Genomic DNA, 56026 nt, shown 5'->3' on the forward strand with positions numbered 1-56026 from the left:
CCGACATCGATCGCACGACCACGCCCCCGCGGGCGCGGAGTCCGGAGACTCCCTGGCCGTTCACCGCGCGGTGTGCATCGCGCGGCTGTCGGCAGGTCTTCGGGCTCTGGACCTGGAACTGGCGTTATCTGTAGGAGCGGCTTCAGCCGCGATCGGATGCCCGGTCGTTCGTCCGATTCCAGATCGCGGCTGAAGCCGCTCCTACAACAAACCAGTTCCACCTACCGGCCGTCGCTTCCCGGGCGTTTGCCCAGTGCCATGACGGCTTTCGTTTCCACTACCGCTGCGGGGCAGCGCCGGAATTGGACATGCTCATGTGAGCAGCCCGCACCGGCTTCCCGTTTTAAGCCAGCCGCGAGGCCGGCACCGACAACCACAACATAGCGCGATATTTCGCGTCGTCAACACAAAATGTTGTGATCCGTTGATCGTCCTGCATCGTGCCGGGATTTGCCCCGGAACGGCGCCGGCGGGACAATGCACGCCTCCGCAGCCGTGATCGCCCGGGCCTGCGGCCCTTCCCACCCAACCTCTCCATGACGGGGAGACTCCAAGGCGCCCAATCGATGACCATCGTCCGCATGACCGACCTCGACCTTTCCGGCAAGCGCGTGCTGATCCGCGAGGATCTCAACGTGCCGATCGACGCGGACGGTCGCATCACTTCGGAGCAGCGCATCACGGCGGCGTTGCCGACCCTGAAGCTGGCGCTGGACAAGGGCGCGGCGGTGATGGTGATGTCGCACCGCGGCCGCCCCAGCGAAGGCGTCTGGAGCGAGCACGAATCGCTGCAGCCGGTCGCCGAGCGCCTGTCGCAGTTGCTCGGCATCGAGGTGCCGCTGGTCAAGGACTGGGTTGGCGGCGTCGACGTCAAGCCGGGCCAGCTGGTGCTGCTGGAAAACTGCCGCATGAACGTCGGCGAGAAGAAGGACGACGAAGCGCTGGCCAAGGCCTATGCGGGGTTGTGCGACGTATTCGTGATGGACGCGTTCGGCACCGCCCACCGCGCGCAGGCCTCGACCCACGGCGTCATCAGGCATGCGAAAGTCGCCGCCGGCGGCCCGCTGCTGATGGCCGAACTCGACGCCCTCGGCAAGGCGCTCGACCAGCCGGCGCGGCCGCTGCTGGCGATCGTCGCCGGCTCCAAGGTCAGCACCAAGCTGGAACTGCTGGCGTCGCTGGTGTCGAAGGTCGACCAGCTGATCGTCGGTGGCGGCATCGCCAACACCTTCATCGCCGCGATGGGCCATGGCGTCGGCAAGTCGCTGGTCGAGATGGACTTGGTCGACACCGCCAGGAAGATCATGGCCGACGCCAAGGCGCGCGGCGCCGACATCCCGGTGCCGACCGACGTGGTGGTCGCGCCCGCGTTCGCCGCCGATGCGCCGGCGACGGTCAAGGCGGTCGACGCGGTAGGCGCCGACGACATGGTCCTCGACATCGGCCCCGACACCGCCGCGCGCTACGCCGAGCTGATCAAGCGCGCCGGCACCGTGGTCTGGAACGGCCCGGTCGGAGTGTTCGAGTTCGACGCCTTCGGCCACGGCACCGAGGCGCTGGCGCGGGCGATCGCGGCCAGCGAGGCGTTCTCGATCGCCGGTGGCGGCGACACGTTGGCGGCGGTCGACAAGTACGGGATCGAGAACGAAGTGTCGTACATCTCGACCGGCGGCGGTGCGTTCCTGGAGTTCCTCGAAGGCAAGCAGCTGCCGGCGGTGGCGGCACTGGACGCACGCGGCTGAGTCGCATAGCGGCGTTGCCAGAGCCGGGTCGGTCCACCGCCCCGACCGCGTCGCCCTGTAGTAGCCTGCCGGGTAGGGGACACGGGGGATCAGGGGTTGATGCGAAACTTTATCTGGGTGCTGGCGCTGCTGGCGGCGGGAGGCGCGCGCGCGGGAGACGCTGAATTCCGTCGCGGTGAATACGGGTTCTCGGTGGGGGCGGAGCCGGCATTCGTCGTGCGGCACGACGTGCCTGCCAAATGGGATCCGGACGCTCCCGGCGTGACGGATGGGCGCTGGCGTTACTGGCTCTACGACAACCAGGTCGATCGCCGCGACGACCGTGCACAGCGCTATACCGAGCACGTGTATGAACCGACCTCGGCATCGATGCTGGGCGAGGCCGGCCGCTTCCAGGTAAGTTTCAATCCCGAATACCAGCAGTTGCGGATCCATCGTGTCGAGGTCCGGCGGGATGGCAACTGGCAGGATCGCCTGCTCCCCGAAAAGATATCGCTGGCGCGGCGCGAGAGCGACTTCGAGCAGGACCTCGCCAATGGCGAGGTCACGGCGCTGATTGTCCTCGAGGATATCCGCGTCAACGACCTGGTGCGGATTGGCTACACGGTTTCCGGAAGCAATCCGATCCTCACGGGCCAGATGGCGGACTGGGGTCGCATGGGGTGGGGCAGCCCGGTGCTGGACGTGCACCTGCGGGTACTGGCCGATCCCGGTACGCGTTTCGCAACCCATGTCGAGAACGACGCGCCGGCTGCGGTCATAACGCGACTGCCAGGGGCTACCGAGGCGCGATTCCACGTACACGGCTCCGCACCGGTCGTTGACGATGGCGGCTATCCGGTCTGGTACCAGCCGTACCCGCTGGTGCAGGTCGCAGTGGACCAGCGTTGGAGCGACGTGGTGGCGTGGGCGTTGCCGCTGTATCCCGCCGTCACCGAGCTGCCCGCGCAGTTGGAAGCACGGGTGGCCGAATGGTCGCGCCTGGAGGATCCCTTCGAACGGGTGCGCGCGGCCTTGCGCGCCGTGCAGGACGAAGTCCGCTATTTCGGTGCCGAGATGGGGGAGAACACCCATCGCCCGAATCCCCCCGCACTCACCTGGTCCAGGCGCTATGGCGATTGCAAGGACAAGGTCTACCTGTTGGTCACGCTGCTCGACCGGTTGGGCGTGGACGCCGTTCCGGCACTGGTCTCGACTGACCGTGGCCGGGCATTGCTGGAGTTCGTGCCATCCGCGTCGGTGTTCAACCACGTCATCGTCCGCGCGCGCGTCGGCGATTCGGTGATGTGGCTGGATCCCACGATCTCGCAACAGGGTGGCGACCCGCGTGACAGCGACCTGGGCTCCTATGGGGTCGCACTGCCGGTTGAAACCGGTGCCGATGCATTGGAAGCGATCGAGCCGACGCGCGAATTCGACTCCGGAGTCCGGGTGGTCGAGCACTACCGGCCAGAGGATGACGGTGGTTCCATGACGTTCGAGGTGAGTACCGTCTACCGGGGCCGATCGGCGGACGATGCCCGGCGGCGGCTCGTCGATGCCCGGCCGCAGGAACTTTCCCGCCGGTATGCGGACTACTACCAGCGACGATTGGGGGAATTGTCCGTGCTCCGGAGCCCCCACATCGAAGACGATCGCCGCGGCAACGTCGTGACGGTCACCGAGCTGTATCGGCTCGCCTCGCCGTTCGAGAGCGAAGGCGCGCAACAAAGGGCAATCGATGTTTTCGCGCAGGCGCTTGACGGGGCCATGGCGCTGCCGAGCGGGCTTGATCGCACCACCCCGGTCGCCTTTTCGCGCCCGGCGCGGTTCGAACACCAGATCAACCTGGAGACGCCCGCCGGCTGGACGCCGTTGTTCCACGGCGAGTCGGTGGCGCACGCATCGCCTGCGTTCAAGTACAAGCGCGACATCCGCATCGAAACCGGCCACGTCCAGGTCGAATCCACACTGGAGGCCAGGAAGCCGGAGGTGATGCCGGAATCCGTCGGGCCGCACCTCCGGGAACTCGGTGACGCCCACGACAGCCTTTCCGCTCGGTTGCGGTTCCGCGTGTCGTCCGGGATCGGAACGGACGAGCGCAATGCGCGCTTGAAGGCGCTGTTGCGCGATGTGATGGACAACGGAGACGTGGAATGAAGACCTGTTCCCTGCTGGCGCTGTTGCGGGCTCCCCTTCTGGTGGCCGCATTGGCGACGATCACGTCCGGGCCCGCGCTTGCCGGCGCGGCGGTGGTGACCAACGACCAACTGGTGGCCGACCCCGCCTCGGCATGGAATGCCTTCCTCGAAAACGCCGGGGCCGAGGCGTACGACGCATACGGGGCATTGCTGGCCGTCGGCTATGGACCTCTCGGTGTCGACGCGCTGGCGTGCCGGGAACACCGCGAACAACTCGACGCCGCGGTGCGCCTTGCCCCGGTCAGCATCGCGTTGCGGCGGGCGGCGATGATGTGCGCCGAAGCCACCGGACAGGAGGAAGTCGCCGAGGCCGAACTCGCCGTGCTCGCCTCGCTGTCACGACACGCCTGGTCGCAAGCCTCCGAGGTAGGTAACGCCCGCCCGATCCGTGTACTGCATGCGATCGATGCATATGCATTGCTGCACGCCAGCGGGTTGGAGTTCCGTTACGACTACTACGCCGCCTACCAGGTCGAGCGGTATCTGCCGATGGTCGTGGCGGCCTGGGATCCCGAACTGGACAAGGAGAAACTGCTTTCGTTCGACTTCGTGGATGCCGGCTATCGGCTTGATCGTGACAGTCCGTTCTCGGGTTTCCCGATCCAGCGCAACGCGATTGCCGATGCCTTCATCGAAGGGCAGGCCCAGGCCGGCGAGAGCATCGCGGCGGATATCCGGGCAGTGCGCGCAGCCCGGCTGGCGGTCTCGGCCGAAGACAAGGCCACGGCCGTGCGCGATGCAGCGGCCCAGGGCGGAATCCTGTCGGGCGCCACATGGCTGGTGATTTGCCAGACCCGGCCCTTCGAGGGCTGCGGTGACGGATTCGTCGATGCCTGGCTCCCGTATGCCGAGCAGAAACACGTCCTGCCAATGGTGATGCTGGCGTATGCCTATGAGCACGGCCTGGGCGTGGAAGCCGACGATGCGGTAGGCCGGCAACTGCTGGATGCCGCGGTGGACCTGTCGTACCACGGGCATGCTGCAGTGGAGTACGCGCAACTGTGGCGCGCCACGCACGAAGGCAGGCTGCCCGACGCGTTGCGCCAGCGGCTCGTCGACGCCGAGCGCGCGGGTGAATCCAATGCGCGAGGCGTATTGATTGCCGACCGAGTCCTTGAAGCCGGCGAAGAAAAGGCATTCGTACTCTCGCCCGGCGACATCGAATACCTCTCGGAACCGGCGTTCAATGGGAGCGGGACGGGGTTCTCGCTGATTGCCGATTACCACGGCCGTCGCGGCGAGGAGCAGCAGCGCCTGGACATGCAGCGACGTGCCGCGTCTGCCGGAAATCCGGAGCACCAGTTCCAGCTTGCCTTGACATTGATCGAGCAGGACGCGCCCGGACCAGGCGAGGCCGAGGGGTGGGCGCTCATGGCTTCGGCGGCACATGGAGGCAGCGGTTCGGCGCAACGGTACCTGGCGTACGAAAGCTCGCGCAACGGGCGCTGGCCGGAAGTCGAGGGCTGGTTGCTCGACGCGGCGCAACGCGGGAACGTGGAGGCGATCTTCGATCTCGCCAGCCTGTACGAGTGGGAGTATCCGGGAGTGGTTGGCACGGTCGATCGCGCCGTGGCCGCATACACCGCCATGGCTGCGGAGGAGGGAGGCGCCGAAGCGCGTCGTCGTCTCGCCGGGATGGCGATTGCAGGGCGCGGCATGGAAAAGAACCTTGGCGATGCGAAGGCGTGGCTGCTTGCCGATGCCGAGAAGGGCGACCACGAGTCGCAGGCGTTGCTGGGGTCAATGCTGCTTCGCGGTGAACTCGGGTCGGTGGATGAAGCCGAGGGCCTGCGTTGGATGAAGCTCGCGCTGGCCGCCAGCAATCCCTCGGCCTACGTGGACTACGGCGCATGGCTGTACTACTTCAAGAACACCGCCGAATCGAGGCTGGAGGCGATTGGGGTCTGGGAGGAGGCGCGCACGAAGGACATTCCCCTCGCGACGAACAACCTGGCATGGGCGCGATGCACCTCGCCGGATGCGGCGATCTTCGATCCCGCCCGGGGAATGGAAGCAGCCGCATCCATGGGAACGGCTGAACACATGGGCGCCGCGCAGCTCGACACGTTGGCCGCATGCCACGCTGCTGCCGGCGAGTTCGAGCGCGCGCGCGAACTGCAAACGCAGGCGATCGAACTGGTGGCGCTGTATCCGCAAATCGGTGGCGACGAGGAGGAGGCAACGGTTGATCCCGCGGCAAACCTCGCGGGCTACCAGGGGCGCCTGGCGCTATATGTGTCCGGCAAGCATTACGTCGAGACGGAGCGTTTCTGATCGCCGCCGATGGCATTCCACTCGCCAGAGAGCAGCCCGTAGATTGCGCTGTCGGTGGTTTCGCCGGCAACGCACCAGCGATCGCGCAACAACCCCTCACGGACGAATCCCATGCGTTCGACCAGCTTGCACGACCCCGTGTTGCGCGGGTCGATGTCGGCCTCGATCCGGCGCAGGTCGAGAGTATCGAAGGCATGGTGAAGCACCATCCGCAGCGCTTCCTGCGCGTACCCACGACCCCAGTGGCTGGCGCGCAACGCATAGCCGATTTCGGCCCGGCCCTGTTCGCGGTTGATCGCGAACAGCGTGGTGCTTCCGACGAGGCGGTCGGAATCGCCTTCGGCGATCACCCAGCACAGCATCCGCCCGGCATCGCGGCCGCCGATCGCACTGGCAAAGTAGTCGCGTGCCTGCGACACCTCGGTCCACGCCGGGAAGCTCCAGTAGCGGTTGACCACCGGGTCGGAATGGACCGCGTAGAAATCCTGCAGGTCGTCCTCGCGGAAGCCACGCAAGCGGATGCGCGGACCTTCCAGCGTCGGCAGGTCGTCGGTCGGATGGTTCTGCGGCATGTCGGGATCCCCATGCATTCGTATGCAACCGGAAGCGTCGGGCAGCTGTGCTAGCGTGACCCGCACCCCTAGGGAAGCATGCCATGTCGATACCGCTGCGACGCACCAAGATCCTAGCCACCCTTGGCCCGGCGACCGATGCGCCCGGCGTGCTCGATGCGCTGCTGGGCGCCGGTGTCGACGTGGTCCGGCTCAACTTTTCCCACGGTGACCCGGCCTCGCAGATCGCCCGCGCCCAGGCCGTGCGAGAGGCCGGCCAGCGGGTCGGGCGCGAGGTCGGCATCCTGTGCGACCTGCCCGGGCCGAAGATCCGGATCGAGCGCTTCGCCGATGGCAAGGTCCAGCTCAGGACCGGTGACCGCTTCGACCTGGTCGCGCGCGCGGATGCCGCGCCCGGAACCACAAAGGAAATCGGCGTCAGCTACCTCGGACTGCCTGGCGATGTCGCAGCCGGCGACGTGCTGCTGCTCGACGACGGCATGATGCAGTTGCAGGTCGAGGCGGTGGAGGGCGAGCGCATCGTCACCCGCGTGCTCAACGACGGCGAACTGTCCGATCGCAAGGGGCTCAACAAGCAGGGTGGCGGCCTGTCGCTCGGTGCCCTGACCGAACGCGACCGCGAGCTGATCAAGGTCGCCGCGCAGCTCGACGCCGACTTCATCGCGGTGTCGTTCTGCCGCAACGCCGCCGACATGGACGAGGCCCGCGCGGTCGCGCGCGCGGCCGGCAGCGATGCCGCGTTGGTGTCGAAGATCGAACGCAGCGAGGCGATCGAGAATCTCGCCGAGATCATCGACGCCAGCGACGTGGTGATGGTCGCGCGCGGCGACCTCGGCGTGGAGATCGGCGACGCCGAACTGCCCGGCCTGCAGAAGAAGATCATCCGCGAATCGCTCGCCCGCAACCGCGTGGTGATCACCGCCACCCAGATGCTGCAGTCGATGGTCGAGAGCCCGATCCCGACCCGCGCCGAAGTGCTCGATGTCGCCAACGCGGTGATCGACGGCACCGACGCGGTGATGCTGTCGGCCGAATCCGCCGCCGGGCGCTATCCAGTCAAGGCGGTCGAGGCGCTGGTGCGGATCTGCCTCGGCGCCGAGCGCCAGTTCGACCACGACACCGACTTCGAGGACGCCCCGCGCAACCTGCTGCGCGCCGACCAGGCGATCGCGATGGCGGCGATGTTCCTGTCCGAACACGTCGGCGTGCGCGCGATCGTGGCGATGACCGAGTCCGGTGGCACCGCCCGCTTCCTGTCGCGCTTCCGTTCGCCGGCGCCGGTGTTCGGGCTGTCGCGCCACCCCGGCGCCCGCCGGCAGATGGCGCTGATGCGGGCGGTGGTGCCGATGGACTTCGACAGCCGCGGCCTGGCCACCCGCGATGCGGTGCGCAGCGCGATCCAGCAATTGTTCGACAGCAACCGGCTGGAAGAGGGCGAACGTCTGATCTTCACCAGCGGCGACCACATGGAGCACCGCGGCGCGACCAATACGCTGCGGCTGTTGCAGGTCGGTGAAGGCGGCAAGGCCGAGGGATTGGGGGAGCTGTAACATTCGGCAGCGATCAGGGGTCTTGAATCAACCTGCAGGGCGGAGCTACCGCGCAGGAAAAGGGGGCAGGGATGAAAGTACGCACGACCGTGGCAGCAGCGTCACTGGCCTTGGCGATGGTCTGTGGCACCGTCGGCGCGCAAAGTCGCAACGCTGACTGGAAACTCGCCATGCACTCGACGCCAGGATTGCCGGACGGCATCGACGGCAAGGGGGTCGGCTGCGTCGTCCTCGGCATGGGCGTGTTGAAGGACGGCAGCGTGGTGCAACCGATGGTGCTCCAGGGGGCCTTCAATGGCTGGGTGACTGAAGCGCAGCGGAGGCGTTTTTCGGAAGCGGCGATCGAGGCTGCGCGAACCTGGCGGTTCCGCTTCGCCGGGAAAGGCAAGCCGATGCCGGGCTACGTCATGCATACGGTCGATTTAGCGGGGGGTGAGAGCAGTCGCGCGCAGGTTGAAACGCTCCGCGAGTCGTGCCGAGTGGACGACCTGGCCGCTTGGGGCGAGCGCAATGCCATCCCTGTGGACAAGGCGACCGAACTCCATGGCGACCGGGTGGCCCTGCCCGATGAAGACAGCCCGGATTTGTGGTTGAGCTCCCGATTCGAGCCCCCCGGATATCCGTCGGCAGCGGTTCGCGCCGGGTACAGCGCCTGCGTTGTCGTGGGCTTCGTGGTCGGCAGTGACGGCAGGACCAGCCAGTTCAAGGTCGTATCGTCCAGAAGTTTCGAAGCGCCCAAGCCGCAACGCACGATGTTCGAGGACGCGAGCCTGGTTGCCGCTGCCAGCTGGACTTACTCCCCCAGCCCCATCAACCTCCGGCGAATGCCGCAGTTCATGCAGGTGCCGGTGGATTTCGCGATAGATGGGGGTTCTGCGCCGCCATGCGAGGAGCTGTCGCCTGAAGTCATGGTGCAGGAAGTGCCGGGGTTGCCAGAGCCGTCCTGAAAGCCAGGGCACGGGTACGGAGGCTATAATCCAAGGTTTCCCACCGATCCCCGCAGGACGTCCCAAAAATGAGCATCGAACAGCTTGCCGAAACCGCCCAGGCCATGGTTGCCGCGGGCAAGGGCATCATCGCGATCGACGAGTCGAACGCGACCATCAAGAAGCGTTTCGACGGCGTCGGCGTCGAGTGCACGGAGGAGAACCGCCGCGCCTACCGCGAAATGCTGCTGTCGACGCCGAAGCTGGGCGAGCACATCTCCGGTGCGATCCTGTTCGACGAGACCCTGCGCCAGTCGACTAGGGACGGCGTGCCGTTCACCAAGCTCATGAACGACAACGGCATCATCCCGGGCATCAAGGTCGACAAGGGCACCCACGCGCTGGCCGGGTTCCCGGGCGAGGTGGTGACCGAGGGCCTCGACGGCCTGCGCGCGCGGCTGGAGGAGTACTACAAGCTCGGCGCCCGCTTCGCCAAGTGGCGTGCGGTGATCAACATCGGCGAGACCATCCCCTCGGGCACCTGCATCGATGCCAACGCACACGCGCTGGCCCGCTACGCGGCGCTGTGCCAGGAACAGGGCCTGGTGCCGATGGTCGAGCCGGAAGTGATCATGGACGGCGGCCACGACATCGACGAGTGCTTCGAGGTCTCCGAGGTCACCCTGCGTTCGCTGTTCGCCTCGCTGTACGAGCACAACGTGATGCTGGAAGGCACCATCCTCAAGGCCTCGATGGTCCTGCCGGGCACCACCAGCAGCGACAAGGCCAGTGTCGAGGACGTCGCCGCGGCGACCCTGCAGGTGTTGAAGTCGACCGTGCCGGCGACCCTGCCGGGCATCGTGTTCCTGTCGGGCGGCCAGTCCGACCACGACGCGACCGCCCACCTGGACGCGATGAACCGCATGGGCCCGAACCCGTGGCCGCTGAGCTTCTCCTACGGCCGCGCGATGCAGTCGGCGGCGCTGAAGCTGTGGTCGCAGGACATCGCCGCCAACGTCGGCAAGGCGCAGGAGACCGTGTTCGCGCGTGCCCGCGACAATGGCCTGGCGGCGCTGGGGCAGTGGAAGGCGGCGTAAGCGGCTTCTTCCGTTCGTCAGAAAACGCCGGCCTTGCGCCGGCGTTTTCTTATGGCGTGATGTGGACCGAGCGGACGTCTTGCTCTTGTAGGAGCGGGTCGGGCCGGGCCCCGGTGCTTGTTCCTCAACCCAGACTCGCCAGCCAGTCGTCATCGGATCCCTCGTTGACGCCTTCCAGCAGGAAGGTGCTCAGGTAGCGCTCGCCGGTATCGGGCAGCATCGCCAGGATCACCGCGCCGTCGTCGGCGCCTTTCGCCACCTGCAGCGCGGCGGCCACGGTGGCACCGGCGGAGATGCCGACGAAGATGCCTTCCTCGGCCGCCAGCCGGCGCGCGGTATCGCGGGCCAGCACGTCGTCGATCGGCAGGATCGTGTCGGTGACTTCGCGGTTGAGCACTCCCGGCACGAAATCGGGCGTCCAGCCCTGGATCTTGTGCGGCTGCCATTCCTTGCCGGCCAGCAACGACGCCCCCGCCGGTTCGCAGGCGGTGATCCGTACCCCGGGGCGGGCGACCCGCAACACTTCGCCGACCCCGGTCAGGGTGCCGCCGGTGCCCCAGCCGCTGACGAAATGGTCGAGGCGGCGCCCGGCGAAGTCCTGCAGGATTTCCGCCGCGGTGGTCTGGCGGTGGTAGGCCGGGTTCGCCGGGTTTTCGAACTGGCTGGCGAGGAACCAGCCATGCTTGGCCGCGAGCTCCCCGGCGCGCTTGACCATGCCGGTGCCGCGTTCGGCCGCGGCGGTGAGGATCACCTTGGCGCCGTACGCCCGCATCAGCTTGCGGCGCTCGATCGAGAAGGTCTCGGTCATCACCGCGACGAACTTGTAGCCGCGCGCCGCGCAGACCATCGCCAGCGCCACGCCGGTGTTGCCCGATGTCGCCTCGACCACGGTGTCGCCGGGCTTGAGCAGCCCGCGCGCCTCGGCGTCGAGGATGATCGCCAGCGCCAGCCGGTCCTTGACCGATCCGCCGGGATTGAATGACTCCGCCTTTGCGTAGACGGTGACGTTGGCCGGCGCCAGCCGGTTGAGGCGCACGACCGGGGTGCGGCCGATCGTGTCGACGATGCTGTCATGGATCATGGAATGGGCTCCTGTGGGGGGAGGTAGTGCGTCCATCGAAGAGTGCCACAGCCGGCAGGCGGCACCGGTGATCCGGACGATTTCCGCTGGCACGGGTTTTGCCGGATCGGTCGTCGTGCGCCGCGGTCAACCTTTGGCCCACTCGGGCGTTACCTGCCCGCGACTACTATTGCCCCCTTCCTGTTCCCGGCCCCGATCCCGCATGCAAATCCCGACCCGTCCCATAGCCGCCCTCGCTTTCCTGACCGCGATGGCGCTGACGCTGGCGGCATGCGGTGGCGACGGCGCCGCCGCACCGGAGTCGGGTGCCAGCGCGACCGCGGTGACCATCGAGCCGGCGCTGATGCGCCCGTGGAACGACACCGTGCAGGCGCTGGGCACGGTCAAGGCACGCGAGTCGGTCACGGTCACCGCCAAGGTCAGCGAGACCGTCGAGGACGTGCACTTCGAGAGCGGCGACGTGGTCAAGGCCGGCGCCCCGCTGGTCACCCTCAGCGGACGCCAGCAGCGCGCCTCGCTGGCCGAGGCCCAGGCCAACGCCAAGGAAGCCGACCGCCTGTATCGCCGCCAGGCCGAGCTCGCGGGACAGCAACTGATCGCCCGCGCCTCGCTCGATACGCAGCGTGCCACCCGCGACGCCGCCAATGCCCGGGTCGCGCAGATCCAGGCCCAGCTCTCCGACCGGGTGATCCGTGCGCCGTTCGCCGGCGTGCTCGGGTTGCGCCAGGTCAGTCCCGGCACCCTGGTGACGCCGGGCACCGCGATCGCCACGCTCGACGACACCGCGCGCGTATACGTCGATTTCCCGGTACCCGAAGCCAGCCTGTCGCACCTTGCCGCCGGCCAGGTTCTGACCGCGACCAGCGCCGCGTGGCCGGGCCGCGAGTTCAGCGGCACCGTCGGCACGGTCGACTCGCGGATCGACCCGGTCACCCGCGCGGTCACCGTCCGCGGCGACTTCGCCAACGCCGACCGCGCGCTGCGTCCCGGCATGTTGCTGCAGGTGACCCTGATGCGGCCGGAGCGGCAGGCGCTGGTGGTGCCCGAGATTTCGATCGTGCAGGTCGGCAACAGTTCGTATGTGTTCCGGGTCCGTGATGACGACACCGTGGAGCGCGCCGACATCGAGGTGGGCGGGCGCCGCGGCGGCTTTGCCGAGGTCATTGCCGGGCTGGAAGCGGGTGACCGGGTCGTGGTCGACGGCACCGGCAAGCTGCGCGCCGGCGAGAAGATCCGCGTGGCCGCAGCGACGGACGCCGACACGGCTGGTCGGCAAGCGGGCGATGACGAAGCGGTCGACACCCAGCCGGCAACTCCAGCCGTAGTGGAGCCGACCGCGGAATGAGCATCTCCGAACTCTCGATCCGACGCCCGGTATTCGCCACCGTCATCAGCCTCCTGTTGATGGTGCTCGGCGTGATGGCGTTCTCGCGCCTGACCCTGCGCGAGCTGCCGGCGATCGACCCGCCGATCGTTTCGGTCGACGTCAGCTACCCCGGTGCCTCCGCGGCCGTGGTCGAAACCCGGGTCACCCAGGTGCTCGAAGACGCGTTGTCGGGCATCGAGGGGATCGAGACCATCCAGTCGCGCAGCGTCAACGGACGTTCGTCGGTGACCATGGAGTTCACCCTGGAGCGCGACATCGAGGCCGCGGCCAACGATGTCCGCGACGCGGTCAGCGACGTCGCCGACCGCATGCCCGACGAGGCCGACCCGCCCGAGGTCGAGAAGGCCGACAGCGATTCGGACACGGTGATCTGGCTCAACATGAGCTCGACCTCGATGGACACCCTGCAGCTGTCGGACTATGCCGACCGCTACATCGTCGACCGCCTGTCCAGCCTCGACGGCGTGTCGCAGGTCCGGATCGGCGGGCGCCAGCGCTACGCGATGCGGATCTGGCTCGACAGCGCGGCGATGGCCGCGCGCGACATCAGCGTGCGCGATGTCGAGGACGCATTGCGCGCCGAGAACGTCGAGCTGCCCGCCGGCCGGATCGAATCCGAGACCCGCGACTTCACCCTGCGCGTGGCGCGCGAATACCAGGAGCCGTCGGACTTCGCCGAGATCCCGCTGGCGCAGGGCGAGGGCGGCTACGTGGTGCGCCTGGGCGATGTCGCCCGGGTCGAACTGGCATCGGCCGAGCGCCGCGCCTACTACCAGAGCAACGGCCAGCCGAACATCGGCCTGGGCATCGTCAAGACTTCCACCGCCAACGCGCTGGACGTGACCCGCGCGGCGCGCGCGGAGGCCGAGGAGATCCAGAAGACCCTGCCCGAAGGCATGGAAATCTTCGTCGCGTTCGACGACACCGTGTTCATCGATGCGTCGATCAAGCGCGTTTACTGGACGCTCGCCGAAGCGATGGCGCTGGTGTTGGTGGTGATCTGGCTGTTCCTGGGCAGCTTCCGGGCGGCGTTGATCCCGGCGCTGACGGTGCCGGTGTGCCTGGTCGCCGCGTTCATCCCGCTGTACGCATTCGGTTACTCGATCAACCTGCTGACCCTGCTTGCGCTGGTGCTGTCGATCGGGCTGGTGGTCGATGACGCGATCGTCGTGCTGGAGAACATCCAGCGCCGCGCCGACCTCGGCGAGCCGAAACTGGTGGCGGCCTCGCGCGGCACAAAGCAGGTGGCGTTCGCGGTGATCGCGACCACCACGGTGCTGGTCGCGGTGTTCCTGCCGGTCGGCTTCATGGAGGGCAACACCGGCCGCCTGTTCCGCGAGTTGTCGGTGGCGCTGGCCGGCGCGGTCGCATTGTCGGCATTCGTCGCGCTGACCCTGACCCCGATGATGTCGTCCAAGCTGGTGCGTCCGCACAGCGAGGAAAAGAGCAACCGCGCACATCGCTGGATCAACCGCACGCTCGACCGGGTCGGCATGCGTTACCGGCGCCTGCTGGAGCGCACGGTCGACCGCCACTGGCTGTTCGCCGCGCTGATGCTGGGCGCGGTGATGCTGAGCTACGGGTTGATGAAGTGGGTGCCGTCGGAGCTGGCGCCGGCCGAGGATCGCGGCGCGTTCTTCGTCTCGATCGTCGGTCCCGAGGGCGCCGGCTTCGACTACACGGTCGAGCAGATCAAGCAGGTCGAGAAAGTATTTGCCGAGCACAGTGGCGAAGACCGGGCGATCCGTCGCTACAACACCCGCGTGCCCGGTGGCTGGGGCGCGAGCGAGGAGATGCATACCGGCAACGTCATCGTGTTCCTGCAGGATTGGAACAAGCGCGAGCAGGACACCAGCGAGGTCGCCGAATCGCTGCGCAACGACCTCAATGACCTGACCGGCGTACGCGCCAACCCGCGCGTCGGTGGCGGCCTGGTCGGCAGCCGCGGCCAGCCGATCCAGATCGTGCTCGGCGGTCCGGAGTACTCCGAGATCGCGAAGTGGCGCGACATCATGATCGAGAAGATGGAAGCCAACCCGGGCCTGTTCTCGGTTGATTCCGACTACAAGGAAACGCGGCCGCAGATGCGGGTGCAGATCAACCGCCAGCGCGCCGCCGACCTGGGCGTCAGCGTGACCGACATCGGCCACGCGCTGGAGACGATGATGGGCAGCCGGCGCGTCACCACCTTCGTGCAGGACGGCGAGGAATACGACGTGATCGTGCAGGCCGAGCGCGACAACCGCTCGGCGCCGGCCGACCTGTCCGCGATCGAGGTGCGTTCCAGCAGTGGCGAACTGGTGCCGCTGTCCAACCTGGTCACCCTGAGCGAGCTGGCCGAGGCCGGCAGCCTAAACCGCTTCAACCGCCTGCGCGCGATCACCATCACCGCCGGGCTGGCGCCGGGCTACACCATGGGCGAGGCACTGGCCTTCCTGCAGGACACCGTCCGCACCGAGTTGCCCGAACACGCACAGGTCGACTGGAAAGGCGAGTCGCGCGAGTACCAGAAGGCCGGCGGCGCGGTGCTGCTGACCTTCACCCTGGCGCTGCTGGTGGTGTATCTGGTGCTGGCGGCGCAGTTCGAGAGCTTCATCCATCCGTTCGTGATCATGCTGACGGTGCCGCTGGGCGTGCTCGGTGCGTTGATCGGGCTCGCACTCACGGGCGGCACGCTCAACCTGTTCAGCCAGATCGGCATCGTGATGCTGGTCGGACTGGCGGCGAAGAACGGCATCCTGATCGTCGAGTTCGCCAACCAGTTGCGCGACGAGGGCCGCAGCATCCACCAGGCGATCGTCGAGTCGGCCGGCGTGCGCCTGCGGCCGATCCTGATGACCTCGATCGCCACCGCGATGGGTGCGGTACCGCTGGTCGCGGCTGGTGGGCCCGGTTCGGCCAGCCGCAGCACCATCGGCGTGGTGGTGATCTTCGGCGTGCTGTTCTCGACCCTGCTGTCGCTGTTCGTGGTGCCGGCGTTCTACGTGCTGCTGGCGCGCTACACGCGCTCGCCGCATGCGGTCGGCAACGAGCTGGAGAAACTGGAGTCGCAGACGCCGCAGGCCGGTGGCCACGCCTGAGTCGGGCAGGGGACGCGTGCGGGGCGGAAAATCCGGTTAAGGTGCGGGTCTTGTTGCCCGCTCCGAGGAATACCGCCCCGTGGAAGCCCTGATCACCTCGCTCAACGACATCATCTGGAGCATGGCGCTGGTCGCGCTGTGTCTCGGCCTGGGTCTGTACTTCTCGTTCCGCACCCGCTTCATGCAGGTGCGCGGCGTGCCGGAGATGCTCCGGCTGATGCTCAACAACAAGTCATCGACCGCCGGCGTGTCGTCGTTCCAGGCGCTGGCGATGTCGCTGGCCGGGCGCGTCGGCACCGGCAACATCGCCGGCGTCGCCACCGCGATCGCGTTCGGTGGTCCGGGCGCGGTGTTCTGGATGTGGGTGATGGCGTTCCTCGGCGCCTCGACCTCGTACATCGAGTGCACCCTGGCGCAGATCTACAAGGAGAAGGACCCGCAGGGACGCTACCGCGGCGGCCCGGCGTACTACATCGAAAAGGCGATGGGGCAGAAGTGGTACGCGTGGCTGTTCGCCATCGTCACCATCATCGCCTGCGGCTTCCTGCTGCCGGTGGTGCAGGTCAACACCCTGGCGACCGGCATGGCGAACGCCTTCGGCCTGCCGCCGCTGCTGATCGCGTCGGTCATCGCGGTCGCGCTGGCGCTGATCATCTTCGGCGGGGTCAAGCGCATCGCCACCTTCGCCGAGGTGGTGGTGCCGTTCATGGCGGTGGCCTACATCCTGGTCGCGTTCGTGATCATGGTGCTGAACCCGGAGAACGTGGCCGACATGTTCGCGCTGATCTTCGAGAGCGCGTTCGGCGTGCACGCGGGTTTCGGTGCGATGCTCGGCCTGGCGATTGAATGGGGCGTCAAGCGCGGCATCTACTCCAACGAGGCCGGGCAGGGCACCGGCCCGCACGCGGCGGCGGCGGCCGAGGTCCAGCATCCGGCTCAGCAGGGCTTCGTGCAGGCGTTCTCGGTCTACGTCGATACGCTTCTGGTGTGCAGCGCGACCGCGTTCATGATCCTCGGCACCGGCATGTACAACGTCGCCAACCCCGGCGGCGGCTTCCTGTTCCAGGGGCTGGAGGGCGCGGTGGCCGGCCCCGACTTCTCGCAGGCGGCGGTCGACAGCGTGTTCCCCGGCTGGGGCGCGGGCTTCGTGGCGGTGGCGCTGCTGTTCTTCGTGTTCACCACCGTGGTGGCCTACTACTACATGGCCGAGACCAACGTCACCTACATCAACCGCAAGGTGCACCGGCCGTGGCTGGTCCTGCTGCTGCGGCTGACCATCATTGGTGCGGTGTTCGTCGGCGTGCTGCGCACCACCGGCGGCGCCTGGGCGCTGGGCGACATCGGCGTCGGGCTGATGGCGTGGCTCAACCTGATCGCGATCGTGATCCTGCAGAAGCCGGCGCTGGCCGCGTTGCGCGACTACGAGCGGCAGAAGAAGGCCAAGGTCGCCGACTACGAATTCGACCCGCGCGCGCTGGGCATCCGCAACGCGCTGTACTGGGAGCAGCGCGATGCCGGGCTTGAGCCCGACCTGCCCGAACCCGACCTGCCGCGGACCGGTGGCGATGGCCGTTGATCCCTGGGCCAGCGGGCGGGACCGGCGTTCCGGCAGCCGGCCACCGCCGCGGGAATCCGTTCCGCGGTCCGGGGCCGGTGGCCCGCCCGTCGCTGCAGGATCGTCGGCGCGCGAGCTGCGGCTGTACGGTGTCAACGCCGTGTCCGCGGTGTTCCGCCGTAGGCCCGACGCGATCAGGAAGCTGTACCTGAGCGAGGCCCGCATCGCGGTGCTGCAGCCGTTGCTGAAATGGTGCGCGGCCAACCGCGTGGGCTATCGGGTGGTCGAAGATGAGGACCTGCGCAAGCTTGCCGCCAGCTCCCATCACGAAGGCGTGGTGGCCGACGTGTTGCGGGAGCCGCCGCAGGCGCTGGCCGACTGGCTGGACGCGTTGCCGTCCGGGCCGCAATGCGCAATCTGGCTGGACGGCGTCGGAAACCCGCACAACCTCGGGGCGATCCTGCGTTCGGCCGCGCATTTCGGCGTCGCCGCAATCCTGTTGCCACGTGACTCGACGCTGGCGCTGTCCGGCGCGGCGGCACGTGTTGCGGAGGGCGGCGCGGAAGCGGTGCCGACGGTACGCCTCGACGACAACGCAGCGTCATCGGCGCGGTTGCGCGAGGCCGGCTTCAACCTCGCCGCCACGGTGGTCGACGGCGGCGACGACCTGTTCGCTACCACCTTGCCCGAACGGCTGGTCTACGTCCTCGGTGCCGAGGGCGAAGGCATGGACCGCGGCCTCGTCGCCGATTGCGACCTGCGGCTCTCGATTCCCGGCAGCGGCGCGGTGGAAAGCCTCAACGTCGCCGCCGCCACCGCGGTACTGCTGGCGGCGTGGCGGCGGTGATAGTCGGCCCGGTCATTCCGACGGCGGCGTGACCTGCTTCAGCTCGCTGCCGAAGTCACCATCGGCCGAGGCGGCCAGGTAGGCGAACACCGCGTAGGCGGCCACGTTCTGCGCCAGCGCGGCCGGGTCGATCTTGTCGAAGGTGTCGTCCGGGGTGTGGTGCAGGTCGAAGTAGTCGGTGCCGTCCTGTCGCAGCGCCGCCCAGGCCATGCCCTTGCCGGCGAACGGGCTGATGTCCGGGCCGGGGCCGCCTTCGCCCGGGGTGTAGGCGATGCCGAGTGGCGCCAGCGCCTCTGCGATCTGTGCCGCAGCGGCCTTGGCGTAGTCGGGCGCGGAGGTGTCGAAGGCGTAGATGCGGCCGGCACCGAAATCGCTCTCGGCGGCGATCTGGTGTTGCTCGATCTGGCCGACGTGGGCATTGGCGTAGGCCCGGCCACCGTGCAGGCCCTGTTCCTCGTTGGCGAACGCGATGACCCGGATGGTGCGGGCGGGGGCGGTCGGCAGGTCGCCGATCAGCTTGCCGGCGGCCATGGTCAGGCCGACGCCGGCGCCGTCGTCGATCGCGCCGGTGCCGAGGTCCCAGGAATCCAGGTGTCCGCCGATCACCACCACTTCGTCGGGCTTGCTGCTGCCGGTGATCTCGCCGATGACGTTGTACGAGGTCGCTTCACCGTTCCAGCCGCAGTCGAGCGCGACCTCCAGTTGCACCGGCTTGCCCAGCGCGAGCAGTCGCGCCAGCTGGTCGGCGTCGGGCACGGCGAGGGCGGCCGACGGGATCGGGGTCAGGCCGTCGTCGAAGCGGGTGATGCCGGTATGCGGGTTGCGGTGCGAATCGGTACCGGCCGAACGCATCACGTAGCCGATCGCACCGGCGCGGATCGCCGCCGAGGGGCCGCCCGAGCGCGTGCGCGAGCCCGGGCCGTAGCCGGCGCCGTCACGGGCGCGCTCCATCTTGTAGTCGATGAAGGCGATCTTGCCGGCCAGCGAACCGGCCGGCGCGGCTTCCAGCGCGGCCAGGTCGGCGAAGCGCACGACCTCGCCGGTGACGGTGCCGCCCGGGCTGCCGCCCAGTGCGGTAATCGCCAGCGCCTGCGAATGCGGACCGAGCACGTGGGCGCTCTCGCTGCGGCGCTCCCACTTCGGGAACGTCACCGGCTCGGTCCAGACCTTGTCGTAGCCCAAAGCCTCGAACTTGGCCTCGGCCCATGCCACGGCTCGCGCGTCGGCCTCGCTGCCGGCCAGGCGCTGGCCGACCTCGGTGGTCAGCGACTCGGTGATCCGGTAGCCGAGGTCGCTGGCCAGCGCGGTCTCGCGCAGGTCGGCCGCGGTATCGATCGCGGACGCGGGGATGGTGGTGTCCTTCGGCGCGGCATGCAGCGTGCCGGCAAAGCCTAGCGAGGTGACAACCAGGGAAGTGGCCAGGGTGGTACCCAGCAGCAACGGAAGGCGCATCGGATCTCCTGCGGGGCCACGGCCCTGAAAACGACGAAGCCGCGAGCGTATCAACTCGCGGCTTCGTGTTGGCGTGCCTCAAGTCACGCGGCGCTGTGCCGCGCTTGGCACTTCAGGGCGGTCAGACGCCGGGGCGCTTCAGAGAATCGCGGATCTCGCGCAGCAGCAGGATCTCTTCGGCAGGCGGCGCCGGTGCGGCCTCTTCCTTCTTGATCATGCGGTTGTAGGCCTTGATGATCATGAAGATCACGAACGCGATCAGCAGGAAGTCGATGATGGTCTGGATGAAGGCGCCATAGGTGATCACCGGCGCCGCGGCTTCCTGCGCGGCGGCGAGGTTGGCGTAATCGTTGCCATCCAGCGACACGAACAACTGCGAAAAATCGACCCCGCCCATCACCATGCCGACGATCGGCATGATGATGCCGTCGACCAGCGCGGTGACGATTTTGCCGAACGCCGCCGCGATGATCACCGCGACCGCCAGGTCGAGGACATTGCCGCGCGCGATGAATGCCTTGAACTCGCTGACCATGCTCATGTCGATATCTCCGTCGTGATGAGAGAAGCGGGTTGTCTGTAGCGCTTGAAGACTACCGCATCAGCCGGCGTCGGAATCGCCGGTAACGATCCGGCCATCGAATTCGACCACGCCGTCGAGGCTGGCGCGGAAGCGGTCGCCCGGCTGCAGTGGGCCAACGCCGGCTGGCGTACCCATGAACACCAGGTCGCCGGCGCGCAGCGCGTAGAGCTTCGAAAGCTCATGCAGGATCTCGGGTACGTCCCAGATCAGGTCGGCCAGTTTTCCGTGCTGGCGGACTTCTCCGTTGATTTCCAGGGTCAGCGAGCGTGTGGAAATGTCGCCACATTCTGCGGCCGGAACCAGCCGGCTTACCGGCGCGGAATCATCGAAGGCCTTGCCGGTATCCCACGGCAGGCCCTTTGCCTTGGCGGCGGCTTGCAGGTCGCGACGGGTCAGGTCGAGCCCGACGGCGTAGCCGAACACCAGCGCTTCGGCGTGGGCCGGATCAAGCAGGCCCGGCGGCGCGTCGGCACCGAGTGCGACGACCAGTTCGATTTCGTGGTGCAGCTCGGTGGTGCCGCGCGGGTAGGGCACCACCCCGTCGACGACCAGCGCGTCGGCGGGCTTGCAGAAGAACACGGGATTGCCGCGCGATGCCTTCGAGGCAGGTGCTGCGGCGCCCATCTCGCGGGCATGCTCGGCGAAATTGCGACCGACGCAATGGATGCGCCGCACCGGGAAGGTGGCGCCGTCGGTGGACCCTATGGGAATGCGCGGTTGCGGCGGTGCCGCGATGACGTCGGTCAACGGTCGATCGCGGGCTTTTCGACCACGCGGTATTCGCCGTCGACTACACGGGGATCGGCCGCACGATGCGCCGCGATCGGCTTGCCGCGACCGTGCCACAGTTTGTATGCCAGTCCAGCGATCAGCATCGCCGCGCCGACCACCACTCCGAACATCACCAGCAATACGATCAGCGCCAGCCCGACCAGTCCGACTGCGAAACGCAGCAGGCGATGGCGCGGTTTGCGTGGCTCGAACGCGGAGCGCACGCGTGACTGGAACTGATGGCTGTGGAAGCGGAACGTCTGGGCGGTCATTCGGTACGTCATGGCACAATGCGGCGGAAAGCCGGACACGAGAGTATCGGTGCAGGCCGCCGCACAGTTGTGAGAACTTCGTTAAGCAAACGGCCACTTCGTTCATGACCCAAGCCCCATTGATCACCCTGGAGCAGATTGCCGACGGCGCGTTTGCCGAGGTGGAAGCGACCCTCGACGGCGACGCCGAATCGCTGGTGCTGCATCGCCAGGGCGACGAGGTCCGCGCGTGGTTGAACGTCTGCCCGCACGCTGGACGACGGCTCGACTGGGCGCCCGGGCAGTTCCTCAAGAGCAAGGACGGGCTGCTGGTGTGCGCCGCGCATGGCGCCAGTTTCGAACTGCTGCAGGGTGAATGCCTGGCCGGCCCGTGCCGCGGCGAATCGTTGCGCGCGGTGGCGCTCGAAGTCCGCGACGGCGCCGTCTGGCTGAAGAGCGAAGGTGTTGTCGTATGAGTGGCGGCAGCTTGCTGCCGCCGGTAAGTCGCGATCGCACGGCGATCCCGGATGGCGAGGCGTTCGCGACTTACGTCGCTCCTGCACAAAGCCCGTCATTCAAAACAGCAGGTTGACCATCAGCACCGCGATCACGGTGTAGATCAACGACAACGGCCCGCCGACCCGCCACAACTCCTTGCCGGTGTAGCCGGCCGGACCGGTGATCATCGAGATCACCGGATTCGATGCGGTCATGAAGTTGTTGGACGCCGACAACGCCGTGATCAGCGCGAACGCCGTCGGGTCGCCACCCACCGCCAGCGCCAGGTTGACCGCCAGCGGCACCATCACGATGGTCGCGCCGACATGGCTGATGACCAGCGAGAACAATGTGGTCAGCAGGCCCAATGCCAACTGCAACAGCCACGCCGGGGTGCCGTCCGGAAGTTGCTCCACGCTGTTGCCGGCCACCCACGAGGCCGCGCCGCTGGAGTCCATCGCCCAGCCCAGCGGGATCAGGCAGGCCATCAGGAACACCGTCTTCCAGTTGATCGCCGAGTAGGCCTCGTCGATGTGGATCACGCCGGCGATCAGCATGCCGGCGACGCCCGTCATCAATGCGATCGACACCGGCAGGCGCGACGACAGTGCCAGCAGCAGCGACACCGCGAAGATACCCAGCGCGATCTTCAGCTTGTGCGGACGCTGCTCGCCCTTCGGGTAGTCGGTCACCACCACCAGGTCCTTGCCCTTGGCGGCGTCGGCCAGCTCGGTCCAGATGCTGTGCAGCACCAGCATGTCGCCGGCGCGCAGGGCGACGTCGCGGGCGTCCTCGCGCATGACCTTCTTGTCGCGGTTGATCGCCAGCAGGCTCAGGCCCATCGACCGTCGCAGCTGCAGGTCGCGGGCGGTCTTGCCGATGAACTTGGAAGTCGCCGGGACCACCGCCTCGGAAATGCCGGCGCGGCTCGGGTTGAACAGGTCGCCGAAATTGCGCAGTCGCGAACTCATGCGCAGCATCTGGTTCTGGGCGAAGTCGCCGACCTCCTGCTTCGAGCCCATCGCGCCGATCACGCTGCCGACCCAGATCCGCGCATCGGCCGGCGGCGACAGTCGTGACTCGTCCTTGGTCTTGAGGGCGAGGACCAGTGGCGCGCCGTGCAGGGTTTCGGCCTCGCCCAGCGACATGCCGACCAGCGGGCTGTCGGCGGTGACGGTCAGCTCGTAGACATCACCCTCGATGCCGTAGGCATTGGCGAAGTAGCTCTGGGTGCGCGCCGGGGTCGCGCCCTTGCCGTCCTCCTCGCGCCGCAGCCGGTCGCCGAAGAAGTGGAAGTAGGCCAGCGCCGCCACCAGCAGTGCCAAGCCGATCGGCATCGGCGCGAACATCTGCAACGGCTCCAGCATCGCCACGCCCGACGGCAGGTTGCTGTTGGCCGACAGCAGCAGGTCGTTGAGCAGGATCAGCGGCGAGTTGCCGACCATCGTCAGGGTGCCGCCCATCACGATCGCGATCGCGATCGGCAGCAGCATGCGCGGCAGTGACAACCCGGTGCGCGACGACAGGCGCGAGGCGACCGGCAGGTACAGCGCCATCACCGACGGGTTCTGCATGATCGAGGAGTTGAGGCCGGCCACCGCGCCGGTCAGCAGCATCAACCGCGACTCGACCCCGTGGGCGCGCCGCAGCAACCAGGCCGCCAGGCGGTTGAGCGCGCCGGTGCGGTCGAGCCCGGCGCCGAGGATCATCGTGGCGATGATGCTCATCACCGCGTTGGACGAGAAGCCATTGAAGATCTGGTCGGGCGCGACCAGCCCGGACAGGCCGAGCAGTACCAGCACGACGAGGGCGACCACGTCGGCGCGGATGCGCTCGAACAGGAACATCGCCATCGTGAAGCCCACCAGCCCGAGGACGAGCTTCATGTCGGTGGTGAGCGTCAGTGCGGTGTCCATGCCGGGCCGGGCAACCTTGGGTCAGCGACTTTTCAACTGCGGTCGTAAAGGAGATCCCATACCCCGTGGCCGAGCTTCTGGCCGCGGGTCTCGAAATGCGTCTGCGGGCGCCAGTCCGGCCGCGGTACCGAGCCGCGCTCCCCGGCGCGGTTGACGATGCCATCGGTCGCGTCGAGCACGTCCCACATCTGCTCCGCATAGTCGTGCCAATCGGTCGCGAGGTGCAAGCGGCCGCCGGCCGCGAGCTTGCGCACCAGCAGCGCGGCGAACGCCGGTTGCACCAGCCGCCGCTTGTTGTGGCGCTTCTTGTGCCACGGGTCGGGGAAGTAGATGCGGATCTCGTCGAGGCTGGCGTCGGCGACCTCGTTGGCCAGTACCTCGACCGCGTCGTGGTGGTAGACCCGCACGTTGCGGGCGTCATCGGCGGCCAGCGCGTTGAGCAGGCGGCCGACGCCGGGCGCATGGACCTCGATGCCGATCAGGTCGCGATCCCTGTCGTGCTGCCCGGCGAAGCGCAGCGCCTCGCCGTTGCCGAAGCCGATCTCGAGCACGCGCGGCGCGCTGCGACCGAATACGGTGTCGAAATCGCGTGGCTGGCCTGTGTAGTCGATGCCGAAGCGCGACCACTGCTGGTCGAACGCGCGCTGTTGCGCCGGGCTGAAGCGGCCCTGGCGCAGCACGAAGCTGCGGATCTGGCGATGGCCCTCGGTGACCGTGAAGGGCTTGGGCGGCGCGGTCTTCTTCGGGGCCTCGCTGTCGGACATCAGCCGATCAGTCCGTCCACCGGCGACGACGCGCTGGCAAACCGCTTGCGCGGGATCCGGCCGGCCCTGAACGCGGCACGGCCGGCCTCGATCGCCAGTTTCATCGCGTGCGCCATCAGCACAGGGTCTTTCGCGCCGGCGATCGCGGTGTTCATCAGCACGCCGTCGCAACCCAGCTCCATCGCGATCGCGGCGTCCGATGCGGTGCCGACGCCGGCATCGACGATGATCGGCACCTTGGCGTTCTCGACGATCTCGACCAGGTTCCACTTGTTCTGGATGCCCAGCCCCGAGCCGATCGGCGCGGCCAGCGGCATCACCGCGACGCAGCCGATCTCCTCCAGTCGCTTGGCCAGCAGCGGGTCGTCGGAGGTGTAGACCATCACCTCGAAACCGTCCTTCACCAGCGTTTCGGCGGCGGCGAGGGTCTGCACGACGTCGGGGAAGAGGGTGCGCTGGTCGCCGAGCACTTCGAGCTTGACCAGCTGATGGCCGTCGAGCAGCTCGCGTGCGAGCCGGCAGGTGCGCACGGCTTCCTCGGCGGTATAGCAGCCGGCGGTATTGGGAAGGATTGTGTAGCGGTCCGGCGGCAACACGTCGAGCAGGTTCGGCTCACCGGGGTTCTGGCCGATGTTGCTGCGACGGATGGCGACGGTGACGATCTCGCTGCCGGCGGCCTCGGTGGCGCGGCCGGTCTCGTCGAGATCCTTGAATTTGCCGGTGCCGGTCAGCAGGCGGGAGGTGTAGCTCTTGCCGGCGATCAGCAGCGGTTCGGAAGCGGTGTGGGGGGCGTGGGGAGCGTTCATCCGGCGATTATCGCATCGCTGCGCCCGCGCGGCCGCTCAGCCGCCGCCCAGCGCGTGCACGATCTCGACCGTGTCGCCATCCGCCAGCGGATGCTCGCCATGCCGGCTGCGCGGGACGATGGTGCCGTTGACCTCGACTGCGACCCGGCGTTCGCCCAGCCCTTCGGCCTGCAGCAGCGCGGTGACGGTGGTGGGTGCTGCGAGCACGCGGGGCTCGCCGTTGAGCGTGATGTCCATGCGGCCATTGTCCCGTGTCCGGCACGACGGGGCCAGTGGCCATGACTTCGGTGCCTTGCCTGCGACCGGCGTGCGTGTTTCGATGCGTCCGTCCATTGGCGTATGTCGCGCCGTCCCCTTCGCTGCAGGAGCTTTCGATGATGAAACCCGTCCGCACCATCCTGGCCGCCGCCCTCGCATTGGCGGCCGCACCGGCCTTCGCCCAGGCCGGGGCAGCGTCAAACGACCATCCGTACTCGCAGACGGTGTTCTTCGGGGACAGCCTGACCGACTCCGGCCATTTCCGCCCGACCCTGGTCCAGGTCGCGGGCCCGGAGGCCATGCTGGTCGGCAAGTTCACCACCAACCCGTGGCTGGTCTGGTCCGAGTACCTGGCCGACTTCTACGGCACCGACGCCACCTCCGACAACCAGGGCGGTACCAATTACGCCGTCGGCGGTGCCCGCTCGGGGACCGACGTGGTCGGTGACCTCGGCCCGACGCCATCGATGGCGACCCAGGTCGCCAACTACCTGTCGGCCACCGGCGGCGTCGCCGACCCGAACGCGCTGTATACGGTGTGGGGCGGCAACAACGACGTGTTCGCCGCGGTTGCAACGGCGGGCGCCGGCGGCGATCCGGCGCCGGTGATCGGCGGCGCGGTGGCGGCGCAGGTCGGCGTGGTCGGCACGTTGAAGGCGGCCGGCGCCGAATACATCCTGGTCCCGACCATCCCCGACATCGGCCTGACCCCGGGCTTCCGCGCCCAGGGCCCGGCGGCGCAGGGAGCCGCGACCCAGTTGTCGGCGGCCTACAACGATGCGCTGTTCGGCGCCTTCGCCCAAGCCGGGCTGCGGGTGATTCCGCTCGATACCTTCCACCTGTTCCAGGAGGTCGTGGCCAATCCCGGGGCGTTCGGCTTCAGCAACATCACCGGCACCGCCTGCCAGCCACAGATCACCGCGCAGTCGCTGACCTGCAACCCCAATACATATGTTTCCCCCGACGCCGCGACCAGCTATGCCTTCGCGGATGGCGTGCACCCCTCCGGCGCCGCCCACGAGGTGATCGCCGACTACGCCGCCTCGGTGCTGGAGGCGCCGCGCCAGGTCGCGGTGCTGATGAATTCCGCCTCGGTCACCGGCCGGGCGCGCGCCGACCGCGTCGCCGCGCAACTGGCGGTGCCCGCCGATGGCGATGGCATGCGCTGGTGGGCAGACGTGCGCGGCGACTTCCAGCGCTACGACCACGGCCGTGTGTACGACGGCGTCGGTCCGGCGCTGACCGTTGGCGTCGACTGGCGCAGCGGCGCGCTGACCTACGGTGCGTTCGGCGGCTACGGCCAGCAGGGCCACGACTGGGGCAACCGAGGCGGCAGCTTCGACCAGAGCGAAGCCAGCATCGGTGGTTACCTCGGTTGGACCTCCGAGGCCGGCGGCTGGGTCAACGCCCAGGCCAGCTACAGCCAGCTCGGCTTCGACATCGAGCGCAACGCCAACCTCGGCCAGGCGACCCGCGTGCATCGCGCCGACGTCGATGGCAGCAACGTCAGCTTCGGCGTCAACGGCGGCTGGGAGTTCGGCGACGGCGCGCTGCGCCACGGTCCGGTGCTGGGGCTGCTGGCGCAGAAGATCGAGATCGACGAATTCGCCGAAAGCGATCCGCAACTGTCGACCTCGCTGGCCTATCCGGAGCAGTCGTTCGACTCGATGATCGGCAGCGTCGGCTGGCAGGTGCGGCTGGACGCGGGTGCGTTCCAGCCGTATGCGCGGGCGACCATGGATCGCGAGTTCGAGGACGTCCCGGAACAGGCCTTCGCGCGGCTGCAGTCGATGCCGGGCACGGCGGATTACGCGGTCCCGGGCGTGGCGTTCGACGACAGCTACGGCACCTTGATGTTCGGTGCGCGTACGCAGTTGTTCGGGCTGGATGCGAACCTCGGCAGCAGCCTGACCGTCGGCCGCACGGGCGGGCACGATGCGACCGTGTTCGCCACCGTCGGCAGCAGCTTCTGACCTGCTTCCCGTTCCAGCGCCACTGCCTTAGACTTTGCGGCACGCGGGTGTAGCTCAATGGTAGAGCTGTAGCTTCCCAAGCTACTGACGAGGGTTCGATTCCCTTCACCCGCTCCACATCCACGGCGGCCTCGATCTTCACGGACGGGGCCGCCGTTTTTGGTTGCCGGAGGCTTCGATGTCGGTTCCACCGTCTCCCTCCATCGTCCTGGGCTGGCGTGAATGGGTCGCCCTGCCCGGACTCGGCATCCGTGCGATCCGGGCCAAGGTCGACAGTGGCGCGCGCAGTTCGGCGCTGCACGTGGACGCGCAATGGCGTTTCGTCGAGGGCGGTGCGCGCTGGGTCGGGTTCCGCCTGACGCCGGGCGAGAACGCCGCCACCATCGAGTGCGCCGCGGCCATCATCGACGAGCGCGAGGTCACCGATTCGGGTGGCCATACCAGCCTGCGGGTGTTCGTGCGCACGCCGTTGCGGGTGGCCGGGGTCGAACGCGATATCGACATCAACCTGACCGACAGGCGCGGCATGCTGTTCCCGATGCTGCTCGGCCGCAGTGCGATGGCCCGCGTCTTCACGGTCGATCCCGCACGCTCGTTCCTGCACTGTCGCGCCGCTTCGGACGGCGCCCCCGGCAACCTCCCCGACCCCCGGACCCCACGCCCATGAAGCTCGCCATCCTGTCGCGCAACACCAAGCTGTACTCGACCCGGCGCCTGGTCGAGGCCGCGCGCGAGCAAGGCCATACGGTGCGCAGCCTCGATCCGCTGCGCTGCTACATGCGCATCGACAGCGACGGCTTCGCGATGCGCTACAAGGGCCAGTCGATCTCCGGCTACCACGCGGTGATCCCGCGCATCGGCGCGTCGGTCACCCGCTACGGCACCGCGGTGCTGCGCCAGTTCGAGCTGATGGGCAGCTTCACGCCCAACTCTTCGGACGCGATCCTGCGCGCGCGCGACAAGCTGCGCAGCCACCAGTTGCTGGCCGCGCAGGGGATCGGGCTGCCGGCCACGGTGTTCGGCGACAACCCCGACGACACCGCCGACCTGCTGTCGATGCTTGGCCCGCCGCCGCATGTGATCAAGCTCAACGAAGGCACCCAGGGCGCCGGGGTGATGTTGACCGAAAAACTGTCGGCCTCGAAGGGCGTGATCGAGGCGCTGCGTGGCCTCTACGCCCAGTTCCTGGTGCAGGAGTTCATCCCGGAGGCCAAGGGCGCCGACCTGCGCTGCTTCGTGGTCGGCGGCCGCGTGGTCGCGGCGATGAAGCGGCAGGCGCCGAAGGGCGATTTCCGTTCCAACCTGCATCGTGGCGGCAGCGCCAGGGGCGCCAAGGCCAGCGTGGCCGAGCAGGACGCGGCGATCCGTGCGGCGCGGGTGCTTGGCCTGGGCGTGGCCGGTGTCGACCTGATCCGCTCGCGACGCGGTCCGCTGGTGCTGGAGGTCAACGCCTCGCCGGGGCTGGAAGGCATCGAGGATGCCAGCGGGGTGGACGTCGCGGGGGAGGTCGTCGCCTACGTCGCCGAGCGTCATAAACGGCGGGCCGCCAAGCAAGCCGCTGACCGCAAGTTTTTGAAAAAAAACAACTAAATCCAAGGCTCCACGGTTTAACATGGTCTTCACACGGCAATTAACGAGGGTTTAATCGGTCCCTGCGTAGGCTTCTCCAAACCGCAGCTTTGCCCGGCTCCACGGCCCTGGCGCGAGTCAGCGACACGCGTCAACGGCATGGACACCGCGAGTTACGGTATCGGGGCAACACCCTTGACCCAGGCGCGGTGGCTCCGCGCCTGGGTTTTTTATTGCACGCGATCCGATGCGCGGGTGACGACCCCGTCACGCGTGAACAGGGCATGCTTGCAAGAGTCCGCGCTCTGGCAGAATCCCTCGTCGGGGTCGCCGTTCAGCGCTTGCAACCATCGCCGGACCGGGAACCTGGTTCCACCAGGCCGGTCAAAGCCCCACCAACAGGAAGGTCCGATGCGCATACTCGTGATTGAAGACAACCAGGACATCGCCGCGAATCTGGGTGATTTCCTCGAAGATCGCGGCCATACCGTCGATTTCGCCGCCGACGGCATCACCGGCCTGCACCTTGCGGTGGTCCATGACTTCGACGCGATCGTGCTCGACCTCAACCTGCCCGGACTGGATGGCCTGGAGGTCTGCCGCAAGCTCCGCAACGAGGCCCGCAAGCAGACCCCGGTGCTGATGCTGACCGCACGCGACAGCCTCGACAACAAGCTGGCCGGGTTCGACTCCGGCGCCGACGACTATCTGATCAAGCCGTTCGCGCTGCAGGAGGTCGAGGTCCGGCTCAACGCGTTGGCCCGGCGCGGCCGCGGGGTGCAGACCCGGGTGCTCAACGCCGCCGACCTGGAGTACAACCTCGACACCCTCGAAGTGCGCCGCCAGGGCAAGCTGCTGCAGCTCAACCCGACCGCGTTGAAGATCCTGCAGGCGCTGATGGAAGCGAGCCCCGCGGTGGTGACCCGGCAGGAGCTGGAGACCCGCGTGTGGGGCGAGGAGTTGCCGGATTCGGACTCGTTGCGCGTGCACATCCACGGCTTGCGCGCGGTGGTCGACAAACCGTTCGACAGCAAGCTGATCCAGACCCGCCATGGCATCGGTTACCGGATCGCCGAGCTCGATGGCGGAAACTGAGGCAGTCGAGGTGGCCGGTCGGGCCGGGCGGCCGCGACGCCGGATGCGTTACCGGCGGCAACTGCGCAGCCGCATCATTCTGGCGTTCGTACTGCTCGGGTTCGGATTGACTACGCTGTTCGCATTCGCAGCGATTTACGCACGCAATTACGTCGAAGACCAACTGGTCGTCGACGTGCTCAACCGCAACATCAACAGTTACGCCGCCGAGTACTTCCAGAATCCCGACCGGAATGTCCCGTTCGCGGTCCAGCAGATGTACGGCCGCGTGGTGAATCCAAACGACCCGGCAGCAATTGCCAAGTTGCGGGCTGACTATCCCGGTTGGGAATATATCGACAGCGGTGTCGTGGAGACCTTCGTCGGCACCGATCAGCGCGATCGCTCGCTGGCGTACAGGGTTGCCGCGCTGAAGACGCCCGATGCCTGGTTCTTCCTGGCATACAACATGGGCCGCTCGGCGGAAGGCGCGCGCAAGATGAACCGTTGGCTGTATGCCTCGGTGGTTATCTTCACCGCTTTCTCGCTGCTGGTCGGGTGGTGGGCGGCATCGCGCGTCATGAGTCCGGTATCCGAACTGGCGAGAAGGTTGAAGCGGTCGGGCCGCAGTGCACATTCCGAGTCCCTGGCGGCGCATTTTCCCAACGACGAGGTTGGCCAGCTCGCCGAAGCGCTGGACGACTACGCCGGACGGCTGACCGAGGTGGTCAAGCGCGACCGTGAGTTCAACGCCGATGTAAGTCATGAGTTGCGCACGCCACTGGCGGTGATCCGGGGCGCGGTCGAACTGCTGCTGGCGCGGCCTGGCGTGGACGAAAAAACCCGTAACCGCCTGCACCGCATCCAGCGTGCCGAACTGCAATGCACCGACCTGATCAGCGCGCTGCTGTTGCTGTCGCGCGACGAACGCGGGCATGGGTCGACCGACGTCGCGAAGGTCGCCGAACAGCTGCTCGACGTGCATCGCACCCAGGTCGCCGGCAAGCCGCTGGAACTTCGGATGGAAGGCGAGCGCGGCCTGGTCGTCGACGCCCCGGAGGCCGCGGTCGCGGTTGCGCTGGGCAACCTGGTCGGCAACGCGGTCAAGTACACCACCCGCGGCGAGGTGATCGTGCGCCTGCATCCGCGGTCGGTCGAGGTGATCGATTCGGGGCCGGGACTCAGCGCCGAGGACGCCGCCAAGCTGTTCGAGCGCGGTTACCGCGGCACCCATGCCGGCCACTCGCAGGGCGGTGGCATCGGCCTGTCGATCGTGCGCCGGTTGTGCGCGCTGTACGGCTGGGAGGTGCGGGTCACGCCCGGCGAAGTGCAGGGCGTGGTGGCAAGGCTGACGTTCGACGCACCCGAATCCGCGTCATTGTAGGAGCGGCTTTAGCCGCGATCTGGAATCGGTACGAGCGAATGATTGCAGATCGCGGCCAAAGCCGGTCCTACACGGATTCGGGGCTGCCTATGCGTCCAGCGGCTCCAGCCAGCCGTACCTGTCGGGCGTGCTGCCGTCGAACAGGCCGAAGAACAGTTCCTGGATCCGCTGGGTCAGCGGTCCCGGCTTGCCGGCACCGACCTGGCGGCCGTCGACCGAACGGATCGGGGTGATCTCGGCGGCGGTGCCGCACATGAACAACTCGTCGCACAGGTACAGGTACTCGCGCGGCAGGTCGCGTTCGACAACTTCGATGCCGACGTCACGCGCCAGCCGGATGATCGAGTTGCGGGTGATGCCGTTGAGCAGCGCGGCGCTGACCGGGGTGGTGTGCAGGGCGCCGTCGAACACCAGGAACAGGTTCTCGCCCGCACCTTCCGACAGCAGGCCGGTCGAGGCCAGCGCGATGCCCTCGCCGAAACCGAGCCGACGGGCCTCGCGCGCGACCAGCTGTCCGGACAGGTAGTTGCCGCCGGCCTTGGCGCCGGCCGGGATGGTGTTGGGCGCGAACCGCTGCCAGCTCGACACGCAGGCGTCGATACCGGCCTCGAGCACGCCTGCGCCGAGGTACGGGCCCATCTCCCATGCCGCCACCGACATGTCGACGGGAGTGTCGGCCGACAGTCCGAAGCCACCGAGGCCGCGGAATGCGAACGGCCGCAGGTAGGCCTTGCCCAGCCCGTTGCGGCGCATGACTTCGCGGCAGGCCGCGTTGATCTCGGCGACGCCGTACGGCATCGGCATGTCATAGATCCTGGCCGAAGCGAGGAGGCGGGTGTTGTGGTCGGTCAGGCGGAAGATCGCCGGGCCGTCGGGCGTCTCGTAGCTGCGGATGCCCTCGAACACCGATGAGCCATAGTGCAACGCGTGCGACATCACGTGGGTGGTGGCTTCTTCCCAACGCTTGATCGCGCCGTTGTGCCAGATCCATTCGGGGTATTGCATTGTCGGGCTTCCGCAGGTGGTAACGGCCTATTGTGCCTGCTGGCGCCGCGACGGTCGCGCCCGATGGCTCAGTTCCTGATCCAGAGGCAGCCGAAATGGCGGTGCAATCCGAACACCGTTTCCGACGGCGTGACACCGTTCCCGAGGGTCTGCACGACCCGCAACGCGACCGGCCTGGCGTCCGTCACCGTGGAGGGGTAATAACGTTCGCCGACCTCCGCGACCTCCACAACGCCAGCGTCCCCCACGGTCCGCGTGAATACCGGCAATGGTGGTGGCTGGGGTTCCGGCACCACCGGCACGATGTCGACCAGTGGCCGCCGGACCACCGTGGCGAGCCGGTCCATCACCGCAGTCGCGCCACGGCTGGACATGCCGGCCCAGTGGTAGACGCTGGCAAGCCGGTTGGCGTCGCCGCCGTCGATCGCGGTGGTCATCTCGAACAACAGGTCCTGCACGTTGCGCGCGCAGCCCCCACGGTAGGTCCGGTGGCTGCCGATGCGGTCAGGCGAGGGCAGCCGTTCGACCGCGCCGATGTCCCGGCAGCGGTGGTCGGTATACGCAATCGTGCCGTCGGTGTGTTCGCAGCGGTTGACCTGGGCGGCCGCATGGGGCGGCCAGGCGAGCGCGCACGACAGGCCGAGCGCGACCAGCACGACGCGGCGCGAAAACCCGGGAGGAAGCAATGTCTGGTCGGTCCGGCGCGGCATCCCGCCAGCGTACGCGGCGGCGACGCGTCGTAGAAGTGGGCGTTCAGAAGTGGACGAAGTAGCAGCCGTGGTACCGCCGGACCTCGAAGTCCTGGACCTGGCGCGACCCGTCGTCGCCCAGCACGAGTTGCATCACCCCGGCATCGCCCAAGGCCGTGCTGCCGGACGCGTCGGCCAGTTGCATCACCCCGCCGCCGATCCGGGCGTCGAAATAATGCGCCTGCCATAGCGGCTGCCCGGCCAGCCGTCCGAGCCGCTGCATGATCGAGCGGGCCTGGCCGGTGTCGAGGCCGACCCAGTGGTAGCTCTCGGCGATGCGGTTGACGTCGCCCAGCGCCCACGCGCCCTGCAGGTCCATCGACAACTGGGTGGTGGATCGTGCGCAACCGCTGGCCGCCGAGCGCCGGGCGATTGCCGGGGCACGCCGGTTGCCGAACACGCCGTGGGCCTCCGGGCCTGCATGGGTGTCCGAGGCCAGCCGGGTCAACAACTCGCCCGGGATCGGGGTCGCGGTGGCACCAAACGCCGCGCAGGCCTTGTCGGTGTAGATGGCGGTGCCGTCGGGCGCTTCGCAGCGCTGGATCCCGCTGCCGCCACCCTGCGCGGGCGCAAGTCCGGGAACCGCCAAGGCGGCCAGCAGGGTTGCGCCGAGGGCGGTCAGGGTGAGCTTTTTCATGGGGCGTCGGAGCACTGCGGGGGATTACCGCTATGCTCCGGCCGCGCTCGTCAAAGCCTTGTAACCAAAGGGCTGCGGGGCTGAACCCCCGCGCAACCCGCGCTGAACTCAGGCGAACTTCGCGAGGACGTTCAGTGTCGGTTTGGCCAGGTTCAACGTGTAGAAATGCAGCCCGGGGGCGCCGCCTTCCACCAGGCGGCGACACAGGCCGGCCACCACCTCGGCGCCGAACGCGCGGACACTTTCGGCGTCGTCGCCGTAGGCCAGCATGCGTTGCGCGACCCAACGCGGGATCTCGGCACCGCACATCTCGGAGAAGCGACGGATCTGGCTGAAGTTCGAGATCGGCATGATCCCGGGCACGATCGGGATGTCGATCCCCGCCGCGCGGACGTCGTCGACGAACCGGAAGTAGGCGTCGGCGTTGTAGAAGTACTGGGTGATCGCGCCGTCGGCGCCGGCCCGCACCTTGCCCACGAAATGCCCGATATCGGCACTGGCGTCGCGCGCCTGCGGGTGGGTCTCCGGGTAGGCGGCGACCTCGATGTGGAACTGGCCGTCATGCTCGCGCCGGATGAACTCGACCAGTTCGGTGGCGTAGCGGAAATCGCCCGGATGACCCATGCCCGATGGCAGGTCGCCACGCAGGGCGACGATGCGGCGGCAGCCCATCGCCTTGTAGCGCTGCAACAGGGCGCCGATTTCGGCGCGGGTGCCACCGACGCAGGAGATGTGCGGCGCTGAACTGAGGGCATGGTGGTGCTGCAGCCGCTCGACGGTTTCCGGTGTATAGCTCAGGGTCGAACCGCCGGCACCGAACGTGCACGACACGTATTCGGGCGAATGCGCCTTGAGCTTGCTGGTCGTGCGATCGAGTTGCGCGCGTTGCTCATCGGTCTTGGGCGGATAGAACTCGAAGCTGATCGGGATCATTGGCCGAAGGCATTTGTGGGATGCCGGGAGTATATCGCTCCATCGCGATGAATGTTCAATATGTCGCGACCCCGGTTCTACAGGGGTCGACCCATCCCGAAAAAAAACGGGCGCCGAAGCGCCCGTTTGTCTCACCGGTCCGCCGATCAGTAGCGGTAATGATCCGGCTTGTACGGCCCCTCGACGGCGACGCCGAGGTAGTCGGCCTGGCCCGGGGTCAGCTGGGTCAGCTTCACGCCGATCTTCTCCAGGTGCAGCCGCGCGACTTCCTCGTCGAGCTTCTTCGGCAGCAGGTAGACCTGCTTCTCGTAGCTGTCCTTGTTGGCCCACAGGTCGATCTGCGCCAGCGTCTGGTTGGCGAACGAGTTGGACATCACGAAGCTCGGATGGCCGGTCGCGCAACCCAGGTTTACCAGCCGGCCCTCGGCCAGCAGGAAGATCGCGTTGCCGTTCGGGAACACGAACTTGTCGACCTGCGGCTTGATGTTGATCCGCTCCACGTCCTTGAGCGCATACAGCGCATCGACCTGGATCTCGTTGTCGAAGTGGCCGATGTTGCAGACGATCGCCTGGTCCTTCATCGCCTGCATGTGCTCGACGGTGATGATGTCCTTGTTGCCGGTGGTGGTGACGTAGATGTCGCCACGGCCCAGGGTCGACTCGACCGTGTTGATCTCGAAGCCCTCCATCGCCGCCTGCAGCGCGCAGATCGGGTCGATCTCGGTGACCACCACGCGCGCACCGTAGGCCCGCAGCGACGCCGCGCAGCCCTTGCCGACGTCGCCGTAGCCGCAGACCACCGCGACCTTGCCGGCCAGCATCACGTCCATCGCGCGCTTGAGGCCGTCGGCCAGCGACTCGCGGCAGCCGTAGAGGTTGTCGAACTTGGACTTGGTGACCGAATCGTTGACGTTGATCGCCGGGATCAGCAGCGAGCCGGCCTCGGCCAGCTGGTACAGGCGGTGGACGCCGGTGGTGGTCTCCTCGGAGACGCCCTTCCAGCCCTCCACCACGGTGTGCCAGTAACCCGGACGCTCGGTGGCGACGCGCTTGAGCAGGTTCTTGATGACCTGCTCCTCGTGCGAGGCGGCTTTCTCGTCGACCCACTTGCTGCCGTTCTCCAGCTCATAGCCCTTGTGGATCAGCAGGGTCACGTCGCCGCCGTCGTCGACCACCAGCTGCGGGCCGAGGAAGCCGCCCTTGCCGTCGGGGAAGCTCAGCGCCTCCAGCGTGCAGTCCCAGTACTCCTCCAGCGACTCGCCCTTCCAGGCGAACACCGGCGTGCCGGTCGCGGCGATCGCGGCGGCGGCGTGGTCCTGGGTGCTGAAGATGTTGCACGAGGCCCAGCGCACGTCGGCGCCGATGTCCTTCAGGGTCTCGATCAGCACCGCGGTCTGGATCGTCATGTGCAGCGAGCCGGTCACCCGCACGCCCTTGAGCGGCGCCTCGGCGGCGTACTTGCGGCGGATCGACATCAGGCCCGGCATCTCGTGCTCGGCGATGTCGATTTCCTTGCGGCCGTAATCGGCCAGCGAGATGTCGGCGATCTTGTAATCGCCTTCCATCGAAAAGGTCTTGGCTACAGCGTTCATGTTGAAGCTCCGGTTATGCGCCCGATCCACTTGCGGGAGGGCTGGTGAAAGCAACCGGGCGCCGTTGTACGTGGAACCTCGCCGAGCCTGGCCGTCCTTGCGACGGTCGCAGCGCCCCTCGGCGGGGCAGGCGGCGATTATATCGCCGTCGATACGGCGGGAGATGACCCGCCAACCTTGTAGGAGCGGCTTCAGCCGCGATCTGGAGCCGGTGCGGGCGATCAAACTTCCGATCGCGGCTGAAGCCGCTCCTACAAAAGCGTGATGATCCGGGCCCCCTCCGGACCGGAGGGGGCCACGAACGCCTTACTTCAGCTTCGCCGCCTTGCGCAGTTCGTCGGCGCGGTCGGTCTTCTCCCACGAGAACGCGGTCGCGCTGTGCTTGTGGCCGGTACCGTCGACGTAACTGACGTCCTTCGGCTTGCGGCCGAAGTGTCCGTAGGCGGCGGTCGACTGGTAGATCGGGTGGATCAGGTCGAGCATCTTGACGATGCCGTACGGGCGCAGGTCGAAGTGCTTGCGGATCAGCTTCTCGATCTTGTCGTCGCTGATGTGGCCGGTGCCGAAGGTGGTGACCGACACCGAGGTCGGCTCGGCCACGCCGATCGCGTAGCTCAGCTGCACTTCGCACTTGTCGGCCAGGCCGGCGGCGACCACGTTCTTGGCGACGTAGCGCGCGGCGTAGGCGGCCGAGCGGTCGACCTTGGACGGGTCCTTGCCGGAGAACGCGCCGCCGCCGTGGCGGGCCATGCCACCGTAGGTGTCGACGATGATCTTGCGGCCGGTCAGGCCGCAGTCGCCGACCGGGCCGCCGATCACGAAGATGCCGGTCGGGTTGATGTGGATCTTGTTCTTGGGCAGCGCGTCCAGCCACGCCTTCGGCAGCACCGGCTTGAGGATGTGCTCGCGCACGCCTTCGATCAGGTCCTTCTGCTTGATGCCGGGGTCGTGCTGGGTCGACAGCACCACCGCGTCGATGCCGGCGATCTGGTTGTCGTTGTCGTAGCGCAGGGTGACCTGGCTCTTGGCGTCCGGGCGCAGCCACGGCAGCGGCGAGTTCTTCTTCTTGCGCACGCGGGCCTGCTGCTCGACCAGCCGGTGGCTGTAGTAGATCGGCGCCGGCATGAACTCGGGCGCCTCGTTGCAGGCGTAGCCGAACATCAGGCCCTGGTCGCCCGCGCCTTGCTCTTCCGGCTTCTTCTGCTTCTTCTTGCTGCCGTCGACGCCGGCGGCGATGTCCGGCGACTGCTTGCCGAGCATGTTGATGATCGCGCAGGTGTGGCCGTCGAAGCCGACGCCCGAATGGTCGTAGCCGATGTCGTTGATGACCTTGCGTGCCAGGTCCTCGATGTCGACCCACGCGGTGGTGGTGACCTCGCCGGCGACGATCGCCGCTCCGGTCTTCACCATGGTCTCGCAGGCCACGCGGGCACGCTTGTCCTGGGTCAGGATCGCGTCGAGCACGGCATCGGAGATCTGGTCGGCGATCTTGTCCGGGTGGCCTTCGGAGACGGATTCGGAGGTGAACAGGTAGCTGGACATCGGGGTTATATCCTTGCATTCGGATAAAAGGATGGGCGCGGATGATACAGGCATTGCCGGCCCGGCGCATTGTGCCGTTCTCCGGGTTTGCCTTCGGTTAAGCGCCGCCGGTCCGGTGTCATCCAGCGGTCGCGCAATCGCCATGTGACGGTAGCGCAGCAGCGTCAGGCTTTGCGCCATCGCAGGCCCCCATGACGACGCCCATGCTGCAGCTCGAAGCCCGACTCCAGTCCAGTGTTCGCGCCCGCTTCCCGCACTGGTTCCGTGGCCGCCGTCGATACCTGGCCGCGCCGCTGCTGCGCACGGTGGGGCGCTGGTCGAGGCTCGACCTGCTGGATGGCTTCATCAGGGCCAGCGGACACTTGCACGGGTTCGCCTTCGTCGAGGCCGCGCTGGAATTCCTGCAGGCGTGCTACCGGGTCGACCCGCTGGAGCTGCGGCGGATCCCGGCCAGTGGTCGCTTGCTAATCGTGGCCAACCACCCGTCCGGTGCATTGGATGCGCTGGCACTGCTGGATGCGGTCGGCAAGGTCCGCAGCGATGTACGGATCGTCGCCAACGACCTGTTGTGCGCGCTCGATGGCCTGAGTGAGCTGCTGTTGCCGGTGACGGTGCTGGGCGGCCGGTCGAATGTCGACGGCCTGCGCGCGATCGAGGCGGCGCTGGATGCCGGGCAGTGCGTGATCGTGTTCCCGGCCGGCGAGGTCGCGCGGCTGGGCTGGCGCGGCGTGGCCGATGGCCGCTGGCGCCGCGGCTTTCTGCAGTTCGCCCGCCGCAGCGGTGCGCCGGTGTTGCCGGTGCGGATTGTGGCGCGCAATTCGGCGCTGTTCTATGGGGTGTCGGCAGTGTTCAAACCGATCGGGACCGCATTGCTGGCGCGCGAAATGTTCGCCCGTCGCACGCGCCGGATCGAGTTGCGGATCGGCCGGCCACAGCAACTGCCCGGCGATGGCGACGCGGAGCAACTGGTGCGTCAGGTGCGGGGGGAACTGCTAGCACTGGGTACGCGTCGCGAAGAGCCGCGGGTGCCATCGCCACCAGGACCCGGCCGGGCGGACACGCTGCCGGCCGAGTCGGCCGAACCCCTGGTCCCTGCCGTCGCCGTGGCCGCGTTGCGCAGCGATATCGAGTCGCTTGCGCTGCTCGGCCAGACCGGTGATGGCAAACAGATACGCGCTGGCCGACTCGCCGTCGGTGCATCGCTGCTGCGCGAGATCGGCCGGCTGCGCGAGCTGACCTTCCGCGCGGTCGGCGAGGGCACCGGGCGCCGGCTGGATGTCGACCTGTACGACGGCTGGTACGAACACATCGTGTTGTGGGATGCCCCGGCCGGCAAGGTCGCCGGCGCCTACCGCGTCGCCCGTGGCGCCGAGGTACTGGCCGTGCGGGGGCTGTCGGGCCTCTACACCGCCTCGCTGTTCCACTACGCCGACGATGCGATCACGCGGCTGGCGGCGGGGATGGAACTGGGTCGCAGCTTCGTCACTCCCGAGTACTGGGGCGGGCGCAGCATCGACTACCTGTGGCAGGGCATCGGCGCTTACCTGGCGCGGCATCCGAACGTGCGTTACCTGTACGGGCCGGTGTCGATCAGCGCCGCGTTGCCGACTGCCGCGCGCGAGCAGATCGTCGCCTATTACGCGCGCTACCACGGCGATGCCGGACAGGTCGCCACACCGAGGCAGCCGTTCGTCTACCAACCGGCGCCGCCGGAGCTCGACGCGCTCGACGCGAACACCGCGTTCCGCGTGCTGAAGGCCAATCTCGATGCCCTCGGCGCCGCCGTGCCGATGCTCTACAAGCAGTACACCGAGCTGTGCGAACCGGGTGGGGCGCGGTTCCTCGCGTTCGGTGTCGACCCCGCTTTCAGCGATGCGGTGGATGGCCTGATCGAACTGGACCTGCAGCAGGTGCGGCCGCGCAAGCGGGAGCGATACCTGGGATCGCCGGCAACCCCGCAATCGGCAGCGCTGGAGCCGGCGGCATGAGCCCGGCGCCGGTCGGGTTGCCCCCGCGCCGGCGCGCCGTCTTCATCTCCGACGTCCACCTGGGTGCGCGTCATTGCCACGCGGCGGAACTGGCGGTCTTTCTCGACACCCTGCGCTGCGATCGGCTGTACCTGGTCGGCGACATCGTCGACCTGTGGTGGATGGCGCAGCGGCGCGCCGTCTGGACCGGAGCCCATCAACGCGTGGTCGAGGCGTTGCACGCGCTCGCCCGCACCGGTACCGAGCTGGTCTACGTGCCGGGCAACCACGACCGCCCGGTACGGAATTTCTGCGGCCTCGTGCTGCCACGGATGCGCGTGCGCCGTCGTGCGATCCACGTCACTGCCGATGGCCGTCGGTTGCTGGTCACCCACGGCGACGACTACGACGGCCAGACCCATTTTGGCGGCCTGCAGGAGCACATCGGCGACTGGCTGTACTACCGCATCCTGACCGGCAACCAGTGGGTCAACCGTGCACGACGACGGCTGGGTCTGCGCTACTGGTCATTGGCCGAGTTCCTCAAGCGCCATAGTGCGGCGGCCGAACGCTACATCGCCCGGTTCGTCCAGGCCGGTCTCGATGACGCCTGCCGCCGCGGTATCGATGGCATCGTGTGCGGGCACATCCACCGCGCTGCATTGTTCGAACGCGATGGCTGCGTGTACGCCAATGATGGCGACTGGGTGGAGAGCCTGACCGCACTGGTCGAGGACCCTGACGGTAGCCTTCGATTGCTGGCGCATACCGGTGAGACGCTGGCATGCGTGCCGGCGCGGCAAGTCGCGGATGCTGCGGCCGTGCGCAAGGTCGCCTGACGATGGTCGTGCGCGCGCTGCTGTTCAGGCGGCGAACGGCAGCTCCGGAGCAACCCCGGCGACCAGCGCGTCGAAGTAGTCGCGGGTCAGGCGCAGTTGCGCTTCGGCCGATTCGGCGCGGTTGACCATGGTGCGGAAGGCAGCGTTCTCGGGCCGTTCCTTCGCGTACCAGCCCAGGTGCTTGCGTGCGATCCGCACGCCGGAGGTTTCGCCGTAGAAGCCGTGCAGGTGTTCAAGGTGGCCGAGCAGGATGTCGCGGATCTCGGCCAGGGATGGTTCCGGCAGGATTTCACCGGTGGCCAGGTAATGGGCGATCTCGCGGAAGATCCACGGCCGGCCCTGCGCGGCGCGGCCGACCAGCACCGCGTCGCAGCCGGTGTGCTTGAGCACCTCCCCGGCCTTCTGCGGCGAGTCGACGTCACCGTTGGCCATCACCGGGATCGACAGCGCCGCCTTGACCTCGGCGATGGTGTCGTACTCGGCCACGCCCTTGTACTGCTGGTCGCGGGTGCGACCGTGGATGGCGAGCGCTTTGATGCCGGCGGACTCGGCGATGCGCGCGATCTCCAGCGCGTTGCGACGGTCGGCGGCCCAGCCGGTACGGATCTTCAGCGTCACCGGCACGTCGACCGCGTTGACCACCGCCTCGAGGATGTCGGCGACCAGTGCGGGTTCGCGCATCAGCGCCGAACCCGCCCAGGCGTTGCAGACCTTCTTGGCCGGGCAGCCCATGTTGATGTCGATGAGCTGCGCGCCGTTGTCGACGTTGTGGCGCGCGGCGTCGGCCATCACTTGCGGCACCGTACCGGCGATCTGCACGCTGATCGGGTCGGGCTCGCCAACGTGGTCCATCCGGTGACGCGACTTGGCGGTCGTCCAGAAGCGCGGATCGGACGTGGTCATCTCCGATACGCACAGCCCCGCGCCCAGGCGCTTGCACAGCACCCGGAACGGCTTGTCGGTGACCCCGGCCATCGGGGCCAGGATCACGTTCGGGGCAATGGTGTGTGGGCCGATCCGCATCGGGCGATTCTAACCGGGTGCGGATCAGTGCTCGGTCAGGTCGGCCAAGTGCGGCATCGCCACCGCGGCGCCGGAGCGTTCGGTCGAGCGGGCCGCGTAGCGACTGGCGAAGGCGACGTGGCGCGCGAACGGCTGTCGTGGCTCGCGCGCGATCGAGGCGACCAGTGCGCCATTGAACGCGTCACCGGCACCGGTGGTGTCGACCGGATGGGCCGTGCTGGCGGCGACGCGATAGCACGCGCGGTCGTCGCCGTGGCGGGCCGACGGTGCATGCGAGACGAAACAGCCCTGCGCGCCGAGGGTGACGACGACGGTGCCTTGCGGCAGCAGGCGGCGGCAGTGCGCGTGCAGGGTGGAATCGTCGAGCGTGGCGACCCGGTCGGGTTCGCAGGCCTCGCCTGCGTGGTGGACCAACTGGGCGCAGAACTCGGATTCGTTCGGAGTGATCACATCGCACAGCGCCAGCAGGGACGCCGGCAGCTCGGCATCGGCGGGGGCCGGGTTGAGTACGGTCAGCGCGCCGGACTCGCGTACCAGCCCGAATGCCGCGACGATCGCCTCCACCGGCGACTCCAGTTGCGCCAGCACCACCGCCGAACCCGACAGCGCGTCGGCATTGCGCTGGATGAATCCGGCCGTCAGCCCGGCGTTGGCGCCCGGCTCGATCACGATGTTGTTGTTGCCGGCGTGGTCGACGTAGATGCCGGCCGTGCCGGTGGGCGCTTCCACCGGGTCGGCGCGCAGCTCGATGCCGTCCTCGCCTGCGAGACTGCGCGCGAGCTGTCCGCCGGCATCGTCACCGAGGGCGCAGATGAAACGCGTAGCCGCACCGGCGCGCACCGCCGCGGTGGCCTGGTTGAAGCCCTTGCCGCCGGGCCCGGTGCGGTATTCGCCGACCCGGGTCTCACCCGGCCGTGGAAGCTGCGGCAAGGTCCAGACGTGGTCGACGTTGAACGAACCGACCACGACCACCAACGGGAGAGACTCAAGCGCCAACGCGATGCGGATCCGTCGTCGCGCCCGGATCGTGCCGGTGCTTGAACAGCAGCACGAACGCCACCGCGACCACCAGCGAGTACAGCGCGAAGGTCACCCAGATGCCGTGCCAGTCCTTGCTGTTGTCGGGGTAGGTGAACCAGTGCTCGATGATGAAGCCGCTGGCGACGCTGCCGAACACCGCGCCGACGCCGTTGGTCATCATCATGAACAACCCCTGCGCGCTGGCGCGGATCTTCGGGTCGCTCTGGCCCTCGACGAACAGCGAGCCGGAGATGTTGAAGAAGTCGAACGCCATGCCGTAGACGATGCACGACAGCACGATCATCCACAGCCCCGGGCCCGGGTCGCCGTAGGCGAACAGCCCGAAGCGCAGGAACCAGGCCAGCATGCTCATCGTCATCACCGCCTTGATCCCGAAGCGCTTCAGGAAGAACGGGATGGTCAGGATGAACAACGCCTCGGAGATCTGCGAGATCGACATGATGATCGCCGGGTAGCGCACCGCCAGCAGGTCGGCGTAGCGCGGGTCGTTGGCGAAGTCGTGCAGGAAGGTGTCGCCGTAGGCGTTGGTCAGCTGCAGCGCCGCGCCCAGCAGCATCGCGAAGATGAAGAAGATCGCCATGTTGCGGTTGCGGAACAGCCGGAACGAGGTCAGGCCGAGTGCGTCGACCAGCGAGCGCTTTTCACTCTTGCCGAGCTTGGGCGGGCACGGCGGCAGGGTAAACGCGTACAACCCGAGCACCAGCGACGCGGCCGCGGCGACATGGAACTGGCCGGCCGAGGTTTCCAGCCCCAGCAGGCTCACCGTCCACAACGCGGCGATGAAGCCGACCGTGCCCCACACCCGGATCGGCGGATAGTCGCGCACGACGTCGCGGTCTTTGCCCTTGAGCGCGTTGTAGGCCACCGTGATCGCCAGCGCGATCGTCGGCATGTAGAACACCATGTTGAGCAACATCACCCAGAACATCGTGGTCGGGTTGTCGACCTGCGGCAGCATGAACAGCACCACCGCGCCGCCGATGTGCAGCAGGCCATACAGCCGCTCGGCGTTGATCCACTTGTCGGCGACGATGCCCATCAGCGATGGCATGAACAGCGAGGCGATGCCCATGGTTGAGAAGATCGCGCCGAAGCCGGTGCCCGACCATTGCTTGTTCTGGAACCAGTAGGCGCCGATGGTCAGCAGCCATGCGCCCCAGATGAAGAACTGCAGGAAGTTCAGCACGATCAGGCGGAGTTTGAGGTTCACCGGGCGGGATTTCCTGTGTTCGCGAAGATCGCGGTTGGAGTTGGCTGCGCCGCAGCGTAGAGCGAAACCGTGCGACCGGGAAGCATGGATGCCTTTCGGTGCGCGGTTATCGCCTCAGGCATCACGCGCGATCACCCGGTTGCGGCCTTCGCGCTTGGCCATCTTCAGGCGCTGGTCCGCGCGCGCGAGCAGCCGCGACATGTCGTTGCCGTCGCTTGGACTGGAAGCGATGCCGGCGCTGAAGGTGATCCGGACCGGGTCCATGTTGCCGCGCTCGGGGTCGAACGGATGCTGCGCCAGCATCCGCCGGATCGAATCGACCCGCTCCCACGCGGTGCCGACCGGCTTGGACATCACCAGCGCGAACTCCTCGCTGCCCAGCCGCACCAGCCATTCGTCCGCATCGGCCATGCTCCTGAGCACCGCGACCACGTGGCGCACCGCGCGGTCGCCGGCATGGTGGCCGGCCTCGTCATTGATCCGCCGGAAGTGGTCCAGGTCGATCAGCGCCAGGCTCAGGCTGCAGCCGTCTTCCTCGGCGGCCTCGAGCAGTCGCGGCATCCGGTGCAGCAGCCAGGTGCGGTTGGGCAAGCGGGTCAGCCCGTCGGTGCCCGACAGCTCGACCAGCCGCTGCATCCGGTAGACCACCACCGCGGTGATCAGGGTGACGATCGCCAGCAGCACCATCCGCTGGACCTGCCCGCCGACCGTCACCGCGCCGTAGTCGCTGGAGATCAGCTGTTCCGGCGAGCTCACCCAGGCGAATACGGCGGCATTGAGCAGGCCGTACTCGACCAGCGCCAGGAGGCCGGCGAACACGGTGGTGCGGCCGTCGCTACGCAACGCGGTCAACATGATCGCGAGCAGGTAGCAACACCAGACGATCATGCTGTTGAGCGCGGCCGGCAGGTGGTTCATGGCCAGCACGCCCAGTACCACCGTGGTGGCGCTGACATCGAAAGCGGCGGTGGCGAACGACAGCCAGCGGTAACGTCGACGCCGGCGGGCCAGTTGCAGCCAGACCTGCGCGAACAGATTGACGAAGATGGCGCCGCCCAGGCCGATCAGTGTTTCGCGCACGCTGCCGCCGGTGAGTGCGTTGGCCAGTGGCAACAGCAACAGCAGCGCGGCGATGACGACGCGCAACCGGGCGACCAGCAGTTCGCCGCCGGCGCCGATTTCCAGCAGGACCTCGTCGGGCCGCCCCAACAGGCTCGCGACCTTCTCCCGGACACTGCGGCTGGCTTCCATCGCTTCCCCCGAACGCTCCGCGGCAGGATAGCGCGGGCTTCGCCGCCGTGCTCAGCCGAGCCCGCGCCAGGCCACCCACGCCGCCAGCAGCAGGAACACCACCGCGGCGACGAGGCGCGCCGCCTTCAACGGCAACCGGTCGGAGAAGCGGCTGCCCAGCGCGACCACCGGCACGTTCGCCAGCAGCATGCCGGCGGTGGTGCCGGCGATCACTTCCCACAAGGGCGAGTACTTGGCGGCCAGCAACACGGTCGCGACCTGGGTCTTGTCCCCGATCTCGGCGATGAAGAACGCGATCGTGGTCGCGATGAAGGCGCCGCGCGCGGGCAGGGCGCTGCCGTCGTCGTCGAGGCTGTCGGGCTTGAGTGTCCACAGCGCCACCGCGAGGAAGCTGGCGGCGACGATCCAGCGCAGCACCTCTGGCTGCAGCCACTGGGCGACCAGGGCGCCGAACCAGGCGGCCAGCGCGTGGTTGAGCAGGGTGGCGACGAGGATGCCGGCGATGATCGGCCACGGCTTGCGGTAGCGCGCGGCCAACAGCAGGGCAAGCAACTGGGTCTTGTCGCCGATCTCGGCCAGCGCGACCGTGCCGGTCGAAATCAGGGCGGCCGACAGCGGCAGCGCGGAAAAGTCGAACATGTCCATCGAGTGCGGGTTCCGGGGCCGGGCAGGGCGGTGACGACGAAAGCCGACGCGTGCGGCCCGGCCCGGGGACGGATCCCGAGGGTCATTCGCACGACGCCTGCCTTCGGTCTTGCCCGGAACGCGATCGGTTGCGGTTCCCCGTACGCCATGGCCGTTCGGCCAAGCATGTTGACGCACGATCCCGGGCCGGTGCGGTGCTGCATTGCGCGGCGCGGGCGGGCTACTCCCCGGAGGAATAGCGCCGGCATTGTAACGCTTCGTCCGGCCCCTGCTGCCGGCCTTACACTTCAGGCATCCCTCGTTCGGAGTTTTTCCATGCAGTACCGCCGCCTCGGCTCGTCCGGCCTGCAACTGTCCGCGCTGTCGTTCGGCGCCTGGGTGACCTTCGGCAACCAGATCGGCCGAGGTGTCGCGCGCGACCTGATCGCCACGGCCTGGGACAACGGCATCAACTTCTTCGACAACGCCGAGAGCTATGCCAACGGCGCGGCCGAGTCGATGATGGGCGACGTGATCGCCGACCTGCGGTTGCCGCGCGACGGCTTCTGCGTGTCGAGCAAGGTGTTCTTCGGTGCCGCGACCGAGCCGCGTCCGACCCAGAAGGGACTGTCGCGCAAGCACGTCACCGATGCCTGTCACGACGCGCTCAAGCGGCTGCGGGTCGACTACCTCGACCTCTATTACTGCCACCGCCCCGATCCGGATACGCCGGTCGCCGAAACCGTCTGGGCGATGGACGCGCTGGTCCGGCAGGGCAAGGTGTTGTACTGGGGCACTTCGGAATGGTCCGTCGCGCAGATCCGCGACGCCCACAAGGTTGCTCGGTCACACAACCTGTATGCGCCGACGATGGAGCAGCCGCAGTACAACCTGCTGCATCGCGAACGGGTCGAGCTGGAATACGCGCCGCTGTATGCCGAGTTCGGGCTGGGCACGACCACGTTCTCGCCGCTGGCGTCGGGCTTGTTGACCGGCAAGCACAACGAGGGCGTGCGTGAGGATGCGCGTTTCGGCGCGCTCGGGCCGAACCTGCGCAAGACCATCGTCGGGACTGAAAGCGAACGACGGTTGCAGCGCACACGCAAGTTCACCGCGCTGGCCGACAGCCTCGGCGTCGCCCCGGCCCCGCTCGCGATCGCGTGGTGCCTGCGCAACCCGCATGTGTCCAGCGTGATCCTCGGTGCCAGCCGTCCGGAGCAACTGTTGCAGAACCTCGGCGCGCTGGAGCTGGGTGATCAGCTGGACGAGACGTGCTGGCACAAGGTCCGGGCGGCCGCGAGCTGACGCAACCAGATTTTCCTGATCCCGGTTGCGCATCAAATGAGAATCATTATCATCAATGTCCAGCCTTGATGAGCCGCCACCCATGTCCCTGCACTCGTCGTCCCACGCCGTCCTCCACCTGTCGCCGCGGTTGCGTGCACAACGCCCGCCGGCGCCGACGCTGCCTTCGTCACCGCTGTTCGACAGCATGGCGTTGCTGGGGGGCACCCGCGAGGTGCTGATCCGTCACGGCGGCGAAGTCTATCGCCTGCGCCACACCCGCAACGACAAGCTGATACTTACCAAGTAGCGGCTATGATCCCCTGATCAAAACAGGGGAATGGCCATGGGTACGGAAATCTTCGTTGGCGTGTTGTTGCTGTTCGTGGTCATCACCGTGCTCAAGGGCGTGCGGGTGGTGCCGCAGGGCTTCGAGTGGACGGTCGAGCGCTTCGGCCGTTACACCCACACGCTGACGCCGGGGCTCGGCTTCATCATCCCTTGGGTCGATGGCATCGGCCGCAAGATCAACATGATGGAACAGGTCATGGAGGTCCCCGGGCAGGACGTGATCACCATGGACAACGCGGTGGTCAAGGTCGACGGCATCGTGTTCTTCCAGGTGCTTGACGCGGCCAAGGCGGCCTACGAGGTGGCGCAGCTGGAGATCGCCATCATCAACCTGGTGATGACCAACATCCGTACCTCGATCGGATCGATGGCGCTCGACGAGTCGCTGTCCAAGCGTGACGAGATCAACGCCAAGGTGCTGGTCGCGGTCGACCTGGCCACCCACCCGTGGGGCGTCAAGGTCAACCGGATCGAACTGAAGGACATCCAGCCGCCGCGCGACCTGATCGACGCGATGGCCAAGCAGATGAAAGCCGAGCGCGAAAAGCGCGCCAACATCCTCGAAGCCGAGGGTTTCCGCCAGGCCGCGATCCTGCGCGCCGAGGGCGAGAAACAGTCCGCGATCCTGGAAGCCGAAGGCGAGCGCGAAGCAGCGTTCCGCGAGGCCGAGGCCCGCGAGCGGCTGGCCGAGGCCGAGGCCAGGGCAACCGAGATGGTCTCCACCGCGATCGCCCAGGGCGACGTGCAGGCGATCAACTACTTCGTCGCCCAGAAGTACGTCGAGGCGCTGAAGGACTTTGCCGCCTCGCCGAACCAGAAGCTGCTGATGCTGCCGATGGAAACCACCGGCGTGCTCGGCTCGCTGGCCGGCATCGCCGAGCTGGCCAAGGCGGTGCAGGACAAGGCCGGCCCGACGTTGCCGCCGAGGGCCTGAGCATGGCCGCGATCATGCAGTCGCCATGGTTCTGGTGGGGCGTGGTGCTGGCGCTGTTCGCCGCCGAGGCGGTGCTGCCGGGCAGCTTCATGCTGTGGCTGGGCTTCGCCGCGCTCGGCACCGCATTGATCGACCTGGCGGTGCCGATGTCGGCCAGCGCGCAGTGGATGTTGTTCGCGGTGCTGGCGCTGATCGCGGTTGGCGCCGGCTGGCAATACAAGAAGCGCAACCCGGTATCCGCCAGCGACCAGCCGCTGCTGAACCGCCGCGGCGCGCAACTGGTCGGCCACGTCTACCCGCTGGAGAGCGCGATCGTCGACGGTCGCGGCCGGCTCAAGATCGGCGATGCCTTCTGGACGGCCAGCGGCCCCGACCTGGCGATCGGCACCCGGGTCCGGGTGGTCGCAATCGACGGCACCACGCTGCGGGTCGAACCCGCCTGAGGCAACCGCGTGCGGGTCCGCCGCCCGCACGCTTCTGGGATAATGGCCGTCTCCTCCCACGGAACGGCGCTCCCATGACCCAGAAGACCATCCTCAACGACAGCCATCGCGCCCTCGGCGCCAAGATGGTCGACTTCGGCGGCTGGGACATGCCGATCCACTACGGCTCGCAGATCGACGAGCACCACGCGGTGCGTAAGGACGCCGGCATGTTCGACGTCAGCCACATGACCGTGGTCGACCTGAAAGGCGAGCGCGTCCGCGAGTTCCTGCGCAAGCTGGTCGCCAACTCGATCGACAAGCTGCAGAAGCCGGGCAAGGCGCTGTACACCTGCATGCTGAATCCGCAGGGCGGCGTCATCGACGACCTGATCATCTATTTCCTGGCTGAGGATTTCTTCCGGCTGGTGGTCAACGCCGCCACCCGCGAGAAGGACCTGGCGTGGATCAACGAACAGGCCGGCGCATTCGACGTCAGCGTCAGCGAGCGCCCCGACTTCGGCATGGTCGCGGTGCAGGGGCCGAACGCGCGCGACAAGGTGCTCGGCCTGCTTCACGCCGACGATCGTGAGCGCGTCGGCAAGCTCGGCAAGTTCGCCGCGCGCACCGCGAAGCTGGCCGACGGCACCGAACTGTTCATCGCCCGCACCGGCTACACCGGCGAGGACGGTTTCGAGATCGTGGTGCCGCAGGACAGGGCCGTCGCGCTGTGGGATGCGTTGCGGGGCGCCGGCGTGAAGCCGGCCGGCCTCGGTGCCCGCGACACCCTGCGGCTGGAAGCCGGCATGAACCTGTACGGCCAGGACATGGATGACAGCGTGTCGCCGTACGAGGCCGCGCTCGCCTGGACCGTCGCGCTCGACGAGGGCCGCGATTTCATCGGCCGCGACGTGCTCGAACAACAGAAGGCGGCCGGCGCGCCGCGCCAGATGATCGCGCTGGTGATGGACGACAAGGGCGTGCTGCGCCACGGCCAGAAGGTGCTGACCGCGAACGGCGACGGCGAGATCCTGTCGGGCACGTTCTCGCCGACCCTGGGCAAGGCGATCGCGTTCGCCCGGGTGCCGGCCGGGGCGATCGCGCCGGGCAGCGAGGGCAACGTCCGGGTCGACATCCGTGGTCGCGAGGTGCCGGTGCGGGTGGTCAAGTTCCCGTTCGTGCGCGACGGCCAGGCGCAGGATGGCGTGCTGGTCTGAAACCCGCTCCGGGAGCCGCGCATCGGCCGGGCTCCCGTGGTTAAACTATTGCCCTTCCACCACCACCCGTAGCAGCGGAGCACCCCCATGAGTGAGATTCCCGGCGACCTGAAGTTCCTGAAGTCCCATGAATGGACCCGCGTCGACGGCGACGGCAAGGTCACCGTGGGCATCTCCGACCACGCCCAGGCGCTGCTGGGCGACCTGGTGTACGTCGAGCTCCCGAACGTGGGCGATCGCATCGAGGCGGGCAACGCCTGCGCCGTGATCGAGTCGGTCAAGGCCGCCTCCGACATCTACGCGCCGGTCACCGGCACCGTGGTCGAGGTCAACACCGCGCTCAACGAGAAGCCGGAGACGATCAACGAGGACGCCTACGGCGACGGCTGGATCTACGTGCTGGAAATCGAGGAGCCGGAACAGCTCAACGAGCTGCTCGATCCCGATGCCTACGCCGAGTTGCTGGAAGACGACGACCACTGACATCGCGACAACGCCGGGAGCCGTCGGGCTTCGAAGGCAACCACCCGCGTCGGCGACGGCGCGGGTTTTTTATTGCCCACGATGCACCGGTGATCGCCGCTACGCGCCGCGAGACCCTCGCGGGCTTCGCGCAAAACCGGCGCAGATCGCCTTGTGCAATGCGATAGGGCAAGCGTCCCTTCAGCTTTTCCCATGCGGTCGAAGTGGCTAAATATTCACCACTTCGTTTCATCGCACGTTCGGACGCATGCAATCGCGTGCAAGCATGTCGAATCGCGACCGTGCGTTGGAAGCCTTGTAAATATTGGCTTTCAGCGATGCGCGTGTTCGGCGGTGATCGGCATGCAACGTTGCGATGGCCGGCAACACCCGTTCGCGCGCCAGCACATCGTTGTCGCGTGGCCTGCGAACGCCGCAAATAAATCACGCGTACTTGTTGACACTATGAAAAACCGTGATTACGTTTCGCCCAGCAGACGCGGACTGCAGAAGCGAGTGAGAAAAATCGAAGCGACAACGTGCAGCACAAACCCGGACCTCCACCTTGACGGTAGAAATGGTGGACGCGGAATTTCTTTCCCCGGCGGAATGCTCCACGTCGTTGCGACCAGACCGATGCAGGCAACCCGGTTCGTTGATCGCGAGTCGGGTTTTTGTTTGCCTGTCGCCGGCATCGGCTGTGCGGGATCCGTTCCGGGGCGAATCGCGCCGGCGGTTGGTCGCGGGGGCTTCCCCGTGGCATTGCTTGGTACTGGGCTGTAAACCCCGATAGACCACTGACGAGGAGCCATCAAATGGCCACGAAGAAAGCTGCGAAGAAAAAGCCCGCCGCCAAGAAGGCAGCGAAGAAGGTCGCCCGCAAACCGGCAGCGAAGAAGGTCGCCAAGAAGGCAGCTGCCAAGAAGACCGTCCGCAAGTCCGCGGCCAAGAAGGCCGTGAAGAAGCCAGCGGCGAAGAAGACCGCCCGGAAAGCCGTGAAGAAGACGGCCAAGAAGGCCACGGCGAAGAAAGCCGTGAAGAAGACCGCGAAGAAGGCCGCCAAGAAGACTGCGAAGAAGACGGCTAAAAAGACCGTCCGCAAGTCGGCTGCCAAGAAGACCGCGAAGAAGGCGGCAAAGAAGACCGTCCGCAAGTCGGCCGCCAAGAAGACCGCGAAGAAGGCCGCGAAGAAGGCCACCAGGAAGCCGGCAGCCAAGAAGGCTGCGAAGAAGGTAGCCAAGAAGAAGCCGGCAGCCAAGAAGACCGCCAAGAAGGCGGTGAAGAAGCCGGCCGCCAGGAAGACGGCAGCGAAGAAGCCGGCGGCGAAGAAGGTCGCGAAGAAGGTCGCGAAGAAGCCGGCCCGTCGCGCTGCCAAGAAGCAGGCCCCGACCGCGATGCCGGTGACCCCGGCGCCGATGATCTGAGCCACCCGGTACCGCAACACGCACATGACTCTCTCCCGCGGCCCAGGCGGGGGAGAGTTTTTTTATGTGGCGATCAAGGCGCGCGCAACCCGAGGGTGCATTGGCGCCGGGAAGTTACCGGGGCGCGGCGGTAGCGCTCGCGGCGTTGCTGCCGGGCGGGGTGTCGTCGTTCTCGTTGTCGACGTAGTAGGTCGCCGGCTGGTCGAAGTCGATGTCCACCCAGGCGGTGAGTTCCGACGGGATGCCAAGGGCGCGATCGATCATGGTCGGCATCAGGCCGGATGGCAGTGAGCTCTCGCCGTTCCACATCACCGCGATGCCGAGGTCGCGATCGGGTAGCGTCGCGATCATGGTTCGATAGCCCTGCACGGCGCCCGCATGGTAGACCAGCCGATGGCCGGAATAGTCGTAGACCCGCCAGCCCAGCGCATAGCCGGCCGACTCCAGCCGGGCGCGTCGCCAGGCCGAACTGCGTGCCTGGTATGGGGTGTCGACCAGCGGTTCGTGCAGGGTCGCGAGCAGCGGCGCCGGGATCACGTCGGTGCGATGCCCGGTCTGCGCGATCAGCCACTGCGCCATGTCGCTGGCACTGGCATTGACGCCGGCGGCGGGCGCGACTTCGTAGTAGGTCGGCTTGGGCATCACAGAAACCCAGCCGCCGCGGCCACGCACGTGCGGCTTCGCCCAGCGCGCGCTGGACTCGATGCCTTCCAGTCCGAGGCTGGCATCGTTCATGCCCAGCGGCTTGAGCAGGCGCTGCTGGACTTCCTGCGCGTAGAAATCACCGGTCGCCGCGAACACGATGTCACCGATCAGGCTGAAGGCGACGTTCTGGTACGCGTAGCAGGTGCCCGGCGGGCACTTGAGCGGCACGTCGGCGAGCTTGCGGGTAAGGGTGTGGTAGTCGACGTAGCGTTCGAGGCTGCGGTCGTAGGCGTTGTGCGGCAGGCCGACCCGATGGCTCAGCAGGTCGGCGACGGTTATGTGGCTGGCCGCGCCGGGCTGGCTCAACTGGAAGTTGGGCATGTAGTCGGTCAACCTGCTGTCCCAGCGCAGGGTGCCATCGTTGACCAGCAACCCCGCGGTGGCACTGGCGAAGGCCTTTGACAGCGAGGCCAGGCGGAACACCGTGTGGGCGTCGACCGGTTCGGCATCGCTGACGTCGGTGATGCCGTAGCCGCGCGCGCTCAGCACTTTGCCGTCGTGCACGATCGCCATCGAGAGCCCGGGCACGCGCTGGTCGGCGACGATCATCTGCGCCATCGCCTCGAACATTTCCACGTCGAACTGGTTTGGCAGTGGCGGTGCAGGCGGCTGCAGGTCGTTCGGTTGCAGCTCGCGGGTCGGAGTGACGGCTCCGGTGGTGTGGGTGGTGGGCGCGACGGCCGCGGTCGCCAGCGACGCAGGAGCTTCCTGGTCGAGCGGAGTCTGTGCCGTTGTTCCAAGGGTCAGGGTCAGCAGCACCGCCAGTGCAGCGAGGCGCCCACCAAGACGAGGAAGCCGGGTCGCGGTGTCTTTCATCGGTCGCAGCGCCTGCGTATGCTGGAGTTCACGCGATAGTAACGCCGTTTTTCAGGAGTTTGCGAGGAACCATGTTCAGCTTCCTGATTCTATTGGGTTTAGTTCTCCTGTTCATCTTCTGGGGCGTCGGCCTTTACAACGGCCTGGTGCGCGCTCGCAACGCCTTCCGGAATGCCTTTGCACAGATCGACGTGCAGTTGCAGCGGCGGTTCGAGCTGATCCCCAATCTGGTGGAAACCGCCAAGGGCTATCTCGGCCATGAACGCGAGACCCTCGAGGCGGTGATCTCCGCGCGCGCCGCGGCGGTGTCGGGGCTGTCGGCGGCCAAGGGCCACCCCGGCGAGCCGGGCGCGATGGCGCAACTCGAATCCGGTGAGCGCCAGCTGGAAGGCGCACTGGGTCGGTTGCTGCTGGTGGTCGAGGCCTATCCGGACCTCAAGGCCAACCAGACCATGATGCAGCTCACCGAGGAGCTGACCAGCACCGAGAACAAGGTGGCGTTCGCGCGGCAGGCCTACAACGACGCGGTGATGGCCTACAACAACCAGCGTGAGGTGTTTCCGTCCAGCCTGGTTGCCGGCAACTTCGGTTTCGCTCCCGCCGTGATGGTCACCATTCCGGCCGACCAGCCGCAGATGCGGCAGGCGCCGCAGGTGAAGTTCTGACCAGGCAGCCGCATCGATAGCCGCCGATGAATTTCTTTGAACGCCAGGCCGCGGCGCGGCGCAGTTCGTCGCGGCTGGTGTTGCTGTTCGGCGTGGCGGTGGTGGCGATCGTGCTCGCGGTCGACGCGGTGGTGTGGCTGCTCAGTGGCGGCAGCACCGGCGCGTTGTTGGCGGTGACGCTTGTGACGCTGGCGGTGATCGGGCTGGGTTCGCTATACCGGCTGGCCAGTCTCGGTGACGGTGGCGATTCGATCGCCATGCAACTGGGTGGTGAGCTGGTGCTCGACGACGGCGGCGACCTGGATCTGCGCCGCCTGCGCAACGTGGTCGAGGAGATCGCGATCGCATCCGGCGTGCCGGTGCCGAAGATCTACGTGCTGGAGCACGAGTCGGCGATCAACGCGTTCGCCGCCGGCTACTCCCCATCCGATGCGGTGGTGGCCGTGACCCGCGGCGCGCTGGACCGGCTCAACCGCGACGAGTTGCAGGGCGTCATCGCGCACGAGTTCAGCCACATCCTCAATGGCGACATGCGGCTCAACCTGCGGCTGGTCGGGGTGCTGTTCGGCATCGCCATGATCGCGATCGCGGGGCGCAAGGTGCTGGAGTTCTCCGTCGGCGGACGACGCGGCCGGAGCCTGGGCGTGGTGGTGTTCGGGGCGGTGGTCGCGCTCGTGGTCGGTTCGATCGGGCTGTTCTGCGCGCGCCTGATCAAGGCCGGCGTGAGCCGCAACCGCGAGCGCCTGGCCGATGCCAGCGCGGTGCAGTTCACCCGCCAGAGTACGGGGTTGGCCGGCGCATTGAAGAAGATCGGCGGCCTGCCCGACGGCTCGCGCCTGGCGTCGGCCGGGAACGCCGAGGAAGTCAGCCACATGCTGTTTGGCGAGGGCCTGGGTTTCGATGGCCTGTTCGGCGGCTGGCTGGCGACCCACCCGCCGCTGGTCGAACGCATCCAGGCGCTGGAGCCGGGGTTTCGCGCCGAGCAACTCGGCGCGTTGTCGCGACGCTGGCTGCAGGCGCCGCCGAGTGGCCTGCATGAGGACCTGCACCTGGGCCTGCACCAGCCTGGCGCGTTGCCGCCGGAGCGGTCCGAGCATGCGGTCACCGGCGCGATGGTGGCCACCCAGGTCGGCAACCCGGGCAACGACGATTACCGCCGTGCCGACGCGATTGTGGACAAGCTGACCGATGAACTGCGTGCGCTGGTCGCCGATCGCGAACGCGTGGTGCCGTTGCTGCTCGGCTTGCTGCTCGACGCGCGCGAAGACATCGCCGCACGCCAGGCATTCGAGATCGGTGCGCGCCTGGGCAAGGCCACTGCGATCGAGGCGGCGCACCTGCGCGAGCAGCACCTGGTCGACCTGCACCCGATGCTGCGCCTGCCGCTGGTCGCGCTGGCCTTTCCGGTGATCCGGCGGCGGCCGCGGCCGCAACTCGAAACGTTCCTCGATGCGGTCAACGCGGTGGTGCTTGCCGACGACGAGGTCTCGCTGTTCGAGTACTGCCTGAGCCGGTTGTTGACGGTGCAGTTGCGCGAGTCGCTCGACCCGTCCCGCTACGTCGCTTTCGGGCGACGCAAGCCGGCCGAGCTGAGGAAGGAAATATCGACCCTGCTCGCGGTGGTCGCCGAGGCCGGCCATGCCGACTCGACGGGCGCGCAGCACGCCTACCTCGCCGGCATGCAGCGGATCCTGCCGGATGAGCACATCCCCTTCCGGTCACCGGGGAGTGCCCCGCTGGCGT

The 56026-nt window shown here is 67.6% G+C and carries 49 protein-coding genes, 1 tRNA gene and 2 riboswitches (1 of these 52 cut by a window edge); of the genes, 28 read left to right on the plus strand and 22 right to left on the minus strand.

The features are described from left to right. Nucleotides 1–73: 73 nt before the first annotated feature. A riboswitch (cobalamin riboswitch) is annotated at nucleotides 74–386 on the minus strand. Nucleotides 387–566: 180 nt separating this feature from the next. The 3 genes from ACT9F5_RS13350 to ACT9F5_RS13360 all read left to right on the plus strand — a co-directional run bounded on the left by ACT9F5_RS13350 (nucleotide 567) and on the right by ACT9F5_RS13360 (nucleotide 6196). Continuing rightward, on the plus strand, nucleotides 567–1742 hold the full coding sequence (locus ACT9F5_RS13350; protein WP_445120452.1) for a phosphoglycerate kinase: 1176 nt from the start codon (nucleotides 567–569) through the stop codon (nucleotides 1740–1742). A gap of 99 nt (nucleotides 1743–1841) precedes the next feature. Continuing rightward, nucleotides 1842–3881 carry a DUF3857 domain-containing protein gene (locus ACT9F5_RS13355; RefSeq protein WP_445120453.1) on the plus strand — a complete coding sequence of 680 codons (2040 nt, stop codon included), beginning with the start codon at nucleotides 1842–1844 and terminating at the stop codon, nucleotides 3879–3881. After that, nucleotides 3878–6196, plus strand: a complete 2319-nt coding sequence (locus ACT9F5_RS13360) for a tetratricopeptide repeat protein (RefSeq protein ID WP_445120454.1) — start codon at nucleotides 3878–3880, stop codon at nucleotides 6194–6196. Before ACT9F5_RS13355 ends, ACT9F5_RS13360 begins: the two co-directional genes overlap by 4 nt. Here ACT9F5_RS13360 and ACT9F5_RS13365 read toward each other — a convergent pair. Continuing rightward, entirely contained in the window at nucleotides 6172–6768 is a 597-nt protein-coding gene (locus tag ACT9F5_RS13365; protein ID WP_445120455.1) for a GNAT family N-acetyltransferase, read from the minus strand. The genes ACT9F5_RS13360 and ACT9F5_RS13365 overlap by 25 nt on opposite strands. 83 nt (nucleotides 6769–6851) lie before the next feature. Between ACT9F5_RS13365 and pyk the strand changes: the two genes are divergently transcribed. From pyk to ACT9F5_RS13380, 3 genes are all read left to right on the plus strand, one after another. Next, nucleotides 6852–8318, plus strand: a complete 1467-nt coding sequence (gene pyk, locus ACT9F5_RS13370; protein ID WP_445120456.1) for a pyruvate kinase — start codon at nucleotides 6852–6854, stop codon at nucleotides 8316–8318. Between the two features lie 71 nt (nucleotides 8319–8389). Beyond that, nucleotides 8390–9265, plus strand: a complete 876-nt coding sequence (locus tag ACT9F5_RS13375) for an energy transducer TonB (protein WP_445120457.1) — start codon at nucleotides 8390–8392, stop codon at nucleotides 9263–9265. 68 nt (nucleotides 9266–9333) lie between these two features. Next, complete coding sequence (locus ACT9F5_RS13380) at nucleotides 9334–10341, plus strand: class I fructose-bisphosphate aldolase (RefSeq protein WP_445120458.1); 1008 nt, start codon at nucleotides 9334–9336, stop codon at nucleotides 10339–10341. 124 nt (nucleotides 10342–10465) lie between these two features. Here ACT9F5_RS13380 and cysK read toward each other — a convergent pair whose 3' ends face one another. After that, nucleotides 10466–11422 carry a cysteine synthase A gene (cysK, locus tag ACT9F5_RS13385; protein ID WP_445120459.1) on the minus strand — a complete coding sequence of 319 codons (957 nt, stop codon included), beginning with the start codon at nucleotides 11420–11422 and terminating at the stop codon, nucleotides 10466–10468. Nucleotides 11423–11624: 202 nt separating this feature from the next. Here cysK and ACT9F5_RS13390 point away from each other — a divergent pair, with 202 nt between their 5' ends. The 4 genes from ACT9F5_RS13390 (at nucleotide 11625) to ACT9F5_RS13405 (ending at nucleotide 18291) form a co-directional block, all read left to right on the plus strand. Further along, complete coding sequence (locus ACT9F5_RS13390) at nucleotides 11625–12767, plus strand: efflux RND transporter periplasmic adaptor subunit (RefSeq protein WP_445120460.1); 1143 nt, start codon at nucleotides 11625–11627, stop codon at nucleotides 12765–12767. Then, entirely contained in the window at nucleotides 12764–15889 is a 3126-nt protein-coding gene (locus ACT9F5_RS13395; protein WP_445120461.1) for an efflux RND transporter permease subunit, read from the plus strand. The genes ACT9F5_RS13390 and ACT9F5_RS13395 overlap by 4 nt, the downstream gene beginning before the upstream one ends. A 79-nt stretch (nucleotides 15890–15968) precedes the next feature. Then, the gene (locus ACT9F5_RS13400) at nucleotides 15969–17465 is read left to right on the plus strand and encodes an amino acid carrier protein (RefSeq protein WP_445120462.1); all 1497 of its coding nucleotides are present in this window, start codon (nucleotides 15969–15971) and stop codon (nucleotides 17463–17465) included. Then, complete coding sequence (locus ACT9F5_RS13405; RefSeq protein WP_445120463.1) at nucleotides 17455–18291, plus strand: TrmH family RNA methyltransferase; 837 nt, start codon at nucleotides 17455–17457, stop codon at nucleotides 18289–18291. Before ACT9F5_RS13400 ends, ACT9F5_RS13405 begins: the two co-directional genes overlap by 11 nt. A gap of 12 nt (nucleotides 18292–18303) precedes the next feature. On the opposite strand, the gene ACT9F5_RS13410 is transcribed toward ACT9F5_RS13405, so the two are convergent. The 4 genes from ACT9F5_RS13410 to ACT9F5_RS13425 form a co-directional block, all read right to left on the minus strand. After that, nucleotides 18304–19743, minus strand: coding sequence for a M28 family peptidase (locus ACT9F5_RS13410; RefSeq protein ID WP_445120464.1), 1440 nt, complete (start codon nucleotides 19741–19743; stop codon nucleotides 18304–18306). 121 nt (nucleotides 19744–19864) lie between these two features. Further along, nucleotides 19865–20284 carry a large conductance mechanosensitive channel protein MscL gene (mscL, locus tag ACT9F5_RS13415; RefSeq protein WP_445120465.1) on the minus strand — a complete coding sequence of 140 codons (420 nt, stop codon included), beginning with the start codon at nucleotides 20282–20284 and terminating at the stop codon, nucleotides 19865–19867. 60 nt (nucleotides 20285–20344) lie between these two features. After that, entirely contained in the window at nucleotides 20345–21073 is a 729-nt protein-coding gene (locus ACT9F5_RS13420) for a fumarylacetoacetate hydrolase family protein (protein WP_445120466.1), read from the minus strand. Further along, nucleotides 21070–21369 (minus strand): hypothetical protein, encoded by a 300-nt coding sequence (locus ACT9F5_RS13425; protein ID WP_445120467.1) that lies wholly within the window; start codon nucleotides 21367–21369, stop codon nucleotides 21070–21072. Before ACT9F5_RS13425 ends, ACT9F5_RS13420 begins: the two co-directional genes overlap by 4 nt. A 104-nt stretch (nucleotides 21370–21473) precedes the next feature. On the opposite strand from ACT9F5_RS13425, the gene ACT9F5_RS13430 reads away from it, so the two are divergent. Beyond that, nucleotides 21474–21824 carry a Rieske 2Fe-2S domain-containing protein gene (locus ACT9F5_RS13430; RefSeq protein ID WP_445120468.1) on the plus strand — a complete coding sequence of 117 codons (351 nt, stop codon included), beginning with the start codon at nucleotides 21474–21476 and terminating at the stop codon, nucleotides 21822–21824. Between the two features lie 99 nt (nucleotides 21825–21923). On the opposite strand, the gene ACT9F5_RS13435 is transcribed toward ACT9F5_RS13430, so the two are convergent. The 4 genes from ACT9F5_RS13435 to thiS are packed head-to-tail and all read right to left on the minus strand — an operon-like array spanning nucleotide 21924 to nucleotide 25569. Beyond that, a complete protein-coding gene (locus ACT9F5_RS13435; RefSeq protein ID WP_445120469.1) occupies nucleotides 21924–23762 on the minus strand; it encodes an SLC13 family permease in 1839 nt (612 codons plus the stop codon). Nucleotides 23763–23794: 32 nt separating this feature from the next. After that, on the minus strand, nucleotides 23795–24526 hold the full coding sequence (trmB, locus tag ACT9F5_RS13440; RefSeq protein WP_445120470.1) for a tRNA (guanosine(46)-N7)-methyltransferase TrmB: 732 nt from the start codon (nucleotides 24524–24526) through the stop codon (nucleotides 23795–23797). Continuing rightward, a complete protein-coding gene (locus tag ACT9F5_RS13445) occupies nucleotides 24526–25332 on the minus strand; it encodes a thiazole synthase (protein ID WP_445120471.1) in 807 nt (268 codons plus the stop codon). The genes trmB and ACT9F5_RS13445 overlap by 1 nt, the downstream gene beginning before the upstream one ends. Before the next feature lie 36 nt (nucleotides 25333–25368). Continuing rightward, entirely contained in the window at nucleotides 25369–25569 is a 201-nt protein-coding gene (gene thiS, locus ACT9F5_RS13450) for a sulfur carrier protein ThiS (protein WP_445120472.1), read from the minus strand. Between the two features lie 161 nt (nucleotides 25570–25730). Here thiS and ACT9F5_RS13455 point away from each other — a divergent pair, with 161 nt between their 5' ends. From ACT9F5_RS13455 to ACT9F5_RS13480, 6 genes are all read left to right on the plus strand, one after another. Next, the gene (locus ACT9F5_RS13455) at nucleotides 25731–27563 is read left to right on the plus strand and encodes an autotransporter domain-containing protein (RefSeq protein ID WP_445120552.1); all 1833 of its coding nucleotides are present in this window, start codon (nucleotides 25731–25733) and stop codon (nucleotides 27561–27563) included. A 43-nt stretch (nucleotides 27564–27606) separates the two neighbouring features. Next, nucleotides 27607–27680, plus strand: a tRNA-Gly gene (locus ACT9F5_RS13460). A 61-nt stretch (nucleotides 27681–27741) separates the two neighbouring features. Beyond that, nucleotides 27742–28230, plus strand: coding sequence for a putative ATP-dependent zinc protease (locus ACT9F5_RS13465; RefSeq protein ID WP_445120473.1), 489 nt, complete (start codon nucleotides 27742–27744; stop codon nucleotides 28228–28230). Continuing rightward, on the plus strand, nucleotides 28227–29153 hold the full coding sequence (gene rimK, locus ACT9F5_RS13470) for a 30S ribosomal protein S6--L-glutamate ligase (protein ID WP_445120474.1): 927 nt from the start codon (nucleotides 28227–28229) through the stop codon (nucleotides 29151–29153). The genes ACT9F5_RS13465 and rimK overlap by 4 nt, the downstream gene beginning before the upstream one ends. A 390-nt stretch (nucleotides 29154–29543) precedes the next feature. Continuing rightward, on the plus strand, nucleotides 29544–30227 hold the full coding sequence (locus tag ACT9F5_RS13475) for a response regulator (RefSeq protein WP_445120475.1): 684 nt from the start codon (nucleotides 29544–29546) through the stop codon (nucleotides 30225–30227). Further along, on the plus strand, nucleotides 30214–31590 hold the full coding sequence (locus ACT9F5_RS13480; protein ID WP_445120476.1) for an ATP-binding protein: 1377 nt from the start codon (nucleotides 30214–30216) through the stop codon (nucleotides 31588–31590). The genes ACT9F5_RS13475 and ACT9F5_RS13480 overlap by 14 nt, the downstream gene beginning before the upstream one ends. 87 nt (nucleotides 31591–31677) lie before the next feature. Here the strand turns inward: ACT9F5_RS13480 and ACT9F5_RS13485 are convergent, their stop codons facing one another. The 6 genes from ACT9F5_RS13485 to metK all read right to left on the minus strand — a co-directional run bounded on the left by ACT9F5_RS13485 (nucleotide 31678) and on the right by metK (nucleotide 38048). Continuing rightward, nucleotides 31678–32595, minus strand: coding sequence for a branched-chain amino acid transaminase (locus ACT9F5_RS13485; RefSeq protein WP_445120477.1), 918 nt, complete (start codon nucleotides 32593–32595; stop codon nucleotides 31678–31680). Between the two features lie 68 nt (nucleotides 32596–32663). After that, the gene (locus tag ACT9F5_RS13490; protein ID WP_445120478.1) at nucleotides 32664–33305 is read right to left on the minus strand and encodes a hypothetical protein; all 642 of its coding nucleotides are present in this window, start codon (nucleotides 33303–33305) and stop codon (nucleotides 32664–32666) included. 43 nt (nucleotides 33306–33348) lie between these two features. Next, nucleotides 33349–33981: a hypothetical protein gene (locus tag ACT9F5_RS13495; RefSeq protein ID WP_445120479.1), complete on the minus strand. Its 633-nt coding sequence runs from the start codon at nucleotides 33979–33981 to the stop codon at nucleotides 33349–33351. Nucleotides 33982–34089: 108 nt separating this feature from the next. Further along, nucleotides 34090–34914, minus strand: a complete 825-nt coding sequence (gene metF / locus ACT9F5_RS13500) for a methylenetetrahydrofolate reductase [NAD(P)H] (protein WP_445120480.1) — start codon at nucleotides 34912–34914, stop codon at nucleotides 34090–34092. A 146-nt stretch (nucleotides 34915–35060) separates the two neighbouring features. Beyond that, nucleotides 35061–36506, minus strand: a complete 1446-nt coding sequence (gene ahcY / locus ACT9F5_RS13505) for an adenosylhomocysteinase (protein ID WP_445120481.1) — start codon at nucleotides 36504–36506, stop codon at nucleotides 35061–35063. 49 nt (nucleotides 36507–36555) lie between these two features. Beyond that, nucleotides 36556–36632: riboswitch (S-adenosyl-L-homocysteine riboswitch) on the minus strand. Between the two features lie 180 nt (nucleotides 36633–36812). Beyond that, complete coding sequence (gene metK, locus ACT9F5_RS13510; protein WP_445120482.1) at nucleotides 36813–38048, minus strand: methionine adenosyltransferase; 1236 nt, start codon at nucleotides 38046–38048, stop codon at nucleotides 36813–36815. 203 nt (nucleotides 38049–38251) lie between these two features. Between metK and ACT9F5_RS13515 the strand changes: the two genes are divergently transcribed. After that, nucleotides 38252–40036, plus strand: a complete 1785-nt coding sequence (locus tag ACT9F5_RS13515; protein WP_445120553.1) for a GNAT family N-acyltransferase — start codon at nucleotides 38252–38254, stop codon at nucleotides 40034–40036. Beyond that, nucleotides 40033–40854 carry a metallophosphoesterase gene (locus tag ACT9F5_RS13520; RefSeq protein WP_445120483.1) on the plus strand — a complete coding sequence of 274 codons (822 nt, stop codon included), beginning with the start codon at nucleotides 40033–40035 and terminating at the stop codon, nucleotides 40852–40854. Before ACT9F5_RS13515 ends, ACT9F5_RS13520 begins: the two co-directional genes overlap by 4 nt. A 24-nt stretch (nucleotides 40855–40878) precedes the next feature. On the opposite strand, the gene dusB is transcribed toward ACT9F5_RS13520, so the two are convergent. The 5 genes from dusB to ACT9F5_RS13545 all read right to left on the minus strand — a co-directional run bounded on the left by dusB (nucleotide 40879) and on the right by ACT9F5_RS13545 (nucleotide 46024). Further along, nucleotides 40879–41877 (minus strand): tRNA dihydrouridine synthase DusB, encoded by a 999-nt coding sequence (gene dusB / locus ACT9F5_RS13525; protein ID WP_445120484.1) that lies wholly within the window; start codon nucleotides 41875–41877, stop codon nucleotides 40879–40881. A 24-nt stretch (nucleotides 41878–41901) separates the two neighbouring features. Further along, nucleotides 41902–42873 (minus strand): PfkB family carbohydrate kinase, encoded by a 972-nt coding sequence (locus tag ACT9F5_RS13530; RefSeq protein WP_445120485.1) that lies wholly within the window; start codon nucleotides 42871–42873, stop codon nucleotides 41902–41904. Next, nucleotides 42863–44128, minus strand: coding sequence for a nucleoside permease (locus tag ACT9F5_RS13535; protein WP_445120486.1), 1266 nt, complete (start codon nucleotides 44126–44128; stop codon nucleotides 42863–42865). Before ACT9F5_RS13535 ends, ACT9F5_RS13530 begins: the two co-directional genes overlap by 11 nt. A 114-nt stretch (nucleotides 44129–44242) precedes the next feature. Further along, nucleotides 44243–45379, minus strand: a complete 1137-nt coding sequence (locus ACT9F5_RS13540; RefSeq protein ID WP_445120487.1) for a diguanylate cyclase — start codon at nucleotides 45377–45379, stop codon at nucleotides 44243–44245. Nucleotides 45380–45430: 51 nt separating this feature from the next. Then, on the minus strand, nucleotides 45431–46024 hold the full coding sequence (locus ACT9F5_RS13545) for a TMEM165/GDT1 family protein (RefSeq protein ID WP_445120488.1): 594 nt from the start codon (nucleotides 46022–46024) through the stop codon (nucleotides 45431–45433). 315 nt (nucleotides 46025–46339) lie between these two features. Here ACT9F5_RS13545 and ACT9F5_RS13550 point away from each other — a divergent pair, with 315 nt between their 5' ends. The 7 genes from ACT9F5_RS13550 (at nucleotide 46340) to ACT9F5_RS13580 (ending at nucleotide 52097) form a co-directional block, all read left to right on the plus strand. After that, nucleotides 46340–47308, plus strand: coding sequence for an aldo/keto reductase (locus ACT9F5_RS13550; protein ID WP_445120489.1), 969 nt, complete (start codon nucleotides 46340–46342; stop codon nucleotides 47306–47308). 82 nt (nucleotides 47309–47390) lie between these two features. Further along, entirely contained in the window at nucleotides 47391–47597 is a 207-nt protein-coding gene (gene hemP, locus ACT9F5_RS13555) for a hemin uptake protein HemP (RefSeq protein WP_445120490.1), read from the plus strand. Between the two features lie 36 nt (nucleotides 47598–47633). Then, nucleotides 47634–48572, plus strand: a complete 939-nt coding sequence (locus ACT9F5_RS13560; RefSeq protein ID WP_445120491.1) for an SPFH domain-containing protein — start codon at nucleotides 47634–47636, stop codon at nucleotides 48570–48572. Between the two features lie 2 nt (nucleotides 48573–48574). Beyond that, a complete protein-coding gene (locus tag ACT9F5_RS13565) occupies nucleotides 48575–49015 on the plus strand; it encodes an NfeD family protein (RefSeq protein ID WP_445120492.1) in 441 nt (146 codons plus the stop codon). 74 nt (nucleotides 49016–49089) lie between these two features. After that, a complete protein-coding gene (gcvT, locus tag ACT9F5_RS13570; RefSeq protein ID WP_445120493.1) occupies nucleotides 49090–50211 on the plus strand; it encodes a glycine cleavage system aminomethyltransferase GcvT in 1122 nt (373 codons plus the stop codon). An 87-nt stretch (nucleotides 50212–50298) separates the two neighbouring features. After that, a complete protein-coding gene (gcvH, locus tag ACT9F5_RS13575) occupies nucleotides 50299–50694 on the plus strand; it encodes a glycine cleavage system protein GcvH (protein ID WP_445120494.1) in 396 nt (131 codons plus the stop codon). A 794-nt stretch (nucleotides 50695–51488) separates the two neighbouring features. Next, a complete protein-coding gene (locus ACT9F5_RS13580; RefSeq protein WP_445120495.1) occupies nucleotides 51489–52097 on the plus strand; it encodes a hypothetical protein in 609 nt (202 codons plus the stop codon). 114 nt (nucleotides 52098–52211) lie between these two features. Here ACT9F5_RS13580 and ACT9F5_RS13585 read toward each other — a convergent pair whose 3' ends face one another. Next, nucleotides 52212–53618, minus strand: coding sequence for a serine hydrolase (locus ACT9F5_RS13585; RefSeq protein ID WP_445120496.1), 1407 nt, complete (start codon nucleotides 53616–53618; stop codon nucleotides 52212–52214). A 71-nt stretch (nucleotides 53619–53689) separates the two neighbouring features. Between ACT9F5_RS13585 and ACT9F5_RS13590 the strand changes: the two genes are divergently transcribed. Beyond that, complete coding sequence (locus ACT9F5_RS13590) at nucleotides 53690–54283, plus strand: LemA family protein (protein WP_445120497.1); 594 nt, start codon at nucleotides 53690–53692, stop codon at nucleotides 54281–54283. Between the two features lie 26 nt (nucleotides 54284–54309). Beyond that, a protein-coding gene (locus ACT9F5_RS13595) for a M48 family metalloprotease (protein ID WP_445120498.1) crosses the window boundary here: on the plus strand, nucleotides 54310–56026 show its 5' portion. The gene runs 179 nt beyond the window's last position; the window shows 1717 of its 1896 coding nt (coding positions 1–1717); its start codon is at nucleotides 54310–54312; its stop codon lies beyond the right edge, outside the window.

Source organism: Lysobacter sp. F6437 (assembly GCF_052547215.1).

Excerpts from the sequence above, each read along its gene's own strand:
- ACT9F5_RS13350 (WP_445120452.1), top strand. The coding sequence starts at position 567 with ATGACCATCGTCCGCATGACCGACCTCGACCTTTCCGGCAAGCGCGTG.
- ACT9F5_RS13355 (WP_445120453.1), top strand. The coding sequence starts at position 1,842 with ATGCGAAACTTTATCTGGGTGCTGGCGCTGCTGGCGGCGGGAGGCGCG.
- ACT9F5_RS13360 (WP_445120454.1), top strand. The coding sequence starts at position 3,878 with ATGAAGACCTGTTCCCTGCTGGCGCTGTTGCGGGCTCCCCTTCTGGTG.
- ACT9F5_RS13365 (WP_445120455.1), bottom strand. The coding sequence starts at position 6,768 with ATGCCGCAGAACCATCCGACCGACGACCTGCCGACGCTGGAAGGTCCG.
- pyk (WP_445120456.1), top strand. The coding sequence starts at position 6,852 with ATGTCGATACCGCTGCGACGCACCAAGATCCTAGCCACCCTTGGCCCG.
- ACT9F5_RS13375 (WP_445120457.1), top strand. The coding sequence starts at position 8,390 with ATGAAAGTACGCACGACCGTGGCAGCAGCGTCACTGGCCTTGGCGATG.
- ACT9F5_RS13380 (WP_445120458.1), top strand. The coding sequence starts at position 9,334 with ATGAGCATCGAACAGCTTGCCGAAACCGCCCAGGCCATGGTTGCCGCG.
- cysK (WP_445120459.1), bottom strand. The coding sequence starts at position 11,422 with ATGATCCATGACAGCATCGTCGACACGATCGGCCGCACCCCGGTCGTG.
- ACT9F5_RS13390 (WP_445120460.1), top strand. The coding sequence starts at position 11,625 with ATGCAAATCCCGACCCGTCCCATAGCCGCCCTCGCTTTCCTGACCGCG.
- ACT9F5_RS13395 (WP_445120461.1), top strand. The coding sequence starts at position 12,764 with ATGAGCATCTCCGAACTCTCGATCCGACGCCCGGTATTCGCCACCGTC.
- ACT9F5_RS13405 (WP_445120463.1), top strand. The coding sequence starts at position 17,455 with ATGGCCGTTGATCCCTGGGCCAGCGGGCGGGACCGGCGTTCCGGCAGC.
- ACT9F5_RS13410 (WP_445120464.1), bottom strand. The coding sequence starts at position 19,743 with ATGCGCCTTCCGTTGCTGCTGGGTACCACCCTGGCCACTTCCCTGGTT.
- mscL (WP_445120465.1), bottom strand. The coding sequence starts at position 20,284 with ATGAGCATGGTCAGCGAGTTCAAGGCATTCATCGCGCGCGGCAATGTC.
- ACT9F5_RS13425 (WP_445120467.1), bottom strand. The coding sequence starts at position 21,369 with ATGACCGCCCAGACGTTCCGCTTCCACAGCCATCAGTTCCAGTCACGC.
- ACT9F5_RS13430 (WP_445120468.1), top strand. The coding sequence starts at position 21,474 with ATGACCCAAGCCCCATTGATCACCCTGGAGCAGATTGCCGACGGCGCG.
- ACT9F5_RS13435 (WP_445120469.1), bottom strand. The coding sequence starts at position 23,762 with ATGGACACCGCACTGACGCTCACCACCGACATGAAGCTCGTCCTCGGG.
- trmB (WP_445120470.1), bottom strand. The coding sequence starts at position 24,526 with ATGTCCGACAGCGAGGCCCCGAAGAAGACCGCGCCGCCCAAGCCCTTC.
- ACT9F5_RS13445 (WP_445120471.1), bottom strand. The coding sequence starts at position 25,332 with ATGAACGCTCCCCACGCCCCCCACACCGCTTCCGAACCGCTGCTGATC.
- thiS (WP_445120472.1), bottom strand. The coding sequence starts at position 25,569 with ATGGACATCACGCTCAACGGCGAGCCCCGCGTGCTCGCAGCACCCACC.
- ACT9F5_RS13465 (WP_445120473.1), top strand. The coding sequence starts at position 27,742 with ATGTCGGTTCCACCGTCTCCCTCCATCGTCCTGGGCTGGCGTGAATGG.
- rimK (WP_445120474.1), top strand. The coding sequence starts at position 28,227 with ATGAAGCTCGCCATCCTGTCGCGCAACACCAAGCTGTACTCGACCCGG.
- ACT9F5_RS13475 (WP_445120475.1), top strand. The coding sequence starts at position 29,544 with ATGCGCATACTCGTGATTGAAGACAACCAGGACATCGCCGCGAATCTG.
- ACT9F5_RS13480 (WP_445120476.1), top strand. The coding sequence starts at position 30,214 with ATGGCGGAAACTGAGGCAGTCGAGGTGGCCGGTCGGGCCGGGCGGCCG.
- ACT9F5_RS13485 (WP_445120477.1), bottom strand. The coding sequence starts at position 32,595 with ATGCAATACCCCGAATGGATCTGGCACAACGGCGCGATCAAGCGTTGG.
- ACT9F5_RS13490 (WP_445120478.1), bottom strand. The coding sequence starts at position 33,305 with ATGCCGCGCCGGACCGACCAGACATTGCTTCCTCCCGGGTTTTCGCGC.
- ACT9F5_RS13495 (WP_445120479.1), bottom strand. The coding sequence starts at position 33,981 with ATGAAAAAGCTCACCCTGACCGCCCTCGGCGCAACCCTGCTGGCCGCC.
- metF (WP_445120480.1), bottom strand. The coding sequence starts at position 34,914 with ATGATCCCGATCAGCTTCGAGTTCTATCCGCCCAAGACCGATGAGCAA.
- ahcY (WP_445120481.1), bottom strand. The coding sequence starts at position 36,506 with ATGAACGCTGTAGCCAAGACCTTTTCGATGGAAGGCGATTACAAGATC.
- metK (WP_445120482.1), bottom strand. The coding sequence starts at position 38,048 with ATGTCCAGCTACCTGTTCACCTCCGAATCCGTCTCCGAAGGCCACCCG.
- ACT9F5_RS13515 (WP_445120553.1), top strand. The coding sequence starts at position 38,252 with ATGCTGCAGCTCGAAGCCCGACTCCAGTCCAGTGTTCGCGCCCGCTTC.
- ACT9F5_RS13520 (WP_445120483.1), top strand. The coding sequence starts at position 40,033 with ATGAGCCCGGCGCCGGTCGGGTTGCCCCCGCGCCGGCGCGCCGTCTTC.
- dusB (WP_445120484.1), bottom strand. The coding sequence starts at position 41,877 with ATGCGGATCGGCCCACACACCATTGCCCCGAACGTGATCCTGGCCCCG.
- ACT9F5_RS13540 (WP_445120487.1), bottom strand. The coding sequence starts at position 45,379 with ATGGAAGCCAGCCGCAGTGTCCGGGAGAAGGTCGCGAGCCTGTTGGGG.
- ACT9F5_RS13545 (WP_445120488.1), bottom strand. The coding sequence starts at position 46,024 with ATGGACATGTTCGACTTTTCCGCGCTGCCGCTGTCGGCCGCCCTGATT.
- ACT9F5_RS13550 (WP_445120489.1), top strand. The coding sequence starts at position 46,340 with ATGCAGTACCGCCGCCTCGGCTCGTCCGGCCTGCAACTGTCCGCGCTG.
- hemP (WP_445120490.1), top strand. The coding sequence starts at position 47,391 with ATGTCCCTGCACTCGTCGTCCCACGCCGTCCTCCACCTGTCGCCGCGG.
- ACT9F5_RS13560 (WP_445120491.1), top strand. The coding sequence starts at position 47,634 with ATGGGTACGGAAATCTTCGTTGGCGTGTTGTTGCTGTTCGTGGTCATC.
- ACT9F5_RS13565 (WP_445120492.1), top strand. The coding sequence starts at position 48,575 with ATGGCCGCGATCATGCAGTCGCCATGGTTCTGGTGGGGCGTGGTGCTG.
- gcvT (WP_445120493.1), top strand. The coding sequence starts at position 49,090 with ATGACCCAGAAGACCATCCTCAACGACAGCCATCGCGCCCTCGGCGCC.
- gcvH (WP_445120494.1), top strand. The coding sequence starts at position 50,299 with ATGAGTGAGATTCCCGGCGACCTGAAGTTCCTGAAGTCCCATGAATGG.
- ACT9F5_RS13580 (WP_445120495.1), top strand. The coding sequence starts at position 51,489 with ATGGCCACGAAGAAAGCTGCGAAGAAAAAGCCCGCCGCCAAGAAGGCA.
- ACT9F5_RS13585 (WP_445120496.1), bottom strand. The coding sequence starts at position 53,618 with ATGAAAGACACCGCGACCCGGCTTCCTCGTCTTGGTGGGCGCCTCGCT.
- ACT9F5_RS13590 (WP_445120497.1), top strand. The coding sequence starts at position 53,690 with ATGTTCAGCTTCCTGATTCTATTGGGTTTAGTTCTCCTGTTCATCTTC.